The sequence below is a fragment of the Zooshikella sp. RANM57 genome, from assembly GCF_050749885.1.
Taxonomy (GTDB): domain Bacteria; phylum Pseudomonadota; class Gammaproteobacteria; order Pseudomonadales; family Zooshikellaceae; genus Zooshikella.
The window spans coordinates 1-57,671 of sequence record NZ_JBOIUB010000004.1 but is presented as its reverse complement, the minus strand read 5'-3'; the positions used below and the strand labels follow the sequence as shown (position 1 = coordinate 57,671).

At 39.1% G+C, this 57,671-nt stretch carries 54 protein-coding genes, 2 tRNA genes and 1 rRNA gene (1 of these 57 running past the window's edge); 23 read left to right on the top strand and 34 right to left on the bottom strand.

All coding sequences use genetic code 11. From position 1 onward, the window contains the following. Window positions 1-898: the 5' portion of a glutamyl-tRNA reductase gene (gene hemA / locus ACQ96U_RS10055; RefSeq protein WP_431721113.1), read on the bottom strand. The gene continues 356 nt to the left of window position 1, outside the view; 898 of the gene's 1,254 nt are visible here — the first part of the coding sequence; its start codon is at window positions 896-898; its stop codon lies beyond the left edge, outside the window. 388 nt (window positions 899-1,286) lie between these two features. On the opposite strand from hemA, the gene ACQ96U_RS10050 reads away from it, so the two are divergent. From ACQ96U_RS10050 to ACQ96U_RS10005, 10 genes are all read left to right on the top strand, one after another. After that, window positions 1,287-3,008, top strand: coding sequence for a tetratricopeptide repeat protein (locus tag ACQ96U_RS10050; RefSeq protein WP_431721112.1), 1,722 nt, complete (start codon window positions 1,287-1,289; stop codon window positions 3,006-3,008). A 19-nt stretch (window positions 3,009-3,027) separates the two neighbouring features. After that, window positions 3,028-3,666: a lipoprotein insertase outer membrane protein LolB gene (lolB, locus tag ACQ96U_RS10045; protein ID WP_431721111.1), complete on the top strand. Its 639-nt coding sequence runs from the start codon at window positions 3,028-3,030 to the stop codon at window positions 3,664-3,666. 24 nt (window positions 3,667-3,690) lie between these two features. Continuing rightward, the gene (gene ispE, locus ACQ96U_RS10040) at window positions 3,691-4,545 is read left to right on the top strand and encodes a 4-(cytidine 5'-diphospho)-2-C-methyl-D-erythritol kinase (RefSeq protein WP_431721110.1); all 855 of its coding nucleotides are present in this window, start codon (window positions 3,691-3,693) and stop codon (window positions 4,543-4,545) included. Between the two features lie 26 nt (window positions 4,546-4,571). After that, a tRNA-Gln gene (locus tag ACQ96U_RS10035) sits at window positions 4,572-4,646 on the top strand. Window positions 4,647-4,708: 62 nt separating this feature from the next. Continuing rightward, window positions 4,709-5,650 carry a ribose-phosphate pyrophosphokinase gene (locus tag ACQ96U_RS10030; protein WP_431721109.1) on the top strand — a complete coding sequence of 314 codons (942 nt, stop codon included), beginning with the start codon at window positions 4,709-4,711 and terminating at the stop codon, window positions 5,648-5,650. A 206-nt stretch (window positions 5,651-5,856) separates the two neighbouring features. Continuing rightward, on the top strand, window positions 5,857-6,483 hold the full coding sequence (locus ACQ96U_RS10025; protein WP_431721108.1) for a 50S ribosomal protein L25/general stress protein Ctc: 627 nt from the start codon (window positions 5,857-5,859) through the stop codon (window positions 6,481-6,483). A 26-nt stretch (window positions 6,484-6,509) separates the two neighbouring features. Continuing rightward, a complete protein-coding gene (gene pth, locus ACQ96U_RS10020; RefSeq protein ID WP_431721458.1) occupies window positions 6,510-7,103 on the top strand; it encodes an aminoacyl-tRNA hydrolase in 594 nt (197 codons plus the stop codon). 29 nt (window positions 7,104-7,132) lie between these two features. Beyond that, on the top strand, window positions 7,133-8,224 hold the full coding sequence (ychF, locus tag ACQ96U_RS10015) for a redox-regulated ATPase YchF (RefSeq protein ID WP_431721107.1): 1,092 nt from the start codon (window positions 7,133-7,135) through the stop codon (window positions 8,222-8,224). 120 nt (window positions 8,225-8,344) lie between these two features. Continuing rightward, window positions 8,345-8,421, top strand: a tRNA-Met gene (locus ACQ96U_RS10010). 273 nt (window positions 8,422-8,694) lie between these two features. Beyond that, entirely contained in the window at window positions 8,695-9,312 is a 618-nt protein-coding gene (locus ACQ96U_RS10005; protein WP_431721106.1) for a hypothetical protein, read from the top strand. A 21-nt stretch (window positions 9,313-9,333) separates the two neighbouring features. Here ACQ96U_RS10005 and ACQ96U_RS10000 read toward each other — a convergent pair whose 3' ends face one another. After that, window positions 9,334-10,200 (bottom strand): AraC family transcriptional regulator N-terminal domain-containing protein, encoded by an 867-nt coding sequence (locus ACQ96U_RS10000; protein WP_431721105.1) that lies wholly within the window; start codon window positions 10,198-10,200, stop codon window positions 9,334-9,336. 225 nt (window positions 10,201-10,425) lie between these two features. On the opposite strand from ACQ96U_RS10000, the gene ACQ96U_RS09995 reads away from it, so the two are divergent. Further along, window positions 10,426-11,478, top strand: a complete 1,053-nt coding sequence (locus tag ACQ96U_RS09995; protein WP_431721104.1) for an NAD(P)-dependent alcohol dehydrogenase — start codon at window positions 10,426-10,428, stop codon at window positions 11,476-11,478. A gap of 207 nt (window positions 11,479-11,685) precedes the next feature. Further along, window positions 11,686-12,633: an ABC transporter substrate-binding protein gene (locus ACQ96U_RS09990; protein ID WP_431721103.1), complete on the top strand. Its 948-nt coding sequence runs from the start codon at window positions 11,686-11,688 to the stop codon at window positions 12,631-12,633. Between the two features lie 30 nt (window positions 12,634-12,663). Here the strand turns inward: ACQ96U_RS09990 and ACQ96U_RS09985 are convergent, their stop codons facing one another. Beyond that, window positions 12,664-13,059, bottom strand: coding sequence for a hypothetical protein (locus ACQ96U_RS09985; protein ID WP_431721102.1), 396 nt, complete (start codon window positions 13,057-13,059; stop codon window positions 12,664-12,666). 1,163 nt (window positions 13,060-14,222) lie between these two features. On the opposite strand from ACQ96U_RS09985, the gene ACQ96U_RS09980 reads away from it, so the two are divergent. Then, on the top strand, window positions 14,223-14,558 hold the full coding sequence (locus ACQ96U_RS09980) for an HU family DNA-binding protein (RefSeq protein ID WP_431721101.1): 336 nt from the start codon (window positions 14,223-14,225) through the stop codon (window positions 14,556-14,558). Window positions 14,559-14,655: 97 nt separating this feature from the next. Here the strand turns inward: ACQ96U_RS09980 and ACQ96U_RS09975 are convergent, their stop codons facing one another. The 19 genes from ACQ96U_RS09975 to yiaY all read right to left on the bottom strand — a co-directional run bounded on the left by ACQ96U_RS09975 (window position 14,656) and on the right by yiaY (window position 33,411). Continuing rightward, complete coding sequence (locus ACQ96U_RS09975; protein ID WP_431721100.1) at window positions 14,656-15,888, bottom strand: beta-ketoacyl-ACP synthase; 1,233 nt, start codon at window positions 15,886-15,888, stop codon at window positions 14,656-14,658. After that, entirely contained in the window at window positions 15,885-16,610 is a 726-nt protein-coding gene (gene fabG, locus ACQ96U_RS09970; protein ID WP_431721099.1) for a 3-oxoacyl-ACP reductase FabG, read from the bottom strand. Before fabG ends, ACQ96U_RS09975 begins: the two co-directional genes overlap by 4 nt. Then, window positions 16,607-17,110 (bottom strand): hypothetical protein, encoded by a 504-nt coding sequence (locus ACQ96U_RS09965; RefSeq protein WP_431721098.1) that lies wholly within the window; start codon window positions 17,108-17,110, stop codon window positions 16,607-16,609. The genes fabG and ACQ96U_RS09965 overlap by 4 nt, the downstream gene beginning before the upstream one ends. Further along, window positions 17,110-18,300, bottom strand: a complete 1,191-nt coding sequence (locus tag ACQ96U_RS09960; RefSeq protein WP_431721097.1) for a beta-ketoacyl-ACP synthase — start codon at window positions 18,298-18,300, stop codon at window positions 17,110-17,112. Before ACQ96U_RS09960 ends, ACQ96U_RS09965 begins: the two co-directional genes overlap by 1 nt. After that, window positions 18,297-19,004 carry a DUF3261 domain-containing protein gene (locus ACQ96U_RS09955; protein ID WP_431721096.1) on the bottom strand — a complete coding sequence of 236 codons (708 nt, stop codon included), beginning with the start codon at window positions 19,002-19,004 and terminating at the stop codon, window positions 18,297-18,299. The genes ACQ96U_RS09960 and ACQ96U_RS09955 overlap by 4 nt, the downstream gene beginning before the upstream one ends. A gap of 26 nt (window positions 19,005-19,030) precedes the next feature. After that, entirely contained in the window at window positions 19,031-20,281 is a 1,251-nt protein-coding gene (locus ACQ96U_RS09950) for an NAD(P)/FAD-dependent oxidoreductase (RefSeq protein WP_431721095.1), read from the bottom strand. Further along, window positions 20,278-22,710 (bottom strand): MMPL family transporter, encoded by a 2,433-nt coding sequence (locus ACQ96U_RS09945; RefSeq protein ID WP_431721094.1) that lies wholly within the window; start codon window positions 22,708-22,710, stop codon window positions 20,278-20,280. The genes ACQ96U_RS09950 and ACQ96U_RS09945 overlap by 4 nt, the downstream gene beginning before the upstream one ends. A gap of 7 nt (window positions 22,711-22,717) precedes the next feature. Next, complete coding sequence (locus ACQ96U_RS09940; protein ID WP_431721093.1) at window positions 22,718-23,326, bottom strand: LolA family protein; 609 nt, start codon at window positions 23,324-23,326, stop codon at window positions 22,718-22,720. Then, window positions 23,313-23,762, bottom strand: coding sequence for an acyl-CoA thioesterase (locus ACQ96U_RS09935; RefSeq protein WP_431721092.1), 450 nt, complete (start codon window positions 23,760-23,762; stop codon window positions 23,313-23,315). The genes ACQ96U_RS09940 and ACQ96U_RS09935 overlap by 14 nt, the downstream gene beginning before the upstream one ends. Further along, a complete protein-coding gene (locus tag ACQ96U_RS09930) occupies window positions 23,752-25,293 on the bottom strand; it encodes an HAL/PAL/TAL family ammonia-lyase (protein ID WP_431721091.1) in 1,542 nt (513 codons plus the stop codon). The genes ACQ96U_RS09935 and ACQ96U_RS09930 overlap by 11 nt, the downstream gene beginning before the upstream one ends. A 10-nt stretch (window positions 25,294-25,303) precedes the next feature. Beyond that, complete coding sequence (locus ACQ96U_RS09925) at window positions 25,304-27,109, bottom strand: glycosyltransferase family 2 protein (protein WP_431721090.1); 1,806 nt, start codon at window positions 27,107-27,109, stop codon at window positions 25,304-25,306. Then, the gene (locus tag ACQ96U_RS09920) at window positions 27,072-27,440 is read right to left on the bottom strand and encodes a hypothetical protein (RefSeq protein WP_431721089.1); all 369 of its coding nucleotides are present in this window, start codon (window positions 27,438-27,440) and stop codon (window positions 27,072-27,074) included. The genes ACQ96U_RS09925 and ACQ96U_RS09920 overlap by 38 nt, the downstream gene beginning before the upstream one ends. 2 nt (window positions 27,441-27,442) lie before the next feature. Then, window positions 27,443-28,837, bottom strand: coding sequence for an AMP-binding protein (locus ACQ96U_RS09915; protein ID WP_431721088.1), 1,395 nt, complete (start codon window positions 28,835-28,837; stop codon window positions 27,443-27,445). After that, window positions 28,834-29,406: a hypothetical protein gene (locus ACQ96U_RS09910; RefSeq protein ID WP_431721087.1), complete on the bottom strand. Its 573-nt coding sequence runs from the start codon at window positions 29,404-29,406 to the stop codon at window positions 28,834-28,836. Before ACQ96U_RS09910 ends, ACQ96U_RS09915 begins: the two co-directional genes overlap by 4 nt. 88 nt (window positions 29,407-29,494) lie before the next feature. After that, on the bottom strand, window positions 29,495-29,746 hold the full coding sequence (locus ACQ96U_RS09905; protein WP_431721086.1) for an acyl carrier protein: 252 nt from the start codon (window positions 29,744-29,746) through the stop codon (window positions 29,495-29,497). 121 nt (window positions 29,747-29,867) lie between these two features. Continuing rightward, window positions 29,868-30,128, bottom strand: coding sequence for a phosphopantetheine-binding protein (locus ACQ96U_RS09900; RefSeq protein WP_431721085.1), 261 nt, complete (start codon window positions 30,126-30,128; stop codon window positions 29,868-29,870). Beyond that, entirely contained in the window at window positions 30,112-30,909 is a 798-nt protein-coding gene (locus tag ACQ96U_RS09895) for a lysophospholipid acyltransferase family protein (RefSeq protein ID WP_431721084.1), read from the bottom strand. Before ACQ96U_RS09895 ends, ACQ96U_RS09900 begins: the two co-directional genes overlap by 17 nt. Next, entirely contained in the window at window positions 30,906-31,655 is a 750-nt protein-coding gene (locus ACQ96U_RS09890; RefSeq protein ID WP_431721083.1) for a beta-ketoacyl synthase chain length factor, read from the bottom strand. Before ACQ96U_RS09890 ends, ACQ96U_RS09895 begins: the two co-directional genes overlap by 4 nt. Before the next feature lie 604 nt (window positions 31,656-32,259). After that, window positions 32,260-33,411: an L-threonine dehydrogenase gene (yiaY, locus tag ACQ96U_RS09885; RefSeq protein WP_431721082.1), complete on the bottom strand. Its 1,152-nt coding sequence runs from the start codon at window positions 33,409-33,411 to the stop codon at window positions 32,260-32,262. A 1,882-nt stretch (window positions 33,412-35,293) separates the two neighbouring features. On the opposite strand from yiaY, the gene ACQ96U_RS09880 reads away from it, so the two are divergent. Further along, complete coding sequence (locus tag ACQ96U_RS09880) at window positions 35,294-35,686, top strand: hypothetical protein (RefSeq protein WP_431721081.1); 393 nt, start codon at window positions 35,294-35,296, stop codon at window positions 35,684-35,686. Between the two features lie 97 nt (window positions 35,687-35,783). On the opposite strand, the gene ACQ96U_RS09875 is transcribed toward ACQ96U_RS09880, so the two are convergent. From ACQ96U_RS09875 to ACQ96U_RS09855, 5 genes are all read right to left on the bottom strand, one after another. Then, complete coding sequence (locus ACQ96U_RS09875) at window positions 35,784-36,443, bottom strand: hypothetical protein (RefSeq protein ID WP_431721080.1); 660 nt, start codon at window positions 36,441-36,443, stop codon at window positions 35,784-35,786. Between the two features lie 163 nt (window positions 36,444-36,606). Beyond that, window positions 36,607-37,818, bottom strand: coding sequence for a Bcr/CflA family efflux MFS transporter (locus ACQ96U_RS09870; protein ID WP_431721457.1), 1,212 nt, complete (start codon window positions 37,816-37,818; stop codon window positions 36,607-36,609). A 927-nt stretch (window positions 37,819-38,745) separates the two neighbouring features. Continuing rightward, window positions 38,746-39,534, bottom strand: coding sequence for a TatD family hydrolase (locus ACQ96U_RS09865; RefSeq protein ID WP_431721079.1), 789 nt, complete (start codon window positions 39,532-39,534; stop codon window positions 38,746-38,748). A gap of 127 nt (window positions 39,535-39,661) precedes the next feature. Further along, complete coding sequence (locus ACQ96U_RS09860; RefSeq protein ID WP_431721078.1) at window positions 39,662-39,925, bottom strand: hypothetical protein; 264 nt, start codon at window positions 39,923-39,925, stop codon at window positions 39,662-39,664. Between the two features lie 45 nt (window positions 39,926-39,970). Beyond that, a complete protein-coding gene (locus ACQ96U_RS09855) occupies window positions 39,971-41,812 on the bottom strand; it encodes a Na/Pi cotransporter family protein (protein ID WP_431721077.1) in 1,842 nt (613 codons plus the stop codon). Between the two features lie 172 nt (window positions 41,813-41,984). Here ACQ96U_RS09855 and ppk2 point away from each other — a divergent pair, with 172 nt between their 5' ends. From ppk2 to ACQ96U_RS09830, 5 genes are all read left to right on the top strand, one after another. Further along, entirely contained in the window at window positions 41,985-42,851 is an 867-nt protein-coding gene (gene ppk2 / locus ACQ96U_RS09850) for a polyphosphate kinase 2 (RefSeq protein WP_431721076.1), read from the top strand. Between the two features lie 247 nt (window positions 42,852-43,098). Next, window positions 43,099-43,593: a hypothetical protein gene (locus tag ACQ96U_RS09845; protein ID WP_431721075.1), complete on the top strand. Its 495-nt coding sequence runs from the start codon at window positions 43,099-43,101 to the stop codon at window positions 43,591-43,593. Next, the gene (locus ACQ96U_RS09840; RefSeq protein WP_431721074.1) at window positions 43,583-44,200 is read left to right on the top strand and encodes an SCO family protein; all 618 of its coding nucleotides are present in this window, start codon (window positions 43,583-43,585) and stop codon (window positions 44,198-44,200) included. Before ACQ96U_RS09845 ends, ACQ96U_RS09840 begins: the two co-directional genes overlap by 11 nt. Window positions 44,201-44,225: 25 nt before the next feature. Further along, on the top strand, window positions 44,226-44,720 hold the full coding sequence (locus ACQ96U_RS09835) for a copper chaperone PCu(A)C (RefSeq protein WP_431721073.1): 495 nt from the start codon (window positions 44,226-44,228) through the stop codon (window positions 44,718-44,720). A 274-nt stretch (window positions 44,721-44,994) separates the two neighbouring features. Beyond that, window positions 44,995-45,774, top strand: a complete 780-nt coding sequence (locus ACQ96U_RS09830; RefSeq protein WP_431721072.1) for a substrate-binding periplasmic protein — start codon at window positions 44,995-44,997, stop codon at window positions 45,772-45,774. Between the two features lie 88 nt (window positions 45,775-45,862). Here the strand turns inward: ACQ96U_RS09830 and ACQ96U_RS09825 are convergent, their stop codons facing one another. After that, window positions 45,863-47,449 carry a peptide chain release factor 3 gene (locus tag ACQ96U_RS09825; protein WP_431721071.1) on the bottom strand — a complete coding sequence of 529 codons (1,587 nt, stop codon included), beginning with the start codon at window positions 47,447-47,449 and terminating at the stop codon, window positions 45,863-45,865. 586 nt (window positions 47,450-48,035) lie between these two features. Between ACQ96U_RS09825 and ACQ96U_RS09820 the strand changes: the two genes are divergently transcribed. Beyond that, window positions 48,036-48,836 carry an FG-GAP repeat domain-containing protein gene (locus ACQ96U_RS09820; RefSeq protein ID WP_431721070.1) on the top strand — a complete coding sequence of 267 codons (801 nt, stop codon included), beginning with the start codon at window positions 48,036-48,038 and terminating at the stop codon, window positions 48,834-48,836. A gap of 235 nt (window positions 48,837-49,071) precedes the next feature. Beyond that, the gene (locus ACQ96U_RS09815) at window positions 49,072-49,623 is read left to right on the top strand and encodes a hypothetical protein (RefSeq protein WP_431721069.1); all 552 of its coding nucleotides are present in this window, start codon (window positions 49,072-49,074) and stop codon (window positions 49,621-49,623) included. 138 nt (window positions 49,624-49,761) lie between these two features. Here the strand turns inward: ACQ96U_RS09815 and ACQ96U_RS09810 are convergent, their stop codons facing one another. Then, window positions 49,762-50,946: a restriction endonuclease gene (locus ACQ96U_RS09810; RefSeq protein ID WP_431721068.1), complete on the bottom strand. Its 1,185-nt coding sequence runs from the start codon at window positions 50,944-50,946 to the stop codon at window positions 49,762-49,764. 643 nt (window positions 50,947-51,589) lie between these two features. On the opposite strand from ACQ96U_RS09810, the gene ACQ96U_RS09805 reads away from it, so the two are divergent. Both ACQ96U_RS09805 and ACQ96U_RS09800 read left to right on the top strand, forming a co-directional pair. Then, window positions 51,590-52,861 carry an ATP-binding protein gene (locus tag ACQ96U_RS09805; RefSeq protein WP_431721067.1) on the top strand — a complete coding sequence of 424 codons (1,272 nt, stop codon included), beginning with the start codon at window positions 51,590-51,592 and terminating at the stop codon, window positions 52,859-52,861. A gap of 86 nt (window positions 52,862-52,947) precedes the next feature. Continuing rightward, window positions 52,948-53,493, top strand: a complete 546-nt coding sequence (locus tag ACQ96U_RS09800; protein WP_431721066.1) for a response regulator transcription factor — start codon at window positions 52,948-52,950, stop codon at window positions 53,491-53,493. A 23-nt stretch (window positions 53,494-53,516) separates the two neighbouring features. Here ACQ96U_RS09800 and ACQ96U_RS09795 read toward each other — a convergent pair whose 3' ends face one another. The 5 genes from ACQ96U_RS09795 to rrf form a co-directional block, all read right to left on the bottom strand. After that, complete coding sequence (locus ACQ96U_RS09795; RefSeq protein WP_431721065.1) at window positions 53,517-54,182, bottom strand: energy-coupling factor ABC transporter permease; 666 nt, start codon at window positions 54,180-54,182, stop codon at window positions 53,517-53,519. A 3-nt stretch (window positions 54,183-54,185) separates the two neighbouring features. Beyond that, entirely contained in the window at window positions 54,186-54,656 is a 471-nt protein-coding gene (gene rimI / locus ACQ96U_RS09790) for a ribosomal protein S18-alanine N-acetyltransferase (protein WP_431721064.1), read from the bottom strand. 25 nt (window positions 54,657-54,681) lie between these two features. After that, window positions 54,682-55,563 (bottom strand): hypothetical protein, encoded by an 882-nt coding sequence (locus ACQ96U_RS09785; RefSeq protein ID WP_431721063.1) that lies wholly within the window; start codon window positions 55,561-55,563, stop codon window positions 54,682-54,684. A 13-nt stretch (window positions 55,564-55,576) separates the two neighbouring features. Continuing rightward, entirely contained in the window at window positions 55,577-57,124 is a 1,548-nt protein-coding gene (locus tag ACQ96U_RS09780; protein ID WP_431721062.1) for a 2-isopropylmalate synthase, read from the bottom strand. 409 nt (window positions 57,125-57,533) lie between these two features. Beyond that, a 5S ribosomal RNA gene (rrf, locus tag ACQ96U_RS09775) occupies window positions 57,534-57,649 on the bottom strand. Window positions 57,650-57,671 lie beyond the last annotated feature (22 nt).

Genomic DNA, 57,671 nt, shown 5'->3' with positions numbered 1-57,671 from the left:
CATCAACGGTATATAAATACACATCTGCGAGTTCACTGACCTCCGGTTCGATATCTCTAGGAACAGCCAAATCAACCATAAACATTGGGCGATGCTTACGTATTTTTAATGCTCGCTCAGTAGCACCTTTACCTAACACGGGTAACTGACTAGCCGTTGAAGCAATCACTATATCTGCTTTAGCAAGATAATCAGGAATATCGGCCAGCGCAATTGACTGCGCATTAAACTTGTCCGCTAATTGTGCTGCCCGATCTAAAGTGCGATTGGCAAAAATAATGGTTTTAACCTTAGTATCAAACAAATGCCGAGCGACTAGCTCAATGGTTTCTCCTGCACCAATAAGTAGTACCGATGTTTCCGATAAATCAGCAAAGATTTGCCGCGCCAGCGATACAGCTGCATAAGCAACTGAAACAGGATTCTGACCAATAGTGGTTTGTGTGCGTACTTGCTTTGCAACAGCAAAACAGGTCTGAAACAAACGCCGCAATGCTGGCCCAACAGTACCGGCTTCTTGTGCTTGAGCATATGCGGTCTTAATTTGACCCAGAATTTGTGGTTCTCCCAACACCATAGAGTCTAAGCCACACGCAACACGAATAAGATGTTGAACCGCCTGCTCCTGAGTATGACAGTATGTGTAGCCGCTCATATCCTCATCATGTAAGTGATGATATTCCGAAAGCCAGTTGAGCAGTGCATTAGGTTGAACCTGATCAAGCGAGCAATAGATTTCTGTTCGGTTACAGGTCGACAGGATGGCAGTTTCTCTGACACCAGCTACTTTCTGGGCTGACAGCAACGCATCTTGCAATCGCTCAGGCGTAAACGATACACGCTCACGCATCGCAATGCTTGCCGTATTATGATTTATTCCCAGCGCCAAAAAACCCATATCACTTCACTAATTATCAGGACTAGCTCACAGCATTAATATACCCCTAGCGAAGGGTATATCATCAGCTTTAACAGCTCGACAATACCAAACTTAACTTATTCTTAGGCTCAAAGTCCGCGAATTTTCCTATGAATAACCTATAACTGCAACCAGCCTGTAAGGATTACAAAATATTGCATCCGCATTGAACAGTTTATCAATCAATCAGTCTACACTTGCAGAATACCCCTAAAACTGCCAATGTGAACATGCTAAAAAACCATGAGAATGTTTCTTTCTAAGATAAGTCTTAGTTTACTTGGCTTTACATAAAACCAATGAGACAGGCGTTTTTGTGCTTGGTAAGTGACTGGCGAACTATCGATTACGTAGGTATTAAACATTGATGACCACACTTCGCAATGGAACACTCTTAATAACAGTTACCCTTTGTGCCACACTCGCAGGTTGTACCGGACTCAAACCTTCCGAGAAAAAAGAAACATCACAACAACAAACTGAAGCACAACCCACTGCCTCATTTAGTCCAGATACCTTATATGCTTTGCTACTAGCAGAGCTTGCTAATAAGCAACAACGGTTTGATATTGGATTGGGTAACTATCTTCGTGAAGCCCAAAAAACCAAAGACCCAGGTGTTGCAGAGCGCGCTTATCAAATTGCCCAGTATATTGGAGCCAAGCAGGCAGCCCTTCAAGCAGCGTCATTGTGGAGTGAATCTGATCCCCAAAATACCCGAGCACTCCAAGCCAAAGCCATTCACTTAAGCTATAACGGCCAGTTTGAGGCTGCCTTACAAGCAATGCTTGAGTCTTTAGCATTAGACGGTGAAACCCACTTTGACTTTATTGCGCTAAACGCTGCAGAACTACCAAACTCAGAGCGAACCAAGCTCATTGCAATGTTTAATAAAGCACTAGCGCAGTATCCTGAAAATTCACAACTACGCTTTGCTAAAGCCTTACTATTAGAGCAAAACGAACAATACCAGCAAAGTCTGGAGCTGGTTGAAGAAGTCTTGGATGATGGCGAACCAACACCAAAAGCCATTAACCTCAAGGGACGTTTACTCATCCATCTGAAAAAATATGAAGAAGCAGAAAGCTACCTAGCTAAAGCACTCAAAACACATAATGACGATGTACGCCTTCATCTTCTCTATGCACGCACCTTAATCCACCAGAAAAAGCTAGATAAAGCCCAAACCCAATTCACCAGGCTACAAAAACTTTCTCCCAACGATTCAAAAATCATTTTTTCATTGGGGCTAATTACCCTAGAAAACGAAATGTATGAAAAAGCAGCAAGTTATTTCAACCAACTGCGTAATGATAAACAGCTAAGTAATGCGGCAAACTACTATCTTGGCCGTATTGCTGAAGAACAAAAACAGTTTGATGACGCTATCCAATTTTACACAAACGTCGAACCAAGCCAGGAGTTTTCCCAGGCTTACTATCAGTTAGCATTAATTTTGTTAGAAAGAAATCAAAATAAAGCTATTTCTGAGCACTTTAATCAAGCACGTAAAAAATTCCCTAAACTATCAGCACAACTTTATATGATTGAAGCTGAGGCATATAGTAATCAGCAAGCCTACCCTGAAGCCAAGCGTACACTTGACCAAGCGTTACAAACAGAGCCGAACCATATTAACCTCCGCTATGCCCGTGCAATGATTGCGGAAAAAATGGACAATCTTAAGCTTTTAGAAACAGATCTTCGTTCAATTATTAAACTGGACCCCAGTAATGCGCTTGCACTGAATGCACTAGGCTACACCCTGGCCAACAAAACCACTCGCCTGCAAGAAGCTAAAAAATTAATTGAACAAGCCTATAGTATTACTCCCAATGACCCCGCTGTTATTGATAGCCTGGGCTGGGTAGAGTTTCGCCTTGGTAACTATCAAAAAGCACTCACTTTACTTCGTAAGGCATTTGTTGCATTTCCAGACCATGAAGTTGCTGCACATTTAGGTGAAGTATTATGGGCAACAGGTAATAAACAAGAAGCTCTTGATGTGTGGCAAAAAGCCTTGCAAGAAAAGCCAGATAGTGAAATTCTGCAACGCACCATACAACGCCACAACGTACAGAAACCATAGATTTTAACCAAACTATTTTATGAAGACATTTCGCTCAATTCTCATAGTGACACTGACATTAATTGCCAGTGGCTGTTCTCTAATGCAAAACGTAAAAACAGATTATTGGCCATTTGATAAAGAAAAGCAGGCGCTTAACCTTAGTGAACGAGAAAAATTTTGGCTACAACATCAACAACAACTGTCGAAAATTGATACCTGGTCATTAGAAGGTAAACTGGGAATTCGTACTCCGAATGACAGCTCCAGCGCCTACTTAGATTGGGAGCAACAAAGCCACCTGTACACAATTCGCTTATCAGGCCCACTGGGCCAAGGCGTTGCTGAAATTATGGGTAAACCTGGCTGGGTTGTTATGAATACGGCAGATTCAAGGTTGTTTACAGCTGATAGCCCAGAGCAGTTACTTGCTCGAGAGCTTGGCTGGACATTACCCATTTCCAACATGCAATACTGGATTAAAGGTATTCCTGACCCATCCAGTGATACCCAACCCAATCTTAATGAGCAGGGCCTTCTTGCTGAAATCAAACAAAATGGCTGGGAAATTAAGTACTTTGATTATCAGCAATATAATAGTCTCTGGCTACCTAGAAAGATTCGCGTGAGTAATGATCAGTACAAATTAACGTTCATCATTAGTGAATGGCAGTTTTAATCAGGACTCATGTAATCCATACCTATGCAGCAATTAACACTACCCGCACCAGCAAAGATTAATTTATTTCTTCACATTTTAGGTCGTAGAGTTGATGGCTATCATCAACTCCAAACCTTATTCCAGTTTCTTGATTTATCTGATGAAGTCACAATGACAATACGTGACGACGGAAAACTCAGGTTACTAACCCCTTTTCCAGATCTAGCTGATAGCGATAATTTAGCGATCAAAGCTGCGAAAATACTCCAGTTGGCAACAAACACCCCTCTTGGTGCTGATATTTCGATCAAGAAATGTTTACCTATGGGGGGAGGTGTCGGAGGAGGCAGCTCAAATGCCGCGACTGTCTTACATGGTCTAAATATACTTTGGCAAACTCATCGCTCAAATACCGAACTTGCCAAACTAGGATTACAGCTTGGTGCTGATGTTCCTGTGTTTATTCATGGACACGCCGCCTGGGCAGAAGGAATCGGCGACCAACTTACCCCCATAGCACTGCCTGAAGCTTGGTTCATTTTAGTTAAACCCAACTGCCACATTAGTACAGCTAAAATTTTTCAACATCCGGATTTGACAAGAGACTCTGATCCTATTACAGTTGCCGCCTACTTGCAGCGGGGTGCCAGAAACGACTGCGAGGCAATTGTTAGAAAGCAATATCCAGAGGTTGATAAAGTTTTCAAATTGCTTAATAATCTCGCCCCGACAAGATTGACCGGAACAGGTGCTTGTTTATTTGCAACATTCGCAAATAAAGAGAGTGCTGAACAAGCTTTAAAGCAGCTGCCGGATAATTTGCAAGCCTTCCTTGCAAGAGGATGTAACCAATCAATGTTACATAAACACTTGCAAAGCCGGACGAATTCAATATAATTCGCACCCGGTAACACACAAGACACTGGGGTGTCGCCAAGCGGTAAGGCAACGGGTTTTGATCCCGTCATGCGGAGGTTCGAATCCTCCCACCCCAGCCAAATTAAGTTTCACATCACATATCCCAACCCATCAAAAAAACATGACCAAAAAGGTAATTACCGTGTCTAAAATGATGGTCTTTGCGGGCAACTCAAACCCGGATCTGGTTCAGAAGGTTGTCGATCACTTAAGTATTCCTCTTGGTCGCGCTTACGTCGGTCGCTTCAGTGATGGAGAAGTCGCTGTAGAAATTAATGAAAATGTCCGTGGAAAGGATGTTTTTATTATTCAATCTACCTGCGCACCTACCAATGACAACTTAATGGAGCTGATCGTCATGGCTGATGCCTTACGCCGCTCCTCCGCTAATCGTATAACGGCTGTTGTTCCCTATTTTGGCTATGCTCGTCAAGATAGACGCCCTCGATCTACCCGTGTCCCCATAAGCGCCAAAGTGGTTGCAGACATGATCACTACGGTAGGCATTGACCGTTTGCTAACGGTTGACTTACACGCAGATCAAATTCAGGGCTTCTTCGATATCCCAGTAGACAATATTTATGGCTCTCCCATTATGCTGGATGATATTTCCCAGCAGCGCATTGAAGACCTCATTATTGTCTCTCCCGACATCGGTGGAGTGGTACGCGCACGCGCTATCGCCAAGAAACTCAATACAGATTTAGCCATCATTGACAAACGTCGTCCTGCTGCAAATCAGGCCGAAGTCATGAACATCATTGGTGATGTTGATGGACGCACCTGTATTCTGGTTGACGATATGGTTGACACTGCTGGAACACTTTGCCAAGCAGCACGCGTACTGAAAGAGAAAGGGGCTTCCAGAATTCTGGCTTACTGCGTACATCCCGTTCTCTCTGGTCGCGCAATGGATAACATTAACTCATCTCAACTTGATGAACTGGTTGTCCATAATACCATTCCCCTGTCTTCAGCCGCCAAACAGTGCAGCAAAATCCGTCAACTGGATATGTCACACCTAATTGCTGAGTCTGTTCGCCGAATTAGCAACGAAGAATCAATCAGCGCCCTATTCCGTTGATTTAGCATTCTCCTTCGAACCGATCTAAACTTGTGGAGGTAAATCACTTACCTCCACCCTCCCCAGTTATCAGCAAAATCTTAAAAAATGCGAGCAAAAACCTTAAAAATAGGTTATTATTCGCGCGCCTTTTTTCCAGGCACTTTGTTGCTGTGCGCTTGGTCGCGAGTGTCACAGTGTATTTGACTCAGTTCAGGAGATCTTCAATGTCCAACGAATTTTCTTTAACACTGGAAAAGCGTGAAGATGTAGGGAAAGGTGCGAGCCGCCGCCTGCGTCGTGAAGCGCAACAAGTTCCAGTTATTATCTATGGTGGTGAAAAAGCCCCAGTTCAAGCTACAGTAACTCAAAGAGAAATGAAGAAAGCATTGGAAAATGAAGCTTTCTACTCTCACATCCTGACGTTAGAACTTGATGGCCAACAAGAGCAAGTGATCCTAAAAGACCTTCAGCGTCATCCTGCTAAAGGCTTCATCATGCATGCTGACTTCTTGCGTGTCAGCGCCAACCAAAAAATTACTACTCACGTACCTTTACACTTCATTAACGAAGATAAAAGTGTGGGTGTAAAAGCCGGTGGTGTTGTTGCTCACTCTGCTGTTGAAGTGGAAGTTCGCTGTCTGCCTGCAAACTTACCTGAGTTTATTGAAGTCGATATGACTGAAGTTGAAGTAGGCCAAAACATTCACTTGTCAGACCTAAAACTGCCAGAAGGTGTTGAGCTGGTTGAACTATCTCATGGTACAGACCACGACGTACCTGTTGCAGTTGTCCAAGCTACACGTGCTTCTGCAGAAGAAGGCTCTGCTGACGAAGAAACTTCTGCAGAGTAATCTGAGGTTTTGCCAACATGGCTAAAATGATCCCCGAAGCAAACATTCAGTTAGTTGTCGGCCTAGGGAATCCTGGTGCCGAGTATATTAATACTCGGCACAATGCTGGCGCCATCTTAGTTGAAGGGTTAGCACGAAATTATGGTGCAACCCTTCACCCTGAGAAAAAATTCCACGGCGAAGTGGCGCAAGTTAAGGTTAAAGGGCAAACCCTACATTTGCTTATCCCTACTACGTACATGAATCTCAGCGGTAAAGCCGTACAAACTTACGCTAATTTTTACAAAATCCCTCCTGAATCCATTCTTGTTGCCCATGATGAATTAGATTTACCTCCAGGAACTGCCCGCTTGAAACAAGGTGGTGGTCATGGTGGTCACAATGGCCTGCGAGACATCATTAACAAGCTGGGAAACTGCAAGGATTTTTTCCGCCTGCGTATTGGCATTGGTCATCCAGGAGTTAAAGAGCAAGTTGTTGGCTTTGTTTTAAATCGTGCGCCACGGCAAGAGCAGGATTTGATTGACGCAGTTACACATGAAGCAATTCAGCTTTTACCTGAAGCAATCACCGGCTCCTGGCAAATAGCAGTACAACAGTTGCACCGTTTTAAAGGCTAAACTTACTTTTCAAGCGAAAGGAACACACCATGGGTTTTAACTGCGGTATCGTTGGTTTACCTAACGTTGGTAAGTCCACACTATTTAATGCGCTAACTAAAGCAGGTATTGGTGCTGAAAACTTTCCTTTCTGCACAATTGAGCCTAACTCAGGTGTAGTGCCTATGCCTGACCCCCGATTAAATGCATTAGCAGAAATCGTCAAGCCAGAGCGAGTCATCCCTACCAGTATGGAGTTTGTTGACATTGCAGGCTTGGTTGAGGGTGCGTCAAAAGGTGAAGGATTAGGCAATCAGTTTCTTGCCAATATCCGCGAAACTGATGCAATTGCTCATGTTGTCCGCTGCTTTGAAGATAGCAATGTCATTCACGTATCCAATCAGGTCGACCCAGCCAGCGATATCGAAGTCATCAATACTGAACTTGCTCTAGCTGACCTTGAAAGCGTTGAACGCCAGTTACAACGTGTTATAAGAGTGGCTAAAAGTGGTGATAAAGATGCCGTCAAGCAAAAAGCAATGCTTGAAAAACTCATTCCTCACTTAAATGAAGGACTTCCTGTTCGTTCACTGTCTCTCACTGAAGATGAGCTGAATCAAATTAAGCAATTCCACCTGTTGACCACAAAGCCAACAATGTACATTGCCAATGTCAATGAAGATGGCTTTACTGACAACCCCTACTTAAAAATTGTCGAAGAAATTGCGGCTAAAGAAGGTGCTGTGGTTGTTCCTATCTGCAACAAACTTGAGGCAGAAATTGCAGAGCTTGAAGACGAAGAACGTGATGAATTCCTTACCGATTTAGGAATGGAAGAACCAGGACTAGACCGGGTTATCAGAGCAGGTTATCAACTACTTGGCTTACAAACTTACTTCACGGCTGGCGTCAAAGAAGTAAGAGCCTGGACAACCAAAATTGGCGCAACAGCACCAGAGTCTGCAGGCGTTATCCATACAGATTTTCAAAAAGGATTTATCCGAGCTGAGATCATTAGCTACGATGACTTTATTACCTACAGCGGTGAGCAAGGTGCTAAAGAAGCAGGCAAATGGCGTCTTGAGGGTAAAGATTACATTGTACAAGATGGTGATGTAATCCACTTCCGTTTTAATGTATAACTTATAACCCTCTGCAAAGGATATATACTCAAAGCAAGGGCATAAACATCGACACGTAAAAAAGAGCATTACAGGGGGTTGACATTAACCATAAAACCCCTAAAATACGCGCCATCCTTTGGCTACGTAGCTCAGTTGGTTAGAGCATCGCATTCATAATGCGAGGGTCAGTGGTTCAAATCCACTCGTAGCTACCATATTTTTAAAGGCCGACAATATGTCGGCCTTTTTTTTATTTTAAAAATCAGCTCATTATCTCTTAGCTTGCCATATTCCCTTTAACCTCAACAAAACTTAACTTCCATAAATCTATTTTCAGTATTTAAACCTTAAAATTGCCAGCTCTAAGTTTGACTTAAATCATTTATATTCAGGAGCGCACTAAACAACAATTTAAAAATTTAAAATTGTCACTAAAATACCCTCCCTTTCTATTAATAACTCTAGCTTTACCTAAGAGCAACAAAAAAATGAATAAACTTTCAACGCTAATAATTATATATTTAATTTCACTTATCTCTGGCTGCGCAATGTACGAAGGAGGTAACATACCCAGTACATCACTAGATAAATCAAACATTAATATCGCAAACAAAAAATCCCTTTCTTTTACGTCTCTAGCAAAAGGAGGATTTTCAAAACCATCTAAGCAGCCAGAATTCGCTCAAAATATTATTAAAGGTGAGCTTACAACTGTTCTTGAAAAATCAGGTTACTTTAGCCGTATATCAACCAATGATTCCGAAGCAGAGTTAAAGCTTGAATTAATAATCACTGAAGCCGGTAACCCTGCAGCCCTTATTCCAGCATTCATCACAGGTTTAAGCCTATATACAATTCCATCTTGGGCAACATCTAATTATGAAGTAAATGCTATCATTCAGAATAAAGAAGGTCGCCAGAAAAAATATCTTTTAAAGGACTCTGTTACCTTAGTCCAATGGCTGCCGATGATATTCGCTTATCCATCTCATGACTTTTCAGTAGTACCCAAAGTACGTAAAAATATGTACCGTTACCTTTTAAAACAAATAAAAGATGATGGTTTTCTTGACGAAGCCAATACCTCAATCAGCTTAAAGAATTAATATGACTGAGTCCTATCTTACCTAGGTTTTATCCTGGATAGGACTCACCCCAAAATAACGCTTATAATCCCGGCTAAATTGATTAACACTTTTATAGCCTACAGCAGAAGCCGTTTGAGTGACATTAAATTCATCATGGCTCAGTAATAACTGTGCTTTTATAAGTCTAAGCCTTTTTAGGTACTGTATAGGAGAAGAACGGGTAACTTGCTTAAAGTGATGATGAAATGTTGATAAGCTCATATTCGCCCGACGCGCTAACTGTTCAACCGAAATATCATCTGCCAGCTCTGAATGCATTTGAGTTAAAACTTGTACAATTCGAGAATAGTGTCCTTGGTTTTGAACTAGGGCTCGTAACGCAGGCCCCTGCTCCCCCTGAAGTGCTTCAAAAATAACCTCCCTAACTCTATTATGCCCCATCACCCTGGCAGCCTGAGGATCATATAAAGCGCGTAGAAGTCGTATGACAGCCTCTTCCATACCTTTTGTCATGGCTACTGAATCCATTGGTTTAGGAGGCTCTGCATTATTGTCATAAGATAAAGGAGCATCCAGTGCCAGTACCAGCTCTGCTAGTGTAGCAGCATCAATACTGACAGAAATACCAAATAATGGTGCTTCCTCTGAAGCAAAAGTTTCGCACTCGAAGGGTAAGGGTAATGTTTGTACTAAATAATGACCCGAGTCGTAATGAATCTCCCTATCACCTAAATAGCCAATTTTCTGCCCCTGAGCAACAATACACAGACTAGGCTGGTATATCAAAGGAACTCTAGGCTGTGGTTTATGGCTCGCAAAAAGAGACACTTCAGGCAATAGCGTTTCGGAGATTCCATCATGTTTTATCAGCTGGCTAATAAGTGCCATCATCACAGGACAATTCATACACAACCTACTATAACAGGTTATTTTCATTTTACCCTAGTATGCCGTTGGCAAAGCTCTAAGTTCAAGTAAAGAGAAACTATTTGGAGGAATTGGCAAAAATACCGTACTTTTGTTGATGGCAAAAAAGCCAAAGATAAGCACAATAAAGACAACATCATTGTCAGATCGAAAACTACGGTGAAAATTCTTTCCCCTTCTCTTTCTCATTAGGGAAATACATATATGACAACTACCAAAGCCTATGCAGCACAGTCAAACACATCAGGGTTAGCGCCTCACAATATTGAACGACGCTTACTCAGAGAAGATGATGTTGCTATTGAAGTAGACTACTGTGGCGTTTGCCATACTGACATTCACTTTGCCGAAAATGACTGGGGAATGAGCATTTATCCCGTAGTACCTGGCCATGAAATTATCGGACACGTCACAGCAGTCGGTAACAATGTAAGCCGGTTTAAGGTTGGCGATACTGTTGGCGTAGGATGTATGGTGGATTCCTGTCGTACTTGCTCAGCATGCAATGACGGGCTGGAACAGTTTTGCCAGGAGGGTATGGTCAGCACCTATAATGGGCAGGATCGCCATGACCAACATATAACCTATGGTGGTTATTCTGAAAATATTGTCGTCAGTGAACGCTTTGTTTTAAATATACCAAATCAACTTGACCCGGCCACTGCGGCTCCTATTCTTTGTGCAGGCATTACAACCTACTCTCCTCTTAAGCATTTTAATATTCAGCCAGGACATAAAGTTGGAATACTTGGTATGGGTGGCTTAGGTCATATGGGAGTTAAGTTTGCCAAAGCCATGGGTGCCGAAGTGACTATTTTTACCCGTTCAGAAAGTAAAGTAGCAGAAGCCAAAAAACAAGGCGCTGATCATGTTATTATTTCCAGAGATCCTGAGCAGATGACGGCGGCCACAGAAACTTTTGACTTTCTGTTAGACACAATTCCCGTCCAACATGATTTAAACCCGTACATTAACTGCCTTAAGTATGATGGTGTACATATTTTAGTTGGGCTATTAGAACCTATCGAGCCCGCATTACAAGCCAGTGCTTTAGTCATGAAACGTCGTATACTCGTAGGCTCTCTGATTGGGGGAATCCCTGAAACGCAAGAAGTTCTGGATTTTTGTGCAGAACATAATATTAGCTGCGACGTTGAGATGCTTAAAATTCAAGATATTAACGCAGCCTATGAAAGGATGAAAAAAGGTGATGTAAAATATAGATTTGTAATCGATATGGCAAGCCTTAAAAACTAAATATTCATTAAAAATAAAAGTAGCAATCAATCACTAAACGCCCATTTCAATGGGCGTTTTTTATTAAAATAAAAAAACCAACTACTATTTTGGATAGCCAAACGTTCATTCAAAGCAAAGTTAATCATTAGGGTACCCATTAAAGACAAGTATGCTATATGCCTTAATGCTGCTATTCTCTAAACAAATAATCTAATTTTTATTTTAATGAAAAAATTAACCTATATCTCTCTATTTTTCCTGTTATCTTTTCCTGCCAAATCCTTTACTCAGGAACAGAAACAAACGCCAATCACTATTGCATTAAACGACTGGGCCAGTCAAATTGTAATATCTTACGCTATTGGAGATATATTGGAAAAGCAAGGCTATAAAATTCATTACCGAGAAATAACAACCAATAAACAATGGGGCGCATTACGGCTTGGTGAAATTGACTTACAGCTTGAAGTCTGGGAAGGTACAATGGCTAAAGAGTTCAATCGAATGGTTGAACAAAAACTTATCATTGATGCCGGAACTCATGATGCTATAACACGTGAAGAGTGGTGGTATCCAGCTTATGTCGAAAAACTTTGTCCTGGGTTACCTAGTTGGACTGTATTGAATCAGTGCTCAAATCTATTCACTATGGACTATTCAGGATTAAAAGGTGTATATATAACAGGTCCCTGGGATAAGCAAGAAGGCAAACGTATTCGTGCTCTTAAACTAAACTATCTACTGAAAAAAATAGGCGGAGAAGCATTCAAACCAACTATATTACTCGCAATTAAAAAACAAACACCTTTACTTATTATGAACTGGACGCCTAACTGGGTTGAGCGTCGAGTAGAAGGACACTTTATTGAGTTCCCCCCCTTTGAGCCTGAATGTATATCTGTCCCTAAATGGGGACCAAATCCCTATGAAACAATGGACTGTGGCAACCCTAAAAATGGTTGGCTAAAAAAAGCGACATCTAAACACTTTCCTAAAAAATGGCCTTGTGCATTTCAATTGATAAAAAATATTAACTTTAACAATCAAATGATCTCTGAAGCATCAGCTCTTTACGAATATGATCGTTACTCTTATATGGATGCCGCAAAAAAATGGTTGCAAACATACAAAAATGATATCAATCAGTGGCTATCAGCAAAATGTTTATTGTAAGCATCTCACGCTTACAAAGAGACTAACAAGTTAATGTTTTTTCTTTAGTTCCTTCAATTTATTTTTATATTTTAACTCATAGTTTTTCTGTTCCTCGATAGATATAGCACTATCTTTACCAAAATAGTCATTTATCAGCTCCATTGACTGTTGATGGTATACTCGCTCATGCTCACGAATTACAGGATAACCAAATTGTCCATTATGAGGAACAGAGCTGCTTTCAATCATACCTCCCTGACAAAAAATACAGTCTTTTTCATCTATTTCAGTTGAATATTGTTGTTCAACATCTGATGATAAATCTTCATTTTGAAAGATATCATCAGTATCAAAATTAAGTAAGCTGGAAGCTAACACAATATTTCCACAACTCGCAAAAAAAAGACAAGCTAAAAACTTCAAGCCATTTTTTTTATCAATCATATTCAGCCCTACCCATACTATCTGAGTCAAACAAATAAGGCGTACTAATATCGTAGCTTTAAAGATTCATACAGTGAGCTTATACACTAATAAAGTGGACAGATCCCTGACAAACAATACTGTATATTAAATGTCCCAAAACTTAATGGTCAATACGGGTAATTACTAGCAGTACAACAATGAACTTAATGAATACTGCACGGTATTAAAGCAAGTGATGTATTTAAGTTACAACCTCCCCCATGACACATTTAGTAAGATGATTAATCAGCTGTAAAAGAAGTACTATCACTTCCTTTCTGGAGTAAGACACAACCAAATACATACAAACTTATCTAGAAATCCCCTTTAAGAGGACTCATCGCTTACTAAATACAACAATGTTACTTCTCACTACTTTTGTTCTATCACTACAAATAGCTTCTATTAACCACAGCTAAGAATTTTTTAGAGGAGCTAGTCTGATAGTAATAGCAACAACAGTTGTTCTAAAAGTGCCTGCTGAGCCGTCAAGAAATGAAGCCGCAAGGAAACTCTTCTACAGTAAGACTTACAGTAGCCCCCCTTAATGCATTTAAAAGTACTACTGGATAGTTATATAAATAAGGGACTGTGGTGAATCCAGTTAAAAGCTCCTCGGCAATCATTCCTGTATTGCACTAATACATGACCTTCATGCCATTATGTATAGCTGCACTCACATCGTTCATGATGCTAAAACGCAGACAACCCCTATCCTCAGCAAACGGCACAGAGCTATCTAACTTAGTAAGATTCGACCAGTTTACCCATTTGTAGGATAACTCTCTAAGCGAACCTATAGAGGGAAGAAGCTATGTATATGGCGTTTGAGAAAGGAAAGACTGAGCTTAAGCTGTGATCAACCTAGTGCTTTTTACCTTGAAACACAACACTCTGTACATTAAATGTCACCTTCTGTATATACTCTACAGTCTTGATAACCCTATTTTAACTAGGCAAAAAGACTAAAGATTATGTCTTTTTCTAGTAAGATATACGCCTACTGAGCTATGCTAATACTATTACGGCTTTCACAAAACAGCTAAGAAAACAAAAATTAACTCAAAGAATAGTTTTTCTAATTGTCATAATCCAATAGTTGTATTATTTTTTCCTTGTAACTCTTATGAAGGGGTAATGTCATGGCCGCAGCCAAAAAACCAACAGCTATCACTGAACGCTACACTAAAACGCAAATTCTTAACGAAATTGCTGAAAACACAGGCCTTACTAAAAAGGATGTTTCTAACGTACTTGATGGGCTAACAGAAGTAATTGAACGTCATATCAAAAAACGTGGTTGTGGTGAGTTCACCCTTCCAGGACTTCTCAAAATTACTACCAAGAAAAAACCTGCTGTTAAAGCTCGTAAGGGAGTCAATCCATTCACGGGTGAAGAAATGATGTTTAAGGCCAAACCAGCTTCTATGCAAGTCAAAGTAAGGCCTCTGAAAAGGCTTAAAGACTTCGCACTTTAGTGCTTTTCGCCTTTAACTTTTTTCTTCTCCATCACTCCCTGATGGAGAAGAATGTCTCTTAACTAAAACGAAAAGCTGGATATAAGTAATATTTTAACTACTCACCAAGCCAGCGCTTGAAAATCAACGATGTATTAATCCCACCGAATGCAAAGTTATTGCTCATTACATACTGACAGTGTCGTACAATGCCATCATTCATAATGTAGTTTAAAGGTGCACATTCTGGATCAGGATTAACAAGATTTACTGTTGGTGCAAACCACGCTTCTTGCATCATGTTAATAGACAACCATGCTTCTATTGCACCACATGCCCCCAAAGTATGGCCAAAATAGCTTTTTAATGAACTAATAGGTATATCATCACCAAATACATCATACGTCGCTTGGCTTTCTGCAATATCACCTCGTGTTGTTGCCGTTCCATGAGCACAGATATAGTCAATATCAGCTGGCTGGAGTCCTGCATCGTTAAGAGCAATACGCATTGCTTCTGCCATTTGAACTGCATGAGGTTGGGTTACATGAGCGCCATCAGTATTGGTTGCAAAACCAATGACTTCAGCAATAATGTTGGCGCCTCGACGCTGTGCATGCTCTAACTCCTCCAACACAAAAGTACAGGCACCTTCACCAATTACTAACCCGTCCCTATCCTTATCAAATGGCCTTGGAGATAAGTGAGGTGTGCTATTCTGCGTACTTGTTGCATACAAAGTATCAAATATTGCGGCCTCGGTTGGACATAACTCTTCTGCCCCCCCGGCAAGCATCAATGGTTGCAATCCATATTTAATGGCTTCATAAGCAAAACCTAGCCCCTGGCTGCCTGATGTACAAGCGCTGCTGGTGGGAATTAATCGACCTTTGATGCCAAAAAATAATCCCATATTAACTGCGGCTGTATGCGTCATCATCTGTATATAGCTGGTTCCTGTAATCCCTTGTGTCGTATGATCACTCAGCATACGACCAAAACCAACCATAGGTGGTGTACTGCCTACTGACGAACCGTATGCAATACCCATTGCCCCAGAACTAATCTCCTCAGACTCCAGCAAGCGAGCTTCCATTAAAGCTCGCTCAGCAGTTAATGTTGCCATTTGTGAGACCCGCCCCATACTACGTGTTTTTTTTCGTGTGTAGTGTTTTGGCAAGGCAAAATCTACGACAGGTGCAGCCAGCTTAGTCAGCAAGCCCTCATACTGCTCCCAGTCAGGCATTTGGCAAACACCTGTTCGCTTAGCTTGTAATGCAGATAGCACGCTTTCCCAGCTATCTCCCAGTGAGGTTATAGCAGACATACCTGTGACAACCACTCGTTTCATCCGCTCAATCCTCCATCAACACAAATTACTTGCCGAGTTATATAAGCGGCTGAAGGTGACAATAAAAATGCAATTGTTGCTGCAACTTCATCAGCCGAGCCTGCTCGTTTAGCAGGTATTTCTGTCAAAAGCTGTTCACTCACAGTCTCCGTCATATCCGTATCAATTAGGCCAGGTGCAACACAATTAACCGTGATTTTGCGCTTTGCAAGCTCTAACGCGAGTGCTTTTGTTGCACCAATAATCCCTGCTTTAGCCGCACTATAATTGACCTGCCCTCGATTACCTCGTACGCCAGAAACTGAAGATAACGTAACTATACGACCAGGCTGACGCTGTCTAACCATTGGCATAACCACTGGGTGTAACACATTATAAAAGCCATCAAGATTAGTGCTTAAAACACTATTCCACTGCTCAAACTCCATAGCAGGAAAAGCATTATCACTATGTATCCCAGCATTACATACAACAGCATAATAAACGCCATGTTCAGTCATATCGTTCTCTATCGCTTGTTGCACTTGAGCTCGATCACTAATATCAAATGGTAACAGTTGCCCACTCCCACCTTGAGCAAGAATATTCGCTAATACTTCTTCTGCCGCCTGTTGGCCATTGCGATAATTAATAACAACGTCATACCCTTGCTGTGCAAGCATAATTGCGGTTGCTTTACCAATACCTCGACTGGCACCAGTAATTAAAACTCGTTTTTTCATAACACTGACTGCTGTAGCATCTGAGAGGGATCATCGGGTTGAAAGACATTAACTGAGGCTCGAACCAGCCACTCATCATCTTCCACTTTTTCTGCAAAAGGATTAACACCACCTTGGGCTTGATACAATATGGCCTTAAAAACACTTAAGCCATTATCTTCATAAATTTCTGTAGCAGTAACCCAGTAAGTACTTTGTGGAAAAAAACCTTCTACCTGGGTTTCAAGACGGCGAGTGCCCAATAAAAAACCCGGCTTTATGGGTTCATGATTGAGGTAGTGATTGAGTCCTGTATAAGCGGCTATGGTTTGTGCCATATACTCCAGACCAACCCATACTGGTACATAACCTTCATCAACTAAAAAGATATTGCTGGCATCTACAGTAAATGCTGCCACTATCGTTTTATCAGCAAACGCAACCACCCTATCAATTAAGCACATTGACTGACGATGAGGAATAAGTTGGGTAATAGGAATAGCTGTTACATCTATATCCATTAGCTCACTCCAAATAACAGGCTGACATTATTACCACCAAAGGCAAACGAATTGCTCATGGTAATGTTTAATGAATTAAGCGAAGTATCAGCTTTTACCAACGCCAACGAAGGCAGTTGCGTATCAGGACAATGATCCCAAAGGTGAGGAGGTAATAAACGCTGCGGGTTGTATTTTTTTGAGAGTGTTAGCCAGCAAATAGCCGCTTCAATTGCACCAGCAGCGCCTAAAGTATGTCCTGTCATTCCTTTTGTTGAACTTGCAGGGACACCTTGAGCAAAAACAGCCTGCATAGCTAAACTTTCCATCGCATCATTTTGCTGAGTACCTGTCCCATGCAAATTAACATAGTCAACATCTGTTGCCTCAATCCCAGCATTATGTAATGCACGTTGCATTGCCTGCTTTGCACCATCACCGTCAGGATGAGGGGCAGAAATATGATGAGCATCAGATGCAGCACCTGCACCTAAAAAATTAATCTCCGCTGGCTCTCGCTCCATCACCATCAACGCAGCCCCTTCACCAAGCGTAATGCCTGAGCGATTCTGGCTGAATGGATTACAAACATCTTCAGCAACAGACTCCAAACTCATAAATCCATTGACCGTTAACTGGCATAAGCTATCTGCCCCGCCGACAATCACCGCATCGCATAAGTTACTTTTTATAAGCTGTTGAGCACTGGCAAATACATTTGCACTGGAAGAACACGCTGTCGAAACTGTATAAACGATGCCTGATAATGACAAGCTTCGTGCTACAAATGCCCCAACACTTCCCATCTCTTGCTGTGTGTAGTGGAAAGCATCAGGTAATGTATTCGTCTGTTGATAGCAAGCAACGGCTTTTTCTACTTCCCACACACCTGCTGTACTTGAACCAACAACAACACCAATGCGAGGAGCACCATATCGCTGGATCAATTCAGACACATGGTCAGCTATCTGTAAAATAGCTGCCTGTAATAGCTGACTGTTTCTGCAATGATAGTTTTTATCTGTAAGTCTAATTGTTGGTAATGACTCATGAACAGCGGCCAGTGCTATTTCTTTATCTGGCGTAAACTCACGAGATAGTTGAATACCCTGCTGCCAACCATTAAACAAACGGGCAGTAATTTGTGATAAGTCAGAACCTAAGCTACAAATCATACCTACAGCAGTTAAACCAAACAGAGATGAACTCATAGTTGCTGCCGCTCCACTGTTGTAATCTGTATTTCATAGTGCCGTTTTGGATTATTTAACTGAACATCCCACTGACCTGGCTGACGTTGACGATAACGGATAACAATTTGTTGCTGATGATGAAAATCAATCAAACGTTTTTTTAACACAGCTTGTTCACTCAACTCACTGGATGCATCAACCTGTTGAGTTGCAGTAAGCTCTTCACGAATAAAATAACCTTTTGGCTGCAAATGCTGCTGTAAACCAGAAAGAGGGGTATAAACCCACAGAAAATCTTGCATAATATAATTTAAATCTACAGGTATATCTGGTAAATGATGTCCTTGCTCAATGCTATGTCCATCATAAGAAATAGTAAACAAACGTTGTCCTAAGTGACTTAAACCAACGAGTGTAATTCGCTGAGGTCTTAACTCTGCTTGTGTTAACAAGGAAAATGTCTGATCTTTAAAACGAATTGACACATTTTGGGTTAACACAAAAGGTTTTTTAACCCAATTTATTTCAGGTAATAGTGCTGGAGTAAATGCCTCTGCATTATTATTGTCACTATTCAATGAGTTTGATTGGTTTTTTGTAAACCATATACTGCAGCCACTCAAGATATAACAGCATCCGATCACAGCTAACAACTTATAACTAAACTGTTTATTCTTTAAAGCTTGTTTTAATATAGAAAAAAATATTTTTAGTTGTGTCATTAATTTATCCAATATAGTCATCAACATCACTGACACAACTCTGATATCAGTCTTAGAAATTTTTGTGAATCCTGCACAACAAGATTACGCTTATCCCAGGCATAACCCGCTAAAACAGAACAAACCATTGCTGTTACTTCAGAGTCTTTATTGGGATAGCACAATATAGGCAATAATGATCCTTCATACCAAGCCTCAACAAATGCTCGAAAAGTATTGATTCCCCCTGACAGAGGCTCTACAAACTGTTGTTGCCAACATACAGTCTCACCAGCAAATTGTCGTTTTAAAACATCACAAGCCAGTTGTGCCGATTTAAAGGCAATAGTGACTCCAGAAGAAAACACAGGGTCTAAAAACTCACCAGCATTACCCAACAAAGCATACCGATCTCCATAATAAGATTTAACGCTGGAAGAGTAACCTGCAATTTGTCTCGCCGGATATTTGTAACGCGCCCCTTTTAATAAAACTGCTAAATGTGTATCAGCGTGACAAATACGTTCAAGCGTCTGATCTTCGCTTAAACCTTCAAACTGTTGATAAAATGCTGGTGTCGCGACAGCCCCCAATGATAGGGTGCCATCAGAAAAAGGAATTAACCACATCCACGTTTGGCTATCATGTGGATGGACTGTAATAATAATTTTATTACGATCAAATTTTGTTAAAGGTATTTGATCGATAACATGGGTAAAAAGTGACTGACGAAATGGTAAATTTGAGGGTACTTCAAGATTGAATAATTTGGGCAATACACGACCAAATCCACTCGCATCTAAAATAAACTGGGCTGTTTCAGTGTGAATATTTCCATCATTATCTTGCCACTCTAAACGAATACCGTCATCAATATATTCAACATACTTAACAGTCGCCTGATAAATGACTTCCGCCCCTTGCTTTTCAACTTGGTTGACAAGTATTGAATCGAACTTATCACGCTGAACCTGGTATGTTGTCCCCCATCCCGGTGAAAATTTTTCTCTAAAATCAAACTCAACCTGTTCATCCTGCCAACGAAATATCGCTCCATTTTTATATTGAAACCCAGCTTCAATCACAGGTTGTAATAAATTAGCCTGTTGTAAAATTTCCATTGATTGTGGCAATAAACTTTCACCAATAGAAAACCGTGGAAACTGGCTTTTTTCGAGTATTTTGACCCTTAACCCTTGTTCTAATAAATACGCTGCGGCAACGCTACCAGCAGGACCAGCACCGATAATGATTACATCAACAGGCTGCTTACCTGGTTGCAAAAGAATATTCTTCATACCGAGCACCTCTTTGCCTGTTGTTTCATGTCATTCTGTGTCACATCACTATCACTAAAACATCTTCTTATATTTTTTCTCAAACTGCATGGTGCCCATAAAAAAGCCAATAAAATACCAATCAATACAGTAAACCCAAACGTTTGAACAGCGTTAGTCGAACTTAACGATAGTAAGCCAAATGCTAAAACGGTTGTTCCTGCTGATAATAAAATGGCAACATAAGTACTTAACTGACGTTTTTTGTCTTCTTGTAAAAATAACGTATAGTCAATTCCAATACCCATAATAAGAATAAATGCTAAAATATTAAATAAATTGACAGGCTGTACAAAGGTACCAACCAAGGCAATGGCAGATAATGCTGCGGACAAAGGAGGTAGCATGATAAATAATGCTTTAAGCCATCCATAACGCCATCCCAAAAATATATAAATAAATAAGTACGCCATTAATGCTAGTTTTACTATTAGCTGACGATAGCGAGATAACACCGCTGTAATATCATCCGCTTTGCTAATAAAGAATATACCTGAATCCTTATCTGTTAAGTGACGTAACGCTGCTAGATCATGAACATCTGTTAGTTGAATAACCGCTGCATACCCTTGCGTATATTTACCAAGCCATAAATTACTCATATATTGGCTAACAGGGCTTGCAAGCCAGTGATGCATCGTCAGTAGGGAGGAAGCATCACTATCTTTCTCTGGGGAACTGATTTTAAGTTGAGATTGATAATCCACTAATGTTTTTTGCTTCGCTTCAGTGGTAAACCCTAATTTATCTAAAAGTACGCTTAATTGCTCAGGAGACATTTTCAACCGTAATAGCTTTAAATTGGTCGTTTGCTGCTGCTTTGATGGAACCCATTGAACAACACTACTTGCATGACCTAATACTTCTTTTTTAATGAGAGGAGCCAGCGCTACTAATAGTTTTTCCTGTTTCTGTAATAACTGCTCTTCTGTATTCGCAGTTACTATATAAAACTGGCTGATCGCATTTTTACCTGTTAAAGTCTTTAACTGTTGATCATGCCATTGACGCTCGGGAGAAAGCTGTTGTAACAGACGAATATCATCGTTAACCGGCAAATTAATAAATAATGCCAGCGCTCCTATTAAACACAGTATCAGAACGCCCCATAACGATTTTTTTGAAGCACAGTGTAAGTGATACTGATGGAGAACACGTAAATACTGCAGATTTAAAAATCCTGTATTATTACTAGGCTGTTGACATAAATAAGGTAAAAATAAAATTACCGTCAAAAATGCAGCAAGCAATCCACTTGCTGAAAAAAAACCAATTTGTACTATACCTGGGAAAGGGGCTGCCATCATAGGAATATAACCTATTACACTCGATAACATTCCCAAACCAATCGCAGGAGCAATTTGTTGAATAACGCGCTTCGATGAGAAATTTACGGCTTCAGCTTGACGAGCCGTGAAATAATGAAAGGTGTAATCAACTGAAATACCAATTAAGCTTGCACCAAATACGAGTGTTAACCAGTGAACTTTATCAAACAGGTAGCTAGTCAAGGTAAATGCAACTAATATTCCTATACTTATAGTTAGCAAACAAAAACCTATGGGTTGTAAAGAACGAAAAATTATACTCGTTAAAACAATAATACCAATAATTGAAATGATACTTATAAAGCTAATGTCAGACTGTGCATCTCTAGCACCAGCTTCTGCATGAAATAAAACACCTGAGTATATTGCTTCTGTTGAAACGTACTGATCTTGCAAAACCTTAACCCAACGCTCAATGCTCATAACCGCTTGATGCTGTAATTTTAAATTAAATACATCAAACGTTACCTCTGAGCTGACTAAAACATAATATACACCTTTCGCTTCAACCATTAGTAAATCATCGATGAGAGTGAGTTGCGTACTGGTTGCAGGAGATAAATGTTGAAGTTGTTTATTAAACAATAACAGAGGATCACTTTGTAACAGTCGACTACTTACCATTTGGGTAGGGTTAAGCAGTTGCTGCTGAATAGCTTGCTCCCAGCCAGCAAGGGTTCTCGATTTAAGTGCTTGTTGCTGGCTAGCTGTTAACCGCTGATAACGGTATGGATAATAAAAGTGGTAATAAGCCTGTTGCTGTGTCCGATCATGGCGTAACACAGTATTTTTCCACAACCTACTTTGCCGAAGTTTGTGACTAAATTCTTCTGCGACCTTAATAGCAATTTTCTTATCCTTATTACCAAGCAAGAAAACAGCTCTAGCATTATTCTTGTTTATAAATTCAGAAGCCAGGTTATTAATCTCTGGCTGTTGCTCAGTTTCAGGTAGCAGAGCCATGATATTCGTTTCAATAACACCGTCTTGCTGTAATTTTATAACGAATAAAATACAAATAATAAGTAAACCGAATAACCAACTCCAAAATCGCAATTTCATAGCATCATTAACCTGATTTACGACTCTGAAAAGTATCAGTCTGCACATTAAGTAATTTTATCAAAGTCTTATCACCATTAGTCTCTGTGATATGAATAACTTCAACTAACTGATTAATAACCAGCTCAACATTGTCTAGCCCTTTGCGCAACAAAGCATCTTTTGGACGTAAATCTAACACCCATTTATGTTCATTCAGTCTTTTGACAGAAATAGAAAAAAATTGCTGTAGTTGTTCTTTATCTCCAGTAAATAAAGGCCTGAATATCGCACTAAACTGTTTTAATGCTTGGTTATTGTTCACTGTATCCGTTTTGTCGACTGATTTAGATTGATCAATAACGCCATTTTGGTCAAATACAAAATGCTTTGCAATAGGAGCAGTTATTACCCAGTCAATTTTATCATTAGTGACTTTAAATGAGCCCTTCGATATAAGAGGTTTACTTAACACAGCAATGTGTTTTTCTTGTATAAAATCACCTGTTAGCTTTTTTGCAGACATTTGTTGCTGCCAATAACGCCAAAATACGTCATTAGTGGAAGCGGCTTGAGCTATAAAAGGCAGAGCAATTGCGCAAAAACAACAAAAAACAATAAGTTTACTGCGTAGCATAATATGCCCTTACCTTCTCAATTAAAATTTCTGGTGATGAAAAAAGCGTTTCACCCGTTGTTATATCAACGGCCATTTGTATGGTGGTTGCTTTAGTGAGTAGCTCCCCATCTTCTCCAATTATTTTGTATGAAAGCTTAAGGCGATGCTCATACTCTTCAAGCTCAGTGATCACCTTCAAATTCTGGTCAAATCGCACAGATTTAATATACTTAACCCGTAAATCAACAATAGGCCAAATATAATTCGAGGCTTCCATTTGCTGATAGGTGTAATCAATTTTTTTTAATAAATCACAACGTCCTAATTCAAAGTACTTTAAATAATGTCCATGCCAAGTAACACCCATCGAGTCAACATCAAAAAAAGGTACATTAATATCAGTCTCAACAGACAACTTTTTTACTTGAGTTGGTGTATACCCCTCATGCACCATATAAACTCCACTTCTGTTGCTGAATAGCTTTTGTCAGTGATCTGAGGTCTGCCTCTAACGGACGATCTTCAACAATGAAAGCAATATCATCAACCAGTCGATCATACATATCCTGTACATGAGATGTTAATGTACAGTCATCACTCTTTTGTAGCTGACGAATACCTATCGCCTGACGAACAGCCAACAAACCAGCAGCAGCCACTTGCTCAGTTAATTGCAGCACACGTAAACAATCTCGCGCAGCAATAGTCCCCATACTCACTTTGTCCTGGTTGTGACACTCTGTTGATCGGGAAAAAACACTTGCAGGCATTGTTAATTTCAACGCCTCAGCAGTCCACGCAGAAGCCCCAATTTGCACAGCTTTCAATCCATGATTAATCATGGCATGAGAAGATGTCGCTGCAGACAAATTAGCAGGAAGCCCTTGATTAAATTTAGTGTCCATTATCAGTGCTATTTGTCGATCTATTAAATCAGCAAGATTCGCAACAGCTTGCTTCATACTATCCATAGCGAAGGCTATATGCCCCCCATAGAAATGGCCACCATGATAGATTTTTTGATTAACGCCATCGATAATCGGATTATCATTTGCGCTATTTAATTCTGTTTCAATGAATTGTCTGAACCAAGGCAATCCATCTTGCAAAACCCCAATCACGTGTGGAGCACAACGTAAAGAATAACGGTCTTGCAATCTTTTCTCGGTATTATATTGATCAACTACATCAAGATCTGCTCTTAACCAAGCTGCAATCTGGTTTTGCCCCTGATGGGGTTTCACTGAAAACAAACCTTCAGCAAAATGGTAAGGATTCCCTTTTAATGCAATGGACATCATTGCAGTAATACGTGTCGTCACTTTAGCAAGGTAAGCAGCACGGCTATAAGCAAGACATGCTAAAGCAGTCATTACTGCCGTACCATTCATAATTGCCAGTCCTTCCTTCGGCTGTAAGCGAATACGCTTAATATCAAGTTGACTGAATACATCTACTGTTGGTAACCGTTGTCCTTGATACCAGACCTCTCGTTCTCCCATTAATACAGCTGCAATATAGGATAGTGGCGTCAAGTCACCACTGGCCCCGACAGAACCTTCTTGCGGAATAATGGGCAAAACTCGCTTATTGAGTAATGTAACTAATAAAGCCAATAACTCAGGCGTTACCCCTGAATAACCTTGCGTTAATGAGGCTAAACGCGCAGCTAAAATAGCTGCACTTTCTTCTTCAGAAAAAATATCACCTAAACCACAACCGTGAAATCGCATTAAATTAATAGGTAACTCATGAACACGATTAAGTGGAACACCTACTGTACATGAATCACCATAGCCGGTGGTAACCCCATAAATTTCACCTTCTTTAGCCAGTAACGCTTGTAAATAATCAACTCCAGCTTTTATTTTCTGATTAAATTCATCAGCTTTACTTAGCGCAGCTAAAGCATTTCCTTGTGCTAATAAAGTGATATCTTCAATAGCAAGAGGCGCATCTCCAAATGTGGTTACTTTTTTTCTCATAACAAATCAATTATCCTTTACTATCCCTTTTATTCACTGAATGCTCATATTTTACTTTTATTACCGAAGGCAAATTATTTGAGGACGATCTATGTTCAGTTATCGTTTTTTGCCAAAAATCAAAGAAGTTAAACCACTGTAATGGATCTTGTAACACATGATTTTCAAGTTTTTCCACATAATCCTGGCACAGTTTATCAATTAGTTCTTTACGAGCTTTTCTCGGAACTTTCACTCCCTCATAAATTTTATCAAAAATCATATGGTATTTTTTATGTTTATAATCTTTACTACAAAACAATAAAAAAATTGGGCATTCTAAAAGTAAACCAAGTAAGTATGCTCCCTGTGGAAAAGCTGCAGGTTTACCTAAAAAATCACAGGTTAACGTCCTGTCTGATCCAGTAAGAGGAACTCTGTCTCCAGCAACAATAATAACTTCACCAGCATCAACCTTTGCCTTCAAATTAACGGCTACTGTCATATCAATTGCATTCACTTCAATCAAATTGATTTGGGTATCAGGGTTTAATTTCGCTAAAAAACGATTAAATTTAACTGCATTTTCAGAGTGTACTAAAATATTAAATTTACGTGCATAACGTCCCTGAGTAATTGCACGACAAATATCATTATTACCATAATGGCTGGATACCAGGATACAGCCTTCATTATTATCAAGTGCGTTAATAAAACTGTCTGCATTATGCATAACAATATTATCTTTACTTATTTTCCCTGTCCAAATAGCAACTTTATCTATAAATTGGTCACCAAAGCGTGTAAAGTGAAGAAAACTCTTTTTTGATCCATTCGATACAGGCGAAGCAGGTTCATGAGCTAACTTATAGGAAAATGCCTGCTTTAAAAAATTTGATGATACCTTCCTTGCATCCGCAGAAAATAAATAATAATAAGTAATTACCGGATACAGTAAGCAACGTAGTCCCCACTCTCCAAGCAATCGATATACCCAAAAAGTAAGTGTTAATGCTAACCAACCGCCCTGCTCTTTAAACGAACTCCAGTGTGTAGATCGTTTGTTTTTATTTTTCCCCAAAATACGTTTAGGCAAACGAAGCAACATACCACATACTAAACGTGTATGCATAATCGTTAAGCCAGCATTATCCCAAAACACTTTAAAGTGGGATTTCCCCTGTTTAGGGTAAGTGATAGGCGTTGGAATTGAATGAACAGGAATACCTTCCCAAAAAAGTCGCACCATAATTTCTGTATCAAATGCCATTCGATAGGGTAGTCGATACTGATTGATGACATTCATTGTGCTGTTTACTGGATAAACTCTAAAGCCAATCATAGAGTCTTTAATAGTAAAAGACAGCGTCTCTAACCAAACCCAAAAGTGGGTAAGATAGCGCGCATAAAAACGTACCTTAGGTACATCCTTATCGTAAATAGGTACTCCAGTAATCAGTGCTTCAGGAAATTCAGCTGATTTCTTTAGTAACTTAGCAGCATCAGGCAAATGATGTTGTCCATCTGCATCTATTTGTAAGGCATGAGAAAAACCTTCAATATAAGCCTGCGATATTGCTCTAATGATAGCTGCGCCTTTTCCTTTATTCTCATCAAGCCTGATGACAGTTACAGATTCATTTTGAATCATTAATTTGTTTAAAACATACTGAGTTGACAAATCACTGCCATCATCTACCACAATAACACGCAAATTCAATGGTGCTAAACCATCAATCACATGTTTAACTGTTTCACCATGATTATATATTGGTATTATAATACACGGACGAAATGCACTAGAGTGACTCATCATAGATAATACGTCCGCTACCATAAATTACATCACCTGCACTATAAGTAAAACTAAGCTTTCCACACTGATTATCAATCAATTGAAGCATTAACTTAGTATTGGGTTTTATAATTCGTTGAAATTTAATGGTTTCAATACGATATACATTAAATGTTCGTAGTAAATATTTTTGGGCAAATAACATAACCCAATGAATTTGAACAACACCTGGCAGTATAGGCATATCAGGAAAGTGTCCAATAAAATAGACGCTATCGGACTTGATATTAATTTCAATATCAATACGTGTTGAATCAGTACCCTGATGGCTGATCGCCTCAATAACATCTGGTAACAGTGGCTGATCGCACATTATCATTGTATCCACTTTTTTAGTTCAGCCTGCACTAACTTGCCCTCTGAGTTAAGCGGCAACTCTTCTACATACTGCCACTTCTTAGGCAGTACAATAGCCTCAAAATAACCTTCTAAGAATTTTCTAAATACCTGATTTAACGCAAACTTTCCTTGCTCTTTTAAAAAGGCTTCCCCGAGTGCTGTCAGTACGACGATACAAACCAAATACTGACGATAGTCATCCACGGCTAAAGCAACAACATCCTCTATAAAGGAATGTTTTTCCAAACATATTTCAACGTCAACTAACGAAACTCGCTTCTCTTCAATCTTGACAATACGATCTAGACGTCCCAGTAAGTGAAATGTATTTTCTGTAACTGGATATATTTGGTCATCAGTATCAAACCAACCTTCATAACTCATATAGAGTGAATTAATACTGAGTCTACCCTCTTTGGTCATTTGCCAGTTTACTGTAGGAAAACTTTGCCATGGTGTATCTTTACAGACTTGCTGGCGATAGGCTATTCCTCCAGTTTCTGTACTCCCATAAATTTCTATAGGTAAAGAACCAAAACATTGTTGAATATGTCGTGCCGATGTTAATGACAAAACCCCACCAGAAGAAAATATAGTTTTGACTCCATGCAACTTTGAATCATAACGATCCAAGTCAAATCGCTTTAACAACGCTGGACTACTTACCCAAACTAAGGACGAAAATTTTTCTACAGCAGCCAATACATTTTCAGGGTAATTAACCGTTTCACGAATAATGGGTCGCCCACATAAAAGTGGCCAAAGCACACGAAAAAGTAGACCATAGATATGCTGAAATGATACAGAACCTATAAAATATCCATCATTTATCTGCCGTGACCAACGTTGATGTAAAGCACTCACTTCATCAATTAAATTTACCCACTCCTTTGTTATTTGTTTAGGTTGTCCTGTACTGCCTGATGTGTAAAAGTGTACGTTCAAATTACTATATTCTGCAGTAACTATTTCAGCCACTGGTGTAATAATATCAAGCGTTGCATAGGGTGTAATAGATGGAATTTTTTTAACCGGAATTATACTGGGAACTTTATCTTTATCGGTCAAAAGTATATCAATATCATGAGCAATAGATGCCAAAAATGCAGGCTGTCCATTGGGTAATAATACAGCTTCTTTTTTGGCTAACGTAACGGCTAATAAAGCAATAGTAAATAAAACAATATCTTCACAATAAATTGCATAGCGTTGAGCTGAAGATTGGTAAATTTCTTGCTGCAAGTGATTGATGGCATGTAACAAAGCTTGCCATCTAATTTCTTCACCATATAGTGAGACAAAGACTGGCTCAGATCGTTGACAAATACTACTTAAAACTTCACTTATATCCTTAGGCAATTCAACCTTCATAGGTTATCCCTTGGTTCAATAACACACTTACGAAAACACCACTCTATGGCAAACCAAATGCCCATAATGACATAACTCACTGAACCATTATAAATAGTCCAAAAGGCAAGCGACCCCTCAACAGCACTCCATGTTGCAACAGCGCCATTCATCATAAAAAATAAACACCACCACAACGTAACATGTCTTGTATAACGAACGGCATACTCGCTCAGATCTGGCTTCTTTAACCTCGCAAACATTTCAATAACGGTTGGAGGAAACCATAAACTAAGAGCAAACCAACAAAAAAAACCGCCACTTACAATCACAGGATAAAATCTAAGCAACTGTTCATTTGCAGTAAGTGCACTGCTACCAGTAATAACAATACCTATCACAGAAGCAAGCCAGAGTTGAGTCTTCATCGCTTTAGTGAGCACATTACGAATACACCAAAGACGAATGATAAAGAAAACACATAAAATAAATGCTATCCAGCGGGGATTAAGGTGATTAATTCCCCAATAAACCCACAGAGGATAAATAAATAGAATTACTCCAAATAGCAAACCCAATTTTTGTTTCATAATGCTCTTAATGACACATGTAACCTTTATTTAGTTATCTCTGACTGTGAAGTGATTAACTATTTCATCAAGATGACCAGTTGCATTCTTAAGAATTGACTAGCAATTGCTGAACAGCATCAATTAAATCTTGAATAGTTCTAACTTGCTTGAACGACTCAGGTTGTATCTTTTTCTTGGTATAATCCTGTAGCGTAATAATCAAATCAACAGCATCAATACTATCTAAGTCAAGGTCCTCATATAATGTCGCTTCCAGTAATATATCATCAACAGGAACTTCAAATTTATCGATTAATACTGCTTTTACATGCTCAAATATTGCTTGTTTAGTGTCCATATACAACCTACTTATTACTCTTTACAGCGGCTAGCTTGTCAAATTATTCGATAGCTAAATGATGAATACTATATTCATATCCAAGCGCTTTCGTTGCATACCTTAACGTCTGATCACTACTTTAAACACTACGCTGAGCCTGAATAAACTCAGCCAAAGTATTTACTGAATAGAAGAACTTTTTATTATTATCATTATTAGCTTCTAGCTTTATTTGATATTTTTTCTTCAAAGCCAGCCCCAATTCCAATGCATCAATAGAATCAAGCCCTAATCCTGTGGTAAATAAAGGATCATCACTGTTAATATCAGACGAAGTGATATCTTCTAATTCCAATGTAGAGATAATTAGCTGCTTTAACTCTTCACGCAACTGATTCATGTACTACTTCCCCTTGGCGATAACATTTTTGTAAATACTGTGTTAAACGTCTGGCACTAATACTAAGTTGGTCATTTTCCGTTATATACGGCTTAGTTGACAGACAGTCTCCTACCCGAATTGTAAAGTGCATTTTGCGCTCAGGTATTTGATACCAACGATGTGATTTCGTTAGGGCGCTAGGCTGACAACTGATATACACTAATCTCATCGGAACTTGTGCTCTAAGTGCAATATTTGCTGCTCCACGACGAAATACTTCAGGTTTTCCTGGTTCAGTACGCGTTCCCTCAGGAAATATTAATAAGTTATTCCCTCTTTTTAACGTATCAACACAATCATCTAACAGGGAGTCTGGTGTCGAATTACTAATATAACCTGCTGTTTGAACTACTTTTTTTAAGAATGGATTCTTCCATAATGCTTCTTTGACCACACAATCTACACGAGGAAGGTAGGAAATCAATAAGACAACATCTAATAACGTAGGATGATTGGCAATCACCATAACACCACTATCATTTTTCAATCTTTCTATGTTAGTTGTTGTAAGAGATAACACGCCCAAACTACGCACAACACCAATAAAAAAACGAAAGCTTTTCGAGATAAACGCCTGCGCCCTAAGTTTACGCTGATCTTTATTTTTTACATTGAGTAAAGTTAAGGGAAATATGACAAGTGCAATAAATAATCCTCCAACCCCAAACAATGCAAACCCAAAACCAGTTGCAATAACACGCCAATAATAGTTCAAAAGGTATAGCAACTTCCTCATCATGCTTTAACCCATTCCCAACGCATCATACTGTCAGCGTGACTTGTTTCCCTTTTTTCTTGATTTAGCCAAAAACTTACAAACTTCTCTGGTTGTGATAATTCATCATTTAACGAGTTATTAACTTCATGCCAATTCATTGAAACAACCTGACCTTGTCCATACTCAGGTAATGATAAAACCCAAGCTGATGCACCATGAAATGGCTTCTCATCGGTAAATCCCGTTAGCATGTCTGTTAACGGCTCATCATAATGAACAAGCAACACATGACTTTTTTCAGACTGTGATGATAACTGTAACCATGCTTCTAGAAACCCTGCAGCTAATGTCGATCGTCCTGCGGAGACTGCTGAAATGGCAGCAGTATTTTTTGTTAAAATGGATAAAATCCCCGCTGTTCCATTATAAACAGAATGGCTAAAGTGTATGGGAGAAATATATTCTTGCCCCCTAAGATCCTTTAACATTTGAAGCATTCTTTGTGTATCACCATGACGTGAGCTAAAGACACAAGGCATAGACACACATGGCACATTATCTAAACACTTTAATGCAACATATAACCCTAATTTTCCCAATGAGCTTAATCGGCGTCTATATGCAGCAGGGATAATCGAATAATCAGGTTTTTTATTAGACGTTTTAAATGGTTGTTTACTTTCTTGCCAATTAATCCTGTGACTCCCTACCTCTAGCTCAGGCGTCCACGCGTACCAATGATTTACACGAAAGCTAATTGACTGCATCCTTCCACTTCTAAAGCCAAACACGTCCAATGTGAGTTATTTCAAACGTCTGACATCCCCTTCACGAATCATTTGATATTCTGAAGTTGATACGAACCTACATGACGCAATAAAACATTTCACAGTGGACTAAATTAATAAAAAGCTAACCAATTCAAATTTGTAGTTGTTAACGCTTTTCTTTTTTATTACTTAATCAAAATGGTAAAACCCAAATTTTATGCAATGTTCTCATTTTTTTCTGGAAGCTGTACCTAAGTTCCTCACAAAAATACACTCACTTACAATTTTATTTTCATAGCATTGCCTTAACACATGGCTAACTTCCTTTTATCACCGTTAACCAAGTGAAGTCAGATTGTGCGAGGGATAGAATGAATAGAAGGACTTGGAGAATAAAGAACTGTATCTGACGGAGTCAGTAACAACCAAAAGACAGTTTGCTCATTTTAAGCTGTTCTAAAAAGGGGGAAAGAAGCACGCAAAATAACAAACAACCCCAGCAACCTACAACGACAATATCGCTATAAGTTGCTGGGGTATGGTTAATAGGTCTCTTTAACAAAGCAGTATACGAGACCACCTATTCTATTGAAGTCAGTAACTACATCGCAGCTTTAAAAATTTCAACAATCTCTTCATGAGTTGCTTGTTTTGGATTAGTTAAACCACAAGCGTCTTTTAACGCATTATCAGCCAGTGTCGCTAAGTCTTCCTCTTTTACACCTAATTCTGTCAAACCTGCAGGAATACAGACATCAGCTGCAAGGTTTTTCATTGCTGCTATCGCACATGCAGCAGCTTCATCATCAGCAAGACCTTGGACATCACAACCCATAGCTTTCGCAACATCTTTTAGTCGCTCTGGACAGATTTGACTATTGTATACCTGGACATGAGGCAGAAGAACTGCATTACAAACACCATGAGGAAGATCATAAAAACCACCCAGTTGGTGTGCCATTGCATGAACATAGCCTAAGCTTGCGTTATTAAATGCCATTCCTGCCAATAATTGTGCATAAGCCATACCTTCTCTAGCATCTTTATTCTGGCCATCAGCAACAGCATTGCGTAAGTGTTGACTAATTAACTCAATGGCTTTAAGTGCACACGCATCAGTAACAGGTGTTGCAATAGTAGACACATAAGCTTCAACTGCATGGGTTAACGCATCCATTCCTGTGGCCGCAGTCAATGCTGTCGGCATCCCCATCATCAACTCAGAATCATTGACAGAAATGATTGGGGTTGTGTGTTTATCCACAATAGCCATTTTAATATGGGTGAGCTCGTTAGTAATAATACTAAACCGAGTAATTTCACTTGCAGTCCCTGCCGTTGTATTGATAGCAACAAGAGGAAGTTGTGGTTTAGCAGACTTATTCACCCCTTCATAATCTTTAATCTCTCCACCATTGGTTGCTACCAGTGCTATACCTTTAGCACAATCATGAGGTGACCCACCACCCAGAGAGATTACAAAGTCACATTGATTGTCTTGTAATAACTGAAGCCCTTCTTTAACATTAGTAATGTTTGGGTTAGGTCGTGTTTTATCATATACAACGGTTTGCAAACCATGCTGTGAGAACAATGCAGTTACTTTATCCACAAGGCCTGCTTTTAAAAGCCCCTGATCCGTAACCAGTAATGCTTTTTTGAAATCTCGACTGGCAATATCTATTACTGCTTCTTGCAAACAGCCAAATCCCATGTAATTGACTGTAGGCATATAAAACTGAAAAGCTGCCATTATAACCCTCTCTGCTTAAACTATAGTTTTAGAATCCTTATGTAAAATACGTGTTTTGTCTTATTAATTTATTGATTAAACTCAATGCTGAAACCATTAAGCAATGTCTTTTGTGCACCAAAGACGACAAACAACAACCAGCTAAAATAGGCTGCTTAAGACGCTCACTAAAAATAATAAATTATTTACAACACACAAAGATCATGATTAGTCTTTGCACCATGCTCTGGCTATACAAAAAAAGGCAGAGGACGGCGTAATAAGTATTATTGTAGAAAGGCATAGTGCTAAGTGTTTACTTTTGACTTAGCATTAATTTCTTACCTCGATTAATATGCCAACCAATCTAAAACTCATTGAATATTTTGTTTATTGAATAAACGACCTTAACATCCAAGTCAGCTATTAATACCGGTATATTAGTGTATTGAAACTTAACAATATCAACGTAAATCGTACTAAACCTGAGACATAAAAGCTATTGATTAAACAAGTAAGCTATTGCCATAAATTTCTATTGTAAAATTAAAAAGATATCAACCATGTTAAGTCTCATAGGCTACTAACCAGTCTCAGCCATGAGAAAATCACCCCATCTACGAAGATTTTGCTTTAGCCATAATAGTGTAGGATAATGCTCACTTACTTTTAACAATTAAATTTACCATTAAGTCTTTTGAGGGTTTAGGGAGAAGAGTTCAGAAATATAGTTCTTGAGTTATTCAGAGTGAATAGCTTTCTTAAACATTAGTTCCTGAATTCTGATCTAAATACTCACTCCCTTTGCTTATATTGATCACAACAGTACTTTAAAATATAGGCACATAGAAGGTTTTAGCGGGATTTGTCTGATAAGAACAGATACCCAGTAACCATTACAATTAATAACGTTAGTAAGACCACTAAGTTATGCGTGGCAGGGATGTATAGATAATTAGTGACAAAAATAAAGAATGACGACAATACATCCTAAAAATCATTCACAAAGGATATACTGTTAGCAAATTGAATTGGCATCAATAAGTAACCAGTGTTAATATTGTTAGTATAGACTTATTCTGTCGCCACAAGCTATTGCAAAGGTTGACCAAAGCCCATGAACTCAGGTAGAGTACACACTTAATCATTCAAAGGGTTATGTTGTTGTAATAAGCAAGGTTGCTAAGCACTGACAACGACTCAGATACTCTGCTACTCTACAATCGTATTTCTGCTTGGTCATTTCATTAGCAGTAGCTTGTGTATATGACGAGTAGTTGTCATTGACAGTGTGTGTAACACAAGGTATGTTGCAGCTTGCATAACATAATAACCCAAGACACTGAGTAGTTATTGGTACTACGTATAACCAATATAACAATTTGGTTTGGTCGTATGAATATACTTTCCTCCCAGCTAAACCTATAGCTGAGGATAATAGCTTAACTTTCAGAAACTTCTGAAATCAAACGGCCTAATTTTAGTAAACCAGTGTCTTATACCCGCTACAAAGGATCTTTAGGTATTGTTGTAAGGCAACACAGTGATGAGAGCTTAAATAGACAAGTATCTCAAAAGGTATTGCTAAATGATAACTGTATCTTGAGGAGCTTTTGAAGTGGGTATACTTGTGTGTGGTAAAAGGTAAAAATAACTTGAGCATTATGCTTTATTTAGCTACTTACCGTACACAGAATAAGTAAATTTGTATTCATATTTTAGTTTTTTAATTGTTGTAAGTAACTCGGCCAGGATTAATTAGCAGTTTTCATTTAAACCACTATTAAAATAAACACCGGTGATGTGCTATTCAGTGTTAATCTATATGGTTTAATTTTCCGCTCAATGGCTGAAAAAACTAAGATCATTATTGGGTCAAATAAGTCTTTTAAGTGAGTGTTAGATGAAAAAATATTTATGTTTACGTGCTCGTAACAGTCGTGATGCAAAATTAGCCATTAATATCCATCAAGGTAAAGTTATTCGAAGCAACCCAGATGCAGACCCAGCATTTCGCAATATGTTGGAAGCATTAACGAATAAAGGCTTAAAGCCAGAGATTGATGACTGCCGGCTTTTCTGCTTTTTAGTAGAAGACCCTAAAAACACAGACTTCTATCAGTTTAATGAAGTTGAGCTAGAAATCTCAGATGATTGGTTTGAAGCAGAAAAATCAAAAGTAAGACATTTAGTAGGTGCCGCTTATTGTGAAGCTACAGCTAAGCTCGCTGATGAAATTCCTATGAAAGACCAGAAACGTAAGATAAATTACCAAGTACCAAAGGAAATGATCTAGCTTCTACTTGCTTTGCGGCGCGCGTTCATCTTATTTCTTGCGCGCCTAATTTACTGTTTAATTCAAATGTTATTCCATTTTGCCTTTCCCATCTCCCTTACTTAGCAACCATCGAAGCTAAAATGCTTTTAAACGTTTCCATTTCTAACTGGTAACCAAGCACTTTTAACAGTTGCCCTGGATATCGCTTATCAGCAATAAATGCAACTTGACTGATTGGACCAATATTAGTACTGCCAAAGTATGTTGTTATATTTTGATTCACTTGGAAATAATAAAACTGCTCACGAAGCATATCACCCTTATTGTTTAATGCTAAGCGCCAGATATACCTGTCATAAATGTTTTCTGGCTCAGGCTCTCTATCACGCTTCATAAACATGATCACCGGATAGTCTGTGACAGCATACTGGCTTTCGTCAAATGCATGATCATAGTGCTCTAAGTTAAAGTCCCCGGCATACATTATATTGAAAAGAATACCCGACTTATCGGGAAATACAATTTGTATTCTTCCCTTACGTTTCTGATAAGCTTTTCCTTGGGCAGGTACTTTAAAATGGTAAGGCCCAATACTAACCTTGCCTGACAAGCCTCTGGTTAAGCTTGTGCTGGTCAAACTCTCCCGCGTTGCTACTTCACCACACGCAACACCACGACATTGAGGACTTAAGTCATCATGGCTAGGTGTTAATGAGCACGCAGTAGCGAGAACCGAATAAGCAACAACAAATAATAGTTGATAAACTCTTCTCATTTATGAAGTATCCTGTTTACAACGAGTACTTTACACTCTGTTAAACACTATACACATACCATTTAATAATTTTTTTGGTATCAATTCCGCCAAACAGTGCTCGTCTAGCAACTTTATTATTCAATACCCGATGGATACTCTAAACACTTTGCAATATTAGAACTCACGACACGTACTGTTTAGCTGCAGAAGCCGTCATTAACCAACACCAAAGGCTAAAAACGCCTCCTAGCATCCCTATCACTGCAACCCACTGCCAAGGAGATAATACACTTCCCAGGGATACAAGATACATTGCACAGGCAGCGCCAACAAAAGTCGAAAAACTAAGGATGGCAGAGGCCGTACCCGCAAACTGTTTTACTCCCTCTAGCGCTTGGCTATTCGTTACAGGACGCATCACACCAATAGAAAATGTTATAACGAGCATACAAAGAACAAAATCCTGTAAAACAGCATCATCAGCCAATAAAAACATAGCCAAGGAGGCTAACAATATTCCTATTTTTCCAATTAACATCAAATACCTTGGTGCTAAGTAATTTCTTAGTTTAGAAAAAACGAACGCCCCTGCCATTAATCCAAATGCATTCAAAGCGAACAATAAGCTATACATCTGGGCAGAAACCTCAAATTGATCCATATAGATCGCAGGAGAGGCTCCAATAAATGCAAACATAGGCAAAATACTACACATCTGCATCCAGTTATGTTGACGAAACCAGCTATTTTTCAATAATTTAACATAGCTAATCAATACATCACGTGCTGATGTTAATAGCAGTTGATTAGCAGTCTCTTTCAGTTTAATACACCCATATAGTGCGATCCCCCCAAGTAAAGCTTGTGAGATAAAGAGCCAAGGCCAAGTCATATAATCTACCATGACTGCCCCAATCATAGGTGAAACAATTGGGGCTATCGCCATGATCATAGTGATATAAGCTAACACTTGTTCTCGTTTTTTGCCTTGATAAACATCTTTACTGATAGCTAAAGCAACAACAGAAGCACTAGCCGCACCAATAGCCTGTAAGCAACGAAAAACAATTAATTGATTAAGGGAAGTTGAAAATGCACATAAAAGTGATCCAATAATATAGATACTGATTCCATTTATTAAAATGGGTCGTCGACCAAACCGGTCTGATAACGGCCCGTAAATCAACAGAAAAAGACTAAAAAAAGTAAAAAATAATACTAGTGTCAAATTAATGCCTGTCAAAGAAGCCTGCCAGGTGTTTTGTAGTAACTCCATAGCCGGTAAATACATATCTGTTGCTATTGGAGGAAAAGCTGCAAGTAACGCTAACAGTGGAATCAAATAAGGTTGTGACGTATTTTGGCTCAACGAAAAGCTCCTACTACATGAGATATCATTTATGGTGCTCTAGGAGTAAAAAATCAGAGAAAACAATCATACAAAGTATACAACAGTTTAAATCAAGAATGCTTTCTCGATGGATATTGAATGTATACTCATCATAAAACATATATTGTGGAGAACACTTACTTACTGGTTAGCCATTAGACAGAAAACTCAATTGCAAAACTTGAGGTTCCATTTATTTCTTACTCACATTTTCATTTTCTTGAAAAAGATTGCTAAATTAACTTGCAAGCCAATATAGTATTCAAACAACAGATCAAAATACTCTTTTATTTAAGTATAAAAGGTAATCAACTATCAACACTTTAGTTTATACTGTTCAGCAGGTGACTAGCGCTTTCGTTTTTACATACAAAAAAAACCACTAAGACATTGAATATCTTAATAAAATTGGATATTCCCACATATTTTTAGAGAGTATAATGTTTACTGTGTCTCTCTACTATACACCTGATACATTCTATTAACGAGCCTAGCCTTCAGTTAGCCTGCTTTCTCACTACAAAGTGATCACCTAATGCCAAATGAAGTCAACCTAACAGAATATATTCAATGAACTGTCATAACTCGTTTTTTATACGTTATACTTATAGTTATGTAAGTTAAGATATAGGTGAGCACTATGTTTGCACTTTACGCCGAATTTCAAAACCTGCTTGGTTTATTGCTCATACCGTACGCTGTTTATTTACTTTTTCGCATTTTCTGGCAAGAACGCCATACACAGTAAACCAATACATATTCAGAGTTCTACAACAAACTCCCGCACTCCCAGCACATAGGCCCCAGACACATATTCATTGTGAATGGGGCCTATACCCAACTGGACTATTTTTAACCATATACCTATAGCCTCAGACCACAGCAACCAATGAAGGCATACACAATCAAAGATTAATATATGAACAATTGCTACAAAAGACCAAAAACTTCTTTTGAGTTTTGAGCACATATTTCAGCTAGATTTTCTTCAGAGACACCTCGAATATCAGCAATAACTGAAGCTATTTTGGGCAGGTTTAAAGGTGAATTCCTCTCTTCTCGTGCAAAATCTGGAGGCATATTGGGTGCATCAGTTTCTAATACTAAAGACTCCACGGGTAACGTTTTAACTAACGTTCTCAGCTTGGTTGCACGGTCAAATGTAACAGCCCCCCCAAAGCCTAGCTTAAATCCCATCTCAATCAGTCGGTGAGCTTGTTGGCTACTTCCCGCAAACGCATGAACAATACCTTTTTTTGATACCGGGTTGTCCCGCAGTATTTTCGTTAATTGGTCAAAGGACTTTCGTGCATGCATGACTACAGGCAAGTTGTGCTTCTCAGCTAGCTTAACCTGCTCTAGAAAATAATGAACCTGACAGTCAACATCCAGTTCTTTTAACATGTAATCAAGGCCAATTTCACCAACAGCAACAATGCCCGGGTGTTGTTGCGCCAATAAACTATCGAGTTCTAATAAGTGTTGCTCCATGTGTTGAGCCAAGAAGTATGGATGTAAACCAAGTCCACCCACACAGTCTACTCCCGTTTGCTGCCCAGGAATTAAACGTAGCAAACCCAGTAGCTTGGCCCAATTAGCTTGAGTAATGGTTGGGATAAAAATATTGGTTACCTGCTGTTCAGCACATTGCTCTAACAGCTCCGTACGATCTTGATCAAAGGCTTCGAAATCAAGGTGACAATGACTATCAAAATACACGACAAGGTGGCTCCTTTGACATGAAATACGGCGATATAGCCGACTAGTATAGCTAACTTTCAGCTATTTTGATGTGTTATATCTTTTCTAAATAATAATAGGCAAGATCATACTCAGAGGGTAGAACCTACTCTGACGGTTTACCATTCAGATCTTGTAATGCCTGTATGCCTTTCTTACGCCGTTCTTTGATAATAGCAATTTCGTCCTGAAGCTCTGCTCGACGGCTTTTACTTTTTTCATCATCTAACTCTTTTTCTAAAGATTTTTGTTTTTGTTTCAGTTTTTTTAATACTTTTTTTATAGAATTTGCCTGCTCCTTCTGCTCAGCATAAGAACTATCCAAAAAAGCCTTAACCTTATTTAAACGTCTAATTAATTTTTCTTTCATAAAGAAGCTTAAGTGAGTTAAATCATGTAAAAATAAACAATACTGCTAACGAGGCCCCTTATGCTTTTTAAGGATTGCCATGAGTTCATCCTGATCAAGCTCCATTTCTTGTTCAGCCTGAATAATATCACCTGTTGCACGGCGAAAGATACCAATAACACTATCCACAAGATTGTTACAAATGGAGTGAACATAACCGCTATCATTAATCAGAGAACTTGCAACTAAAGGATCAATTCGACGCATTCGTATCAACTGTTCCAGCGCACCATTACTACCAATATCCTGCTTGGCAATAGCTAACTTTATTAAATCTGTTTTTGTGGTCAAGTCATCGGCATCTGATAATAATCTAAGCTCATAAATTTGTTTCAAAATAATGATGACACGTAACCTCAATAAATCATATTGTTCTCTTACTACGTCATCTTCTGATTTTACATAGTTTGCTAAATTTTTGTGAAGATGTTTTATATCTTTAATAGCATCAACTATTTTTCTACAAGCAAGTTTCAGAGAAAATACTTGTGTACTTTGCTCAAGACTAAGTCCTGATTCAATTTGACTACCATAACGCAAAATATCAGCATAAACGCCTTTGATATAACGCTGATATAATTCATCAATACTCACCGTAACCAGCTCAGTTTCAAGGTTTAATAACTCTTTTAACTCTTTTGTTTTTTTAATTTCAAAGGCTCTCACAAAGACACCTAAAGACACAATCTGATAAGCATTTTGAAATAAGTGAACGGACTCTTTTACCATAGCCTGAATAGCCGTTTCAGGGTAATTAAGTGAAATTTCACTTAAATACCTTGCACGATGTATGCTTGTATCTTTCGTGTTGATTGACACCCCGCCAGCTTTATAATCAGGCAACAACCTCACCAGCATCTTTACTAAATGACCTACAAATGGCAGTAATACAAGAATTCCAACGGTATTAAAAAGTGAGTGAAAAAGCGCTAATTGCAGAGTGTAGTTGTTTGAATCAATACCAATAATACTTGAAAAATATCCTACAACCCAAACCATCTGTTCTATAAATAATAAAGCTATTGACCCTGTTAAAACATTAAATACTAAGTGTGCAGCAGCCAAACGTTTGCCCTGAATATTGGCACTCAATGCACCCAGTATAGCTGTAATCGTTGTACCTACATTAGCTCCAATAGCAACAGCGAGAGAGTTTTCATAACTGACCTGGTGAGAGGCTAATGCGGTAATAATTAAAATCAACGTGGCATGGCTTGACTGCATAACCACCGTTGCAATAATTCCAATTAATGTATAAAACAACAGGCCCGATATACCCGTCATTGCATACTGAGATAAATCTACACTGTCTCGAAAAGCTTCAAATCCCTCCTTCATATAATGAATACCTAAAAATAAAAGGCCAATTCCAATTAGAACATTACCAATACCTTGCAATGCTTTGTTTTTATCAAACTGGAATACTAACCCAAATACAAGTAAAGGCATCGCATAGCTACCAATATTGACTTTTAATCCAAATGCAGCTACCAACCAAGCCCCTGTCGTGGTACCTAAATTTGCACCAAAAATGATACCTATCCCTTGGCTCAAACCAATTAATCCGGCACTTAAAAATGATATTGCAATTACGGAAACTAAAGAGCTTGACTGAAGTAACGAAGTTGAAATGATGCCAAATGTCAAACTTTTCCACATTTTATTTGTAGAAAAATGGAGTATCTTTTCTAAAATACCTCCCGTAAAAGCCTTAAATCCTTGCTCTAAAAAAATCATCCCCAATAAGAAAACAGCGACTCCAGCAGAAACAACCTTAAAGTCAGGACTTATCCAAAAACCATAGGCAAGTAAAATAAGAATGGTGGGTAATAAAATTTTTTTTAGCATTAAATGATGGTTTCTCACCCAATAGTATTCTGAAATGCTATTTTTTTAATAGGCTCACTACTATTTCATATATGGCATAAAATTGAACATGTCCAGTCATTGATTATATATACCCATAACTTAATGATTGGTATTAACACTATCAAGAATCAATAGCTTGGGAGACAGACTGGTGGTTGACCCAAAGCACAGCAAACCAATCAAGAGTAAAAAAGCTATTTATCGTGGAATTACCGATTCCCAAGTTATGACAAAGACGGAAAAACAAAAGGTAAAACGTCGCTACGAACGGGAATTAAGGAAGCTTCAAATAGAGTTAGTCAAACTGCAGGAATGGGTAAAACAAAAGCATCTTAAAATTGTCGTTATCTTTGAAGGTCGCGATGCTGCGGGTAAAGGTGGTGTTATCAAACGTATCACTGAATTCCTAAGTCCACGAATTTGCCGAGTTGCAGCACTTCCAACCCCAACTGAACGAGAACGCACACAGTGGTATTTTCAACGTTATGTCGCACATCTACCTGCTGGTGGCGAAATCGTCCTCTTTGATCGGAGCTGGTATAATCGGTTAGGTGTTGAGAGTGTCATGGGTTTTTGTGATGAGCATGAACTCATTGAGTTTAGTCGCTCTTGTCCGGAATTTGAACGAATGCTCGTCAGATCAGGTATTATCCTCATTAAATATTGGTTTTCAGTAAGTGAGGAAGAACAACGTAAACGTTTTGAAGCAAGAATCAATGACCCTTTAAAACGCTGGAAATTGAGTAGTATGGACCTGGAGTCTAGGCGTCTTTACCATAACTACTCTGAAGCGAAAGATAAAATGTTTGCCTACACGGATATCAAACAAGCGCCTTGGTATGTTGTGGATGCTGACGATAAAAAACGTGCGCGCTTGAACTGTATTGCTCACTTATTAAGTATCATCGAATACAAAGATGTGCTTCCTAAAAAAATAAAACTGCCTGAACCAGAAGAAAGTATAAAGTACGTACGACGTCCGTATCACGAACAAACATTCATCCCAGAAGTATACTAATGTTTAGTCTTTTCAACATGTTATTCCCGCTTTCACCAACCATATGTTCATATTAACGACTTGCTTAAAGCTTTTAATACAGCCTTTAACCATATAAACATCATGGTTAAGTTAAGGCCTGTACGTAGCCTGTTAAGCCCTGTCTACCCCATATGTTTTCTATTGCTCCCAACAAAGCAAGTGTGACAATATGTCGCACCTTAACAGCTGTTTATTATTACTAATACTTCTATAATCGGCGTTGAAAATGATTATCGTATCTAAATGGCTTTCAGCAGAACGCTCAAGTACATCACTGGTCGTTTTAGGCTTAATACTGTTAGCAGTTATTGTACTACCTCGTTGGTTTTTGCAAGACAATACCCCTTTTGTCAGCACAGCGAGCCAACACTGCCAACTCACCACTGAGCCTTGCTTATTAAATCAGTCATCACCTGTATTTGAGCAGTTACAGGTTATGCCGGTATCACTGCCTTACGATAAGCCAATAACATTTAACATAACGCTTAGCCAGGCTTCAGCCCAAGATTTTGTCACGCTGCAGTTGATTGGTAAGACAATGAATATGGGGCTAATGCCAATTAAGCTAAAGCAGGTGGCACCAAAGCAGTTTAAAGGTAACGTAACGCTTAGTTATTGCACCATTGATCCCAATATGCAATGGCAGGCAGACCTAAGACTACACACAGCAAAAGGTATACACCAAATTCTTATTGATTTAATCACCCCAAATGACACCTAAAAAAATAGTCCTTACTGCACAGTGTTTTCTCGTCCTTGCCATCATTATTACGGCATATTTTCAGTTTTTTAATACTGATTCTGTACCCTCCTCACCCACTAACCTTATGTTAGGTGAACACGCTCCTGACTTTACACTGCATTCAGACCCGTCTTCCATTTCACTTTCATCTTTTAGACATAAACAAGCTGTTGCCATTTATTTCGGTTACACCTCATGTCCTGATGTTTGTCCAACGGGTATGAGTCAACTGGCTAATGCAGTAAAGCAGCTCACAACCAGTGAGCAAGCACAAATTCAAGGGTTAATGATTACTCTTGACCCCGAGCGGGATTCAACGGAGGTGGTTAACACTTATGCTCAATTTTTCTTTTCAGACTTTAAAGGGCTAAGCGATAACTCCACAGTGATTAACAATGTGGCCAACCAGTACCATGTCATTTATCAGCGTAAACCCAGTGATGGATCCGCATTGCAATATACGTTAGACCATAGCTCAAACTTTTATTTAATTGATAAGCAAGGCATCCTTCGTCATGTCATGCCTCATACAGTTCCAGCGGATGTGCTCGTTAAAGCATTACGATCACTACTCAACGACAACTAAAAAGATAGAGTAATAAGAGGGAAACATGAGCATCAACCTATCGTCAACCACTCGTAAAAACTTAATAAGTACTGGTCTTACACTCGCACTGACTTTGCTCAGTTACAGTGCCACTGCAGAACAAGCAATCACCGTAAGTGATGTATACGTACGCGCTATGCCATCAACAGCCCAAAACACTGCAGGTTATATGCAAATCCACAACCATAGCAAACAACCTGTCAGTCTTATAAAGGCTGAAAGTCCACTTGCGAAAAATGTTGAGCTGCATTTGAGTAAAATGGCTGAAGGCGTGATGAAAATGATTCAGCAAAAGGAAATCATGATTCCCGCTGAAGGCAGCACCCATCTTAAGCCTGGCGGTTTGCATATTATGTTTTTAGGGTTAAATAAACCTAGCAACGAAGGCAATAAAACAACCCTGAAATTAACCTTTAGCAATGGCGAACAACTGACAGTGGATGCCACTATCATGAAAACGCCTAACTCTAGAGGCGATATGAAACATGTCCAAAAATAGCAATTAAGACCGTATTATCCCCTATCAAAAACAGCCACTCTCCTATCGTGTGTTATTCTTTTAATTCACGATAGGAGCTTCCCTCCGCCCCAACATTCCACTACCACCTCTGTTTTTTTTAAAGACTCACTAAAACTAATTTTTCTTTGGATCTCTAACACTTTTTTTATCACCTGTTAAATGATCACTCAAAAAATTATCAGCACTTTACGAATGAGCTTGTCTGGACTAAAACTCTAAAGACCTACATTTTCTAAAAAAGGAATGAACTGTCATGCATAAATTTATAGCCTTCATAACATTAGTGGGTAATTTGGTATTAGCCAATCTAGTCATAGCTGCTGAGTCTGTCACTGTAATTGCCGATGAGGACTATCCTCCTTACTCTTATAAAAAAGATGGTAAAATGACTGGTATTTACACAGATATTCTCCGAGCTGTCTTTGATGCAATGCCAGATTATAAAGTGACCATTGAAGGTGTTCCTTGGAAGCGTGGATTAAAAATGATGGAAGATGGAGAATCATTTGCGTTATATCCACCTTATAAACACGCAGGACGGCCTTACATGGAATACTCAATGCCTATCCTTTCTGAAGAAGTAGCAGTCTATTGCATAGATAAAGTATTAAGTAAGCCTAAACCAATTTGGCCTGAAGATTACTATGGTTTAAATATTGGCCGAAATTCAGGCTTTGAAATTGGTGGGGATAAATTTAAGCAAGCTGTTTATGAAGGAAAAATCAAACTCAGTGAAACCAAAGGCAATTCAAAAAATCTACTTAAACTTATTAATAAACGTATTGATTGTTATATCAATGACGCATTATCTATTGAATGGGAGCTGGGCAATTTGAAAAAAGCCGGAAAATACTCAGGAAGTGGTGTTACACGAGGTGCTACAGTAAGTGGAAACTTTGGTTATCTTGGTTTTACTAAAAACTCTGAAAAGTATAAATTCCTAAATGACTTTAAAGGAAAATACCATACACAACTTGAGCAACTAAAAAAAGATGGAAAAATAGACGAAATAATTAAAAATTTTACGAAGTAACCTTTTACAGTCTCCAAAATATCTTCATTTACCATTTGCTAACCCCAGTCTCTCTTTTAGCAGAGACTGGGGTTAAATGATAACTATCTTAGTGTTCTCTTGTTGTTCTAAAACGCACGTCAGGCCAACGCTCTTCTGTTAAAGATAAGTTAACGCGCGTTGGCGCTAAATACGTTAAGAAACCACCGCCATCAATCGATAAGTTATCTGCTGCTTTTCGTTTAAATTCTTCCAACTTTTTCGGGTCATCACATTCTACCCAACGTGCTGTATTTACATTAACTGGCTCATAAATACATTCTACTTTGTATTCTTCCCGTAGACGATGGGCAACCACTTCAAACTGCAAAATACCTACCGCTCCAAGGATAAGATCATTATTATTCAATGGCATAAAAAGCTGTGTAGCACCTTCCTCAGAAAGCTGTTGTAAGCCTTTTTGTAACTGTTTCAACTTAAGTGGATCTTTAAGTCGAACGCGTTTAAACAGCTCAGGCGCAAAGTGTGGTATACCCGTATATTTGCAATGATCGCCGACAGTAAACGTATCACCAATCTGAATAGTTCCATGATTGTGCAATCCAATAATATCACCTGAAATTGCTTCTTCTACGTTCTCACGATCACCGGCCAAAAATGTTACTGCGTCGGAGATTTTTACGTCTTTACCAATACGCACATGGCGCATCTTCATCCCTTTGGTGTATTTACCAGAACAAACCCGCATAAAAGCAATTCTATCGCGATGCTTAGGGTCCATATTGGCCTGGATTTTAAACACAAAGCCAGAAAATGTATCAGAGTATGGATCAACCTCTTCCACATTTGTTGATCTTGGCTGTGGTGCAGGTGCCCACTCAACAAAATCATCGAGCATTTCTCTTACACCAAAATTCGCCAATGCCGTACCAAAAAACACTGGCGTCATTTTTCCTGCTAAATAAGCATCCAAATCAAACTCATGACTTGCACCCTTAACCAGCTCTATCTCATCAATCAGATCATCCAACAGGTCCCCTAGGGCAGCTTTTGCTTCATCACTTTCTAACCCTTTGATTTGAATATCATCTGGAATTCGACTTCCCTGTCCAGGCGTATATACATGGATTGTATCTGTATACAAGTTGTACACACCTTTGAAGTTTTTCCCCATACCAATAGGCCAGGTTATCGGAGCACATTGGATCTTCAGTATGCTTTCAATTTCATCCAGCACCTCAATTTGCTCACGTACTTCTCGGTCCATTTTATTGATAAAGGTAAAGATAGGGGTATCACGCAACCGACAAACATCCATCAGCTTTATGGTTCTATCCTCAACCCCTTTGGCACCATCAATAACCATCAACACGGAGTCAACTGCAGTCAACGTGCGGTAGGTATCTTCTGAGAAGTCTTCGTGTCCTGGAGTATCCAGCAGGTTAACAACTCGATCATGGTATGGGAACTGCATAACGGATGTTGTAATAGAGATTCCCCGCTGCTGCTCCATACTCATCCAGTCAGAGGTTGCCATTCGGGTACCTTTCTTACCTTTCACCGTTCCTGCCAGCTGGATAGCATTTCCAAACAGCAGTAGTTTTTCCGTAATGGTAGTTTTACCGGCATCAGGGTGAGAAATAATTGCGAAAGTTCTTCTGCGCTTTACTTCATCAACAAACTGTGTGTTCGACATAGTTAAATCTTCACGTTGGACGCTGTTTGGTACTCAGCTGCTCGTAAGTCAAAATGCAAGAGCATCATAAAGCCGACTATTATAGCGGTCTTTCATTCAAGTGCCTATGGGGAAACAGTAACCATCCTATTTATTGTTCCTATCACGTAATACCCTGAAGTACAGTTATACAAATGCCACAAAAATAAAATAGGCTATAAACATCCAACCTCAAACGAGAATCCTCTCTGTCTAGCACCTAACATCTAACTTACTCACCTGATTAATAAACGCTAAACTAAACTGCTAATATTTCATGATACTTGTCAAAAAGCTCTGTAATAAATTAAATTACCTCTACCCCGTAACCCTTTACTAAAAACAAACAATTAAAAACAAAAGTATGCCAATTAGCCAAGTTCATAATTTTATTTAGATAGTTAATAATCAAGAAATTTCTTAGAGTAAAATTCTACATAACCAACCCAATATCTCGTGTTATTATTTAGCGAGTAGTTTTGCTATTACCCGCTGTTAAAATAAGACTACATTTTCAATTATTAGCCACATACACAGTTTCAATGGAATTTATTGTTAAGGATAACAAATGAAAATTTTCTCATCCTATATATCGCAAATTGTTTTACTTACGTTTTTAATAACTCCTCTCTCATGGAGTCAAACGAATACATTATCGTTACTTGATGAACCACCACCCCCAGAAGACTTTTTGCTGGCTGATGTAAATGGCGATACCGCTAATGATTTAGTTTCAATCAAAAAAAAGGGGATATCAGTTACCTACTTAGGTACCGGTACAGGCTATTTTGCCAAAGAAGGCATCACTCATATTCCTGAAATTACTGGGTTTAACGCAGCTAATAGCCACCAATCGATTGCAGATGTAACAAGCGATGGACTTGCAGATAAGGTACTTATTTTACACTCACCAAGAGGTAATAAGTTAATTCTTGTCTATACAGGTCAAGCTAATGGTGGTTTTTCATCAGATCCACTACCTTCTGACCCATCTCCTGATCCAGTTTGTCCTACGACGCTTAATAGTGATAAACACTGGTTTACAACTGATGCCTTTAAAGATGTAGAGAGGATCTCTGTGCAAGTAATCTTTACTAATATATCAAGCAACAATCTTGTATTTTCGAATGAAATAACACCTAATATATGGTCAATTCCAGATAGAGAAAAACCACCTTTTGACTTCCAGTATGGACCCATTGATACCGAAATAGAACCAAATGCTACATTTGTTTTTGTAGCAAAAATTGATGTTTCAACGCTTAATGATATAAATGATAAATTAGCTTTTCAGATAATAACAAAAGACCAAAAACCACTAACACCTGATCATATTTCAGTGAATAGAATCAGCTTTAGATGCAATTAACATCATTCCCCCACAAAATACCTTGGGCTTTATCCGCTCAAGGTAACTAAGTAACTTCAGTGAACAGTCTCTTAATTAAGCATATCGTTATTTAAGAAAGTAATTCGACCTATAACCACATTTTTCTGCCTACTATTAGACTATTACATTTTGACATAAATCAAACTATAATAATACATATGTCGTATAGTTACGTCACGACAACAAATAATGGATTACAATTTGGGGGAATATAATGATTAAATCAATGAAACTAACGCCTATTATTCTTGCTACTCTTTTAACACCTGCTTTAAGCCAAGCTGACAGTTATCTACCTGCTTTTGCTGGCAAAAAAATGGAATATGTTGATTTATCCTATACAGGACAGCATTCTAGTGCTTCTATAGAGCGTGAAGCTGATGGCTGGTATTTATATAATGGTTTTCCAGGGTTAGGAAAAGTCTGGCTCCGTCCTGAGCAAGATGGCAAGCTTTATGTTTGGGATGAGGAAAATCAAAAAGCTAAACTCTATGTAGACTTTTCGCAAGAAGTGGGTTCAACCAACAGTTACAGTGGTGCTCTCTGTGCTGCAGGAACGGTTATAAAACAACATCATAAAAAAATGTCTACCGCAGCAGGTACATTTACTGATGTGACAGAAATCAGCTTTTTCTCTGGCCCACACCGTTGCTATGATGCAGGATTAGGTAGCATTTACTTTGCTAAAAACGCGGGCATTATTAAGTGGACAGATATGACTATCATGGGACCTCGGAGTTTTGAATTAGTGAACACGCCCATGTAATCCTTAATTGAGCGGAAACACAAAGTTAACTTGCATTAGGGAATACTAGGCGCTTGTGTTTTCCTCATTATAAGACATTAGTTGTGTACCTTCTCCAGCTGAAGGTACATACTTATAGATTTGTGCGCAACAATAAGTTTAATCTGTAGACTCATACTGCTGAATCCTGTGTTCTTCATGTTCCACGACAAATGTAAAATCCACTTCAAGCATTTCAATACTACGTTTTCGGATCCCCACCTCATGAGCAATTAGCAATTCTATTAGCCGCTCACCATCGATAAGAGTGATCGGTGAAGCACCAGGAAACAGTGCTGCTTCAGCACAGCTTTTTGCAAACCGACCAAGGGTGATTAATGTGCCTCGTATTGCCTTATGATAAGGCAGCGCCCCACGTAACTGATCTATAAATGGCCGAGTCAGTGTTGTATGTGCCATACGCTTTACTTGAACAACCTCTCGGACCGTGGTAATACCCACTTGTACATTAGCAACAACATCAACCCCTAAATCCCCAGAAGGTTTTGTTAATTCGACATCTTGATAACCCATTACCTCCAACAGTTCTGCAATTAGCCGTTCAAATTGCAGCGGGGTCATCTGGCACAATGCATGATGCAATGCTTCTTTTTGCTTTACGTTATATGCAGTTAAGGCCGCAAGCACTTCACGAGTTGGATCATCCTGTTGTGCAGGCAGACTGTTAGATAACCAATCACGCCCCAGCTTTACGATATGATAATAATTACCAGCTCGCTCAATCAGTTTTCGTTCAACTAAATTTTGCAACCGACGTCGTAGTGCATCTTTTGCTGTACTTTGAGTGTTATTTTTCGATACTTGCTGTAAATAGATATGCCAGTCTGTCAGTAATTCACTGGTTTTAGCTTTTTCTTTAACAGATAATAGTTCAAGAATATACAACAGCCCTTCAGCACCATCTAATTCCTGAAGAATATCTGACTGTTCTGCTAAAAAAGCATCTCCTTTCGCTGTTATTTGATATTTACCATCCAGATCAGGTTTGAGTAATCCATAATTATTGATAAATAGATAAGCACCATACATATGTCTTGGATTTAAGGGCGGATCACCAAAATGCCAAACCCTCAAGGCTAACCCAGCGGAATCCCCCGCCAATAGATCGACAATCCAACTATCAGGATCACCCCAGTCAACGGTACGTTGAGGGCTTCCCGTTTGTTCTTTAATAGCGTTATTAAGCTGTATGACGCGTCTTTTTTCTACACCAGTGACCGCTCCCATTAGTGAGCGCACATTGTGATAAAGTGGAAATAAAGGCGTGCGAACTTTATACGTCATTTACAGCCGTCACTATAAGTATATGCATGTTTAAAAAAACAAATGTTACAATAAAAACCACAACGAAACATCTGCTCCCTTCATATGAAGCAAGCACATACTTTTTTTAAAGAGCGAGTGACGAAGATTAAAATAAAGATAAAAAAGTAAGGAGGCAAAGAAAGCAGACAACATAATAACCTGCTATTACTACTGGCTATAGCATCATTCACAAACATGGTTGCTTATGTTGCCTGCCTATTTAGGTTAGATCATAAATGTTTGTCTGTATATTTCTTCAACAGCAGTACTGATTTTGTGGATAAGCGCTCTTCAACATACTTACTCTCGCTAGCCAAACAACCTGCTTAAAAATACTTCAGAGCAACCCACAAACCGGCCATTCTTTGGTGCGACACTGTGTCGCATACACATTGTTGCTTCAGCCATGTAACATTAGCCTCGTTCACATGTTGTTAAACCCTCACAACTCTGTGCTAGGCGATTTATATAGGGTTGTGATCAGTGAGCGGTTTTGGCGATAATCGCTCACCCCTGGTTTACATGCTCATAAGGTTCTATTGGCAGGCAAATTAAATTAGCCTGCCTTTTTTTTTTGCCTCACAATAATCAAACAAACTCAACTTACAATACTGATGAGCCTATGTTTGATAAGCCTTTCTCATTTTCACCCTCTCGACAAAACCTCCGTCGCCTTTGCTTTATCCGAGTTCTAGCACTGTGTGGCCAAAGTATTTCTTTAGCATATATGCTTTGGGCTAAAGTGATCCTCGATGGCTGGACATTAGGCTCAACCATGCTGGTTGTATCTATTGTCACATTGCTCACCTGGATTCGTACTTACCAGCAGTTACCTGTTACCGAGCGAGAATTTTTTGCCCAACTACTCTTTGACATCATCAGCTTTTCAATTTTGTTGTACTTTAGCGGTGGAGCCAGTAACCCTTTTGTTTTTTATTACTTGATACCCATTATTATTTCATCAGCCATTTTACCTTGGCTCTACACATGGACAGTTACAATCATCAGTATTGCTGCTTATAGTGGGCTCTTATTCTTTTACCAGCCATTGCCTATAGCTATTCCTGTTCCTTTTCTGGAAAAAGGTCAGATCAGTATGGTCAACCTTCACATCACCGGCATGTGGATAAATTTTATGTTCAGTGCCTTACTTGTCACATACTTCATTGTAAAAATGTCAAAAACAGTAGCACTTCAGCATGAAATGCTTAGCCAAAAGAGAGAAGAAGACCTGCATAATGAGCAGCTAATGACTGTAGCCACATTTGCAGCAGGAACAGCTCATGAGTTTGGTACACCACTTTCGACAATATCTGTACTTCTTCATGAGTTACTGAATGAACACACCCAAAACGTAGAACTTCATCACGACCTACAGTGCTTAGAACAACAAGTAAATCATTGTCGAAGCCTTCTAAAAAACCTTGTGAATGCGGCTGAAGCAAGCCAACAAAAAAACATTGTTAGTCTTTCGGAGTTTTGTCAGCATCTTATTGATCAATACCAGCTACTAAAACCTTCATTCCCAATTTCCGTACAATTCATCAACGCCATTGAAGAAAACCAAATAGAATGTGACCTAGCGCTATACCAGGCTTTTTTGAATTTGATAGATAATGCACAACAGGCAGGTGCATCTAAAGTCAACATTCAAATATGCAAAACTGACCAAATGGTTAGCATCCAGCTTTTCGATAATGGACCAGGAATATCGTTAGAAATAGCCGAACAGCTGGGCAAGCCATTTATATCAACAAAGTCAACTGGGTTGGGTTTAGGCTTATCCCTGAGTAAGGCCACAATTAGCCGCTTAGGAGGGACTGTTCATTTATTTAATGTCCCAAGTGGCGGCACACTGACTGATATACGCCTACCACTAATTTCTGATAACTAGTCAGTACCCTATAAAATAAAGAAGTGAACAATGAGCATACTCCCTTTCCCAAAAGGGAGATAAGTCAGAGTGATTTTGAGGTCAACATGTTAACAAATGAAACCCCACCAAAGATGTTATTAGTTGATGATGATTTTACGTTTTTACAAGTACTTGCTCGTGCTATGCGTAAACGAGGGTTTGATGTTATAACAGCTGACAATGTACCTAAAGCTGAATCACTATTGCTCAAACACAAACCTGATTTTGCTGTTGTTGACTTGAAAATGGAGGGACCTTCAGGACTGACCCTCATTGAATCGCTCAGAGCATGTAACCCTGAAATGAAAATCGTTATTTTAACGGGTTATGCTAGTATTGCGACGGCTGTTGAGGCCATAAAGTTGGGAGCAAGTAACTATCTTTGCAAGCCAGCAAACGCAGATGAAATCATATCTGCATTATTGTGCAAAGCAGCCAATCCAGAACAACCTGTTAAAGAGCGCCCAATGTCTGTAGACCGGCTTGAATGGGAACATATTCAACAGGTACTGACTGCCAATCAAGGTAATATTTCAGCCACCGCTCGCCAGTTAGGCATGCACCGCCGAACATTACAGCGGAAACTTCAAAAACGTCCTGTTCGTGAGTAATTTTAGAAGAAGGTATTATGGCGTTATTTATGATAATAACGCTTTTCGTTAAACGTTATTACCCATTGTGGATAATAAACAACCAATCCAGAAATTATCATCCCATTGATAAAAGCTTCAGGCAGCATAATTAATGGCGCAAAAGCCAAAAGCTCCCACCCAATACCAAAAGGAAGCTGATTACCCGCCCAAATCATCAGGAATAACGCTAAAGCTAATACAACAAGTGTTGATACTAGCGCAGGGATAAACGACACAATAAATATAAAAACAAAAACATTTCTAGGCTTACGCGCCTCTACCCATTGTAACGTTAGCTGTGTCGCCAAAATGGGAATTACAGCCATTAATATACTGTTTACACCAATACTCACGACATCCGTTATGCCAACAGTAGTAAGTAAGAGCTGTACAATCGCCGCGCCTATTAATGCTAATGGCCACCCAACCACTAGGGTATAAGCAACCATTCCCAGAAAATGAAAGCTTAATCCTGGTATTAAATCTTTATGAATCAGCCACAGCAGGAGTAAAGCAACTGAGGATGCAAAGGTGACCTGCTGCCAAGTATTATTTTGCAACCATTGTCGCCAGGGCATAGCGATAATCGCGACTATTAAAAATCCACTATAAATCGCAATGCCTAACCATAATTGATGAAATGTCAGTAGCGTTGAGTGCAGTGACATTTTTTAATCGCCTGTAGTTAATGGTAATGCCATTAACACTGCATTCTCACGCCCTTTCATTAATGGATAGTAATCTTTTCGTATTCCTACTTCATTAAACCCAACTCGTTGGTACAACGTAATTGCTACGTTATTAGACTCACGGACTTCAAGAAACATCGTTGTTGCATTTAAATGTTTTGCATGATTTATGAGAATATCGAGTAAATAACGCCCTAAACCTCGCCCCTGAAAACAAGGTGCTATTGTAATGTTTAACAAGTGCGCTTCATCAACTACCGTCATTAAAACACTATGACCAATAATTTTTTCCTGTGAATACAGCACATTACAGTGATAGCCAGATTGCAAACAATCCAGGAAAATCCCTCTGGTCCATGGGTGAGAATAAGCAGCTGTTTCGTTACCTAATACAGCATCCAAATTATCCATTGTCATTGGCTGCACAACGAGTTCAATTTCTTGCTTTGACACTGAGTATTTAACCCCAAAACTTTTATTATTCTGCTAACAACGTGACTAAGTCAGCCCATGTCTCACGTTTATATTGAGGAATTTTTAGTAGTTCATCAACACTATGAGTTACGACGATACGCTGCTTACCATTACTCGATTTTTGCAAACCTCTTAGCTGCTCAAAAGGCTTATTTTTATTTAAGGTATACTCAGCGGCATCCCGCCCTAGTAATAAAACATTTGAGCAATCACTAAACTGGTAATGGCAAACTAAATAACGAGAAAGAGCATCAAGCGCAATTTGTTGGTGCTGATCAATCATTTGTTGATGAGTAAAAGGCCAGCTAAAGATGTTTATATTCTGTAAAGATGGAGACCAATTTAATGCAGAAAGCATATTCATCAATAAATTCTGATGATTTTGAGTAAAACCTTCTCTGGATGAATAAGGTAAGTCAGTAATAATCAGTGCATCCTCACAAGTACAAATTGCCAGCCGAAAGGTAGGAACGGGTTGTTTACTGACCTTTGCAGTTGACTGCGCTGAAGACGTATCCGTAACTTTATTTTTCGACTCAACCTGCGTCGTATTTTTTACATTTAGAGAAGGGTTATCTTCTGTATTTATTGCAGACTTCAGCTGCTGACTTAAGACTGCAGTCTGTTTTTGTATGGGATGTTTTTCTTCGCGGTTATTAGGTGTATGTAATAAGCCGTGCAGGTTTGGCAAACTTGTTGTAGTGCTGGCTCCCTCATAAGATTCAATAGTCTCTGTAACAGCAGCGTCTATTTGAGCTTTACTTGATGGGGAGGCATCAGCCCATAACAAAGGGTTTGAAGGCAGCGCACGAGCCAAAGAATAACGAGAATACCATGAGGTAATTCCCATCGCTTTTAAGTACTCCTGACGCTGCTGTTCAATCACACTATATTACCTCTTAAACATCAGCTGCTTGAGGATGAGCCCGATAAACATCTGATGTAATTAAATTTAACGCATTAATGTAAGCTTTAGCTGAAGCAATAACGATATCAGTATCTGCTCCTGAGCCATTAACAATACGGCCGTCACGCTCTAAGCGAACGGTAACCTCCCCTTGAGAGTCGGTACCTCCTGTAATCGCATTTACTGAGTACAACTGTAGATTTGCATTTGAGCTGACCATTTTTTCAATTGCCTTAAATATCGCATCTACAGGACCATCTCCCTGTTCAGAAGCAGTACGCTCACCACCATCAACCTCAAGCGTGACATGAGCTACAGGTGTTTCTCCTGTTTTTGAGTATGCTTCCAAAGAAATTAATCGATACTTTTCAACCAGCTCAGAATGCTGTGTATCGCTAACTAGTGCTTGTAAGTCTTCATCATAGATTTCATGCTTCTTGTCAGCCAGCTCCTTAAACTTGCCAAAGGCAACTGCTAATTCAGCCTCAGACTCAAACTCTATTCCTAACTCAACTAACCTTGCCCGGAATGCATTACGACCAGAATGCTTACCTAAAACCATTTTATTTGCATTCCAGCCAACATCCTCGGCACGCATAATTTCATAAGTTTCACGGTGCTTCAACACACCATCCTGGTGAATACCTGCTTCATGGGCAAACGCATTAGCCCCGACAATGGCTTTATTTGGCTGTACGGTAAAGCCAGTAATGCTTGATACCAATCTAGAAGTAGGTACGATCTGTGTCGTATCAACATGAGTATCAACATTTAGTAAATCATGGCGTGTTTTTATTGCCATAACTATTTCTTCTAATGAAGCGTTACCTGCACGCTCTCCCAAACCATTAATAGTACATTCCACCTGTCTAGCACCACTGGCAATTGCTGCCAGTGAATTAGCGACAGCTAACCCTAAGTCATTATGGCAATGCACCGAAAATACTGCTTTATCAGCATTAGGAATTCGATTAAGCAGCTGTAAAATTGTCTCAGAAAACTGATGAGGAATAGCATATCCCACAGTATCAGGAATATTAATTGTCTTAGCACCAGCGCTAATTGCTGCTTCAATAATACGACAAAGAAAGTCTAATTCTGAACGCCCCGCATCTTCACAAGAAAACTCTACGTCCTCAACATAGTTTCTTGCATGTTTAACAGCATGGATAGCTTGATCGATCACTTGTTCAGGTGTCATACGTAGCTTGTACTGCATATGAATTGGCGATGTTGCAATAAACGTATGAATACGAGCGGAGTTTGCTGATTTTAGTGCCTCTGCGGCTCGATCAATATCAGCATCTAATGCTCTAGCTAAGCTGCAAATAGTACTATCTTTAATATGGCCAGCAATATTTTTCACTGACTCGAAATCACCAGGACTCGCCATAGCAAAGCCAGCTTCAATAACATCAACCCTCATTTTCTCCAAAGCTCTGGCAATACGCAGTTTTTCATCACGCGTCATTGATGCTCCAGGACTCTGCTCTCCATCCCTCAATGTTGTATCAAATATAATGACCCGGTTTTCGCTCATAGCAAAACACTCCAAACTAAAGCTCAAGCTAATAGGTATAGTTCTGAAAGGATTTTTTTATGGAATAATATATTTCTGCCCTAAGGCAGGAGGAGGAGGGTAAGAAATGCAGGATGGTAACTATTCTTTAAGTCACGAAACATCACTGTTGTTTTAGCTTTATTACACATCTTTAATCAGCGATTTTTTAGTCTTAGCAATTATTTATATTTTAGTAAGTGCTAGTAACTATATCCGCTCAACCTTGCTTACACAAGCGCCGATTAGCTTTTTTAAACGTCTTATTTAGGACACAGCCAAGATAATTGAGGCTTATTAGTACGAAGTAATGATCAAATAAATGTTATTACTAAGCAAAATCCCTAAAGTAAAAAGCCCCGGCACAACAGTACCAGGGCTTCCAATAAGCGCTTGACGATCTCCTACTCTCACATGGCGAAACGCCACACTACCATCGGCGCTGAGCAGTTTCACTTCTGAGTTCGGGATGGAATCAGGTGGTGCCCACTCGCTATCGTCGTCAAGCATAAACCTTTAGCAGAATCGT

Bases quoted from the DNA above. Each gene is read 5' to 3' on its own strand.
- ACQ96U_RS09915 (WP_431721088.1), bottom strand. From the start codon at position 28,837: ATGAAGGTTGAATTGCCTAAGGATATAAGTGAAGTTTTAAGTAGTATT.
- ispE (WP_431721110.1), top strand. From the start codon at position 3,691: ATGCAGCAATTAACACTACCCGCACCAGCAAAGATTAATTTATTTCTT.
- ACQ96U_RS09995 (WP_431721104.1), top strand. From the start codon at position 10,426: ATGACAACTACCAAAGCCTATGCAGCACAGTCAAACACATCAGGGTTA.
- ACQ96U_RS09945 (WP_431721094.1), bottom strand. From the start codon at position 22,710: ATGAAATTGCGATTTTGGAGTTGGTTATTCGGTTTACTTATTATTTGT.
- pth (WP_431721458.1), top strand. From the start codon at position 6,510: ATGATCCCCGAAGCAAACATTCAGTTAGTTGTCGGCCTAGGGAATCCT.
- ACQ96U_RS09910 (WP_431721087.1), bottom strand. From the start codon at position 29,406: ATGAAACAAAAATTGGGTTTGCTATTTGGAGTAATTCTATTTATTTAT.
- ACQ96U_RS09795 (WP_431721065.1), bottom strand. From the start codon at position 54,182: ATGTCACTGCACTCAACGCTACTGACATTTCATCAATTATGGTTAGGC.
- ACQ96U_RS09835 (WP_431721073.1), top strand. From the start codon at position 44,226: ATGAGCATCAACCTATCGTCAACCACTCGTAAAAACTTAATAAGTACT.
- ACQ96U_RS09905 (WP_431721086.1), bottom strand. From the start codon at position 29,746: ATGGACACTAAACAAGCAATATTTGAGCATGTAAAAGCAGTATTAATC.
- ACQ96U_RS09920 (WP_431721089.1), bottom strand. From the start codon at position 27,440: ATGTGCGATCAGCCACTGTTACCAGATGTTATTGAGGCGATCAGCCAT.
- ACQ96U_RS09955 (WP_431721096.1), bottom strand. From the start codon at position 19,004: ATGACACAACTAAAAATATTTTTTTCTATATTAAAACAAGCTTTAAAG.
- ACQ96U_RS09840 (WP_431721074.1), top strand. From the start codon at position 43,583: ATGACACCTAAAAAAATAGTCCTTACTGCACAGTGTTTTCTCGTCCTT.
- ACQ96U_RS09825 (WP_431721071.1), bottom strand. From the start codon at position 47,449: ATGTCGAACACACAGTTTGTTGATGAAGTAAAGCGCAGAAGAACTTTC.
- yiaY (WP_431721082.1), bottom strand. From the start codon at position 33,411: ATGGCAGCTTTTCAGTTTTATATGCCTACAGTCAATTACATGGGATTT.
- ACQ96U_RS09990 (WP_431721103.1), top strand. From the start codon at position 11,686: ATGAAAAAATTAACCTATATCTCTCTATTTTTCCTGTTATCTTTTCCT.
- ACQ96U_RS09890 (WP_431721083.1), bottom strand. From the start codon at position 31,655: ATGCAGTCAATTAGCTTTCGTGTAAATCATTGGTACGCGTGGACGCCT.
- ACQ96U_RS10005 (WP_431721106.1), top strand. From the start codon at position 8,695: ATGAATAAACTTTCAACGCTAATAATTATATATTTAATTTCACTTATC.
- ACQ96U_RS09860 (WP_431721078.1), bottom strand. From the start codon at position 39,925: ATGAAAGAAAAATTAATTAGACGTTTAAATAAGGTTAAGGCTTTTTTG.
- ACQ96U_RS09930 (WP_431721091.1), bottom strand. From the start codon at position 25,293: ATGAGAAAAAAAGTAACCACATTTGGAGATGCGCCTCTTGCTATTGAA.
- ACQ96U_RS09880 (WP_431721081.1), top strand. From the start codon at position 35,294: ATGAAAAAATATTTATGTTTACGTGCTCGTAACAGTCGTGATGCAAAA.
- ACQ96U_RS10000 (WP_431721105.1), bottom strand. From the start codon at position 10,200: ATGAATTGTCCTGTGATGATGGCACTTATTAGCCAGCTGATAAAACAT.
- ACQ96U_RS09815 (WP_431721069.1), top strand. From the start codon at position 49,072: ATGATTAAATCAATGAAACTAACGCCTATTATTCTTGCTACTCTTTTA.
- fabG (WP_431721099.1), bottom strand. From the start codon at position 16,610: ATGAAAAAACGAGTTTTAATTACTGGTGCCAGTCGAGGTATTGGTAAA.
- ACQ96U_RS09845 (WP_431721075.1), top strand. From the start codon at position 43,099: ATGATTATCGTATCTAAATGGCTTTCAGCAGAACGCTCAAGTACATCA.
- ACQ96U_RS09940 (WP_431721093.1), bottom strand. From the start codon at position 23,326: ATGCTACGCAGTAAACTTATTGTTTTTTGTTGTTTTTGCGCAATTGCT.
- ACQ96U_RS09875 (WP_431721080.1), bottom strand. From the start codon at position 36,443: ATGAGAAGAGTTTATCAACTATTATTTGTTGTTGCTTATTCGGTTCTC.
- ACQ96U_RS09950 (WP_431721095.1), bottom strand. From the start codon at position 20,281: ATGAAGAATATTCTTTTGCAACCAGGTAAGCAGCCTGTTGATGTAATC.
- ACQ96U_RS09985 (WP_431721102.1), bottom strand. From the start codon at position 13,059: ATGATTGATAAAAAAAATGGCTTGAAGTTTTTAGCTTGTCTTTTTTTT.
- ACQ96U_RS09820 (WP_431721070.1), top strand. From the start codon at position 48,036: ATGAAAATTTTCTCATCCTATATATCGCAAATTGTTTTACTTACGTTT.
- lolB (WP_431721111.1), top strand. From the start codon at position 3,028: ATGAAGACATTTCGCTCAATTCTCATAGTGACACTGACATTAATTGCC.
- ACQ96U_RS09980 (WP_431721101.1), top strand. From the start codon at position 14,223: ATGGCCGCAGCCAAAAAACCAACAGCTATCACTGAACGCTACACTAAA.
- ACQ96U_RS09830 (WP_431721072.1), top strand. From the start codon at position 44,995: ATGCATAAATTTATAGCCTTCATAACATTAGTGGGTAATTTGGTATTA.
- ACQ96U_RS09780 (WP_431721062.1), bottom strand. From the start codon at position 57,124: ATGAGCGAAAACCGGGTCATTATATTTGATACAACATTGAGGGATGGA.
- ACQ96U_RS09965 (WP_431721098.1), bottom strand. From the start codon at position 17,110: ATGGATATAGATGTAACAGCTATTCCTATTACCCAACTTATTCCTCAT.
- ACQ96U_RS09900 (WP_431721085.1), bottom strand. From the start codon at position 30,128: ATGAATCAGTTGCGTGAAGAGTTAAAGCAGCTAATTATCTCTACATTG.
- ACQ96U_RS09925 (WP_431721090.1), bottom strand. From the start codon at position 27,109: ATGGTAGCGGACGTATTATCTATGATGAGTCACTCTAGTGCATTTCGT.
- ACQ96U_RS10050 (WP_431721112.1), top strand. From the start codon at position 1,287: ATGACCACACTTCGCAATGGAACACTCTTAATAACAGTTACCCTTTGT.
- ACQ96U_RS09975 (WP_431721100.1), bottom strand. From the start codon at position 15,888: ATGAAACGAGTGGTTGTCACAGGTATGTCTGCTATAACCTCACTGGGA.
- ACQ96U_RS09855 (WP_431721077.1), bottom strand. From the start codon at position 41,812: ATGCTAAAAAAAATTTTATTACCCACCATTCTTATTTTACTTGCCTAT.
- ACQ96U_RS09800 (WP_431721066.1), top strand. From the start codon at position 52,948: ATGTTAACAAATGAAACCCCACCAAAGATGTTATTAGTTGATGATGAT.
- ACQ96U_RS09810 (WP_431721068.1), bottom strand. From the start codon at position 50,946: ATGACGTATAAAGTTCGCACGCCTTTATTTCCACTTTATCACAATGTG.
- ACQ96U_RS09895 (WP_431721084.1), bottom strand. From the start codon at position 30,909: ATGATGAGGAAGTTGCTATACCTTTTGAACTATTATTGGCGTGTTATT.
- ACQ96U_RS10025 (WP_431721108.1), top strand. From the start codon at position 5,857: ATGTCCAACGAATTTTCTTTAACACTGGAAAAGCGTGAAGATGTAGGG.
- ACQ96U_RS09805 (WP_431721067.1), top strand. From the start codon at position 51,590: ATGTTTGATAAGCCTTTCTCATTTTCACCCTCTCGACAAAACCTCCGT.
- ychF (WP_431721107.1), top strand. From the start codon at position 7,133: ATGGGTTTTAACTGCGGTATCGTTGGTTTACCTAACGTTGGTAAGTCC.
- ACQ96U_RS09960 (WP_431721097.1), bottom strand. From the start codon at position 18,300: ATGAGTTCATCTCTGTTTGGTTTAACTGCTGTAGGTATGATTTGTAGC.
- ACQ96U_RS09935 (WP_431721092.1), bottom strand. From the start codon at position 23,762: ATGGTGCATGAGGGGTATACACCAACTCAAGTAAAAAAGTTGTCTGTT.